This window comes from Cupriavidus sp. H19C3 (genome assembly GCF_049393815.1).
In the GTDB taxonomy this organism is placed as follows: Bacteria; Pseudomonadota; Gammaproteobacteria; order Burkholderiales; family Burkholderiaceae; genus Cupriavidus.
This window is the reverse complement of sequence record NZ_CP184986.1, coordinates 1699397-1756479: the sequence shown is the minus strand read 5'-3', so window position 1 is coordinate 1756479 and position 57083 is coordinate 1699397. Positions and strand designations below refer to the sequence as shown.

At 68.5% G+C, this 57083-nt stretch carries 48 protein-coding genes and 1 pseudogene (2 of these 49 running past the window's edge); 23 read left to right on the top strand and 26 right to left on the bottom strand.

The window, feature by feature from the left end; translation table 11 throughout:
* The 4 genes from pelF to DFLDMN_RS27395 form a co-directional block, all read left to right on the top strand.
* Nucleotides 1-1147, top strand: the 3' portion of a protein-coding gene (pelF, locus tag DFLDMN_RS27410; RefSeq protein WP_423198890.1) for a GT4 family glycosyltransferase PelF. The gene continues 452 nt to the left of window position 1, outside the view; only the last 1147 of its 1599 coding nucleotides appear in the window; the start codon falls outside the window, past its left edge; the stop codon is at nt 1145-1147.
* A 1-nt stretch (nt 1148) separates the two neighbouring features.
* Nucleotides 1149-2519, top strand: a complete 1371-nt coding sequence (gene pelG / locus DFLDMN_RS27405; RefSeq protein WP_423198889.1) for an exopolysaccharide Pel transporter PelG — start codon at nt 1149-1151, stop codon at nt 2517-2519.
* A 196-nt stretch (nt 2520-2715) separates the two neighbouring features.
* Nucleotides 2716-3414 (top strand): response regulator transcription factor, encoded by a 699-nt coding sequence (locus tag DFLDMN_RS27400; RefSeq protein WP_423198888.1) that lies wholly within the window; start codon nt 2716-2718, stop codon nt 3412-3414.
* A gap of 21 nt (nt 3415-3435) precedes the next feature.
* Nucleotides 3436-5145 carry an ATP-binding protein gene (locus DFLDMN_RS27395; protein ID WP_423198887.1) on the top strand — a complete coding sequence of 570 codons (1710 nt, stop codon included), beginning with the start codon at nt 3436-3438 and terminating at the stop codon, nt 5143-5145.
* Nucleotides 5146-5266: 121 nt separating this feature from the next.
* On the opposite strand, the gene DFLDMN_RS27390 is transcribed toward DFLDMN_RS27395, so the two are convergent.
* Nucleotides 5267-7090 carry a sensor histidine kinase gene (locus DFLDMN_RS27390; RefSeq protein WP_423198886.1) on the bottom strand — a complete coding sequence of 608 codons (1824 nt, stop codon included), beginning with the start codon at nt 7088-7090 and terminating at the stop codon, nt 5267-5269.
* On the bottom strand, nt 7087-7803 hold the full coding sequence (locus DFLDMN_RS27385; protein ID WP_423198885.1) for a response regulator transcription factor: 717 nt from the start codon (nt 7801-7803) through the stop codon (nt 7087-7089). Before DFLDMN_RS27385 ends, DFLDMN_RS27390 begins: the two co-directional genes overlap by 4 nt.
* Nucleotides 7804-8273: 470 nt before the next feature.
* Between DFLDMN_RS27385 and DFLDMN_RS27380 the strand changes: the two genes are divergently transcribed.
* Nucleotides 8274-8624 (top strand): transposase, encoded by a 351-nt coding sequence (locus DFLDMN_RS27380; RefSeq protein ID WP_423198884.1) that lies wholly within the window; start codon nt 8274-8276, stop codon nt 8622-8624.
* Here the strand turns inward: DFLDMN_RS27380 and DFLDMN_RS27375 are convergent.
* Nucleotides 8621-9277: a hypothetical protein gene (locus DFLDMN_RS27375; protein WP_423198883.1), complete on the bottom strand. Its 657-nt coding sequence runs from the start codon at nt 9275-9277 to the stop codon at nt 8621-8623. The two genes, DFLDMN_RS27380 and DFLDMN_RS27375, sit on opposite strands and share 4 nt — an antisense overlap.
* 468 nt (nt 9278-9745) lie before the next feature.
* Here DFLDMN_RS27375 and DFLDMN_RS27370 point away from each other — a divergent pair, with 468 nt between their 5' ends.
* The 7 genes from DFLDMN_RS27370 (at nt 9746) to DFLDMN_RS27340 (ending at nt 16631) form a co-directional block, all read left to right on the top strand.
* Nucleotides 9746-10264: a GspH/FimT family pseudopilin gene (locus DFLDMN_RS27370; protein WP_423198882.1), complete on the top strand. Its 519-nt coding sequence runs from the start codon at nt 9746-9748 to the stop codon at nt 10262-10264.
* Nucleotides 10255-10842, top strand: a complete 588-nt coding sequence (locus tag DFLDMN_RS27365; protein WP_423198881.1) for a type IV pilus modification PilV family protein — start codon at nt 10255-10257, stop codon at nt 10840-10842. The genes DFLDMN_RS27370 and DFLDMN_RS27365 overlap by 10 nt, the downstream gene beginning before the upstream one ends.
* Nucleotides 10839-11582 carry a PilW family protein gene (locus DFLDMN_RS27360; protein WP_423198880.1) on the top strand — a complete coding sequence of 248 codons (744 nt, stop codon included), beginning with the start codon at nt 10839-10841 and terminating at the stop codon, nt 11580-11582. Before DFLDMN_RS27365 ends, DFLDMN_RS27360 begins: the two co-directional genes overlap by 4 nt.
* Nucleotides 11575-12093, top strand: a complete 519-nt coding sequence (locus tag DFLDMN_RS27355; RefSeq protein WP_423198879.1) for a pilus assembly PilX family protein — start codon at nt 11575-11577, stop codon at nt 12091-12093. Before DFLDMN_RS27360 ends, DFLDMN_RS27355 begins: the two co-directional genes overlap by 8 nt.
* Complete coding sequence (locus DFLDMN_RS27350; protein ID WP_423198878.1) at nt 12093-15524, top strand: PilC/PilY family type IV pilus protein; 3432 nt, start codon at nt 12093-12095, stop codon at nt 15522-15524. Before DFLDMN_RS27355 ends, DFLDMN_RS27350 begins: the two co-directional genes overlap by 1 nt.
* Nucleotides 15521-15991 carry a type IV pilin protein gene (locus DFLDMN_RS27345; protein ID WP_423198877.1) on the top strand — a complete coding sequence of 157 codons (471 nt, stop codon included), beginning with the start codon at nt 15521-15523 and terminating at the stop codon, nt 15989-15991. Before DFLDMN_RS27350 ends, DFLDMN_RS27345 begins: the two co-directional genes overlap by 4 nt.
* 130 nt (nt 15992-16121) lie before the next feature.
* The gene (locus DFLDMN_RS27340; RefSeq protein WP_423198876.1) at nt 16122-16631 is read left to right on the top strand and encodes a pilin; all 510 of its coding nucleotides are present in this window, start codon (nt 16122-16124) and stop codon (nt 16629-16631) included.
* 105 nt (nt 16632-16736) lie between these two features.
* Here DFLDMN_RS27340 and DFLDMN_RS27335 read toward each other — a convergent pair whose 3' ends face one another.
* The 7 genes from DFLDMN_RS27335 to DFLDMN_RS27305 all read right to left on the bottom strand — a co-directional run bounded on the left by DFLDMN_RS27335 (nt 16737) and on the right by DFLDMN_RS27305 (nt 25613).
* Nucleotides 16737-18491, bottom strand: a complete 1755-nt coding sequence (locus DFLDMN_RS27335) for a type IV pilus secretin PilQ (RefSeq protein ID WP_423198875.1) — start codon at nt 18489-18491, stop codon at nt 16737-16739.
* Nucleotides 18488-19057: a pilus assembly protein PilP gene (locus DFLDMN_RS27330; protein ID WP_423198874.1), complete on the bottom strand. Its 570-nt coding sequence runs from the start codon at nt 19055-19057 to the stop codon at nt 18488-18490. Before DFLDMN_RS27330 ends, DFLDMN_RS27335 begins: the two co-directional genes overlap by 4 nt.
* A complete protein-coding gene (locus DFLDMN_RS27325) occupies nt 19054-19758 on the bottom strand; it encodes a type 4a pilus biogenesis protein PilO (RefSeq protein ID WP_423198873.1) in 705 nt (234 codons plus the stop codon). The genes DFLDMN_RS27330 and DFLDMN_RS27325 overlap by 4 nt, the downstream gene beginning before the upstream one ends.
* Nucleotides 19755-20483 (bottom strand): PilN domain-containing protein, encoded by a 729-nt coding sequence (locus DFLDMN_RS27320; RefSeq protein ID WP_423198872.1) that lies wholly within the window; start codon nt 20481-20483, stop codon nt 19755-19757. The genes DFLDMN_RS27325 and DFLDMN_RS27320 overlap by 4 nt, the downstream gene beginning before the upstream one ends.
* Nucleotides 20480-21523: a type IV pilus assembly protein PilM gene (gene pilM / locus DFLDMN_RS27315; protein WP_423198871.1), complete on the bottom strand. Its 1044-nt coding sequence runs from the start codon at nt 21521-21523 to the stop codon at nt 20480-20482. Before pilM ends, DFLDMN_RS27320 begins: the two co-directional genes overlap by 4 nt.
* Before the next feature lie 345 nt (nt 21524-21868).
* On the bottom strand, nt 21869-22786 hold the full coding sequence (locus DFLDMN_RS27310) for an MlaA family lipoprotein (RefSeq protein ID WP_423198870.1): 918 nt from the start codon (nt 22784-22786) through the stop codon (nt 21869-21871).
* A 106-nt stretch (nt 22787-22892) separates the two neighbouring features.
* Nucleotides 22893-25613, bottom strand: a complete 2721-nt coding sequence (locus DFLDMN_RS27305) for an MMPL family transporter (protein ID WP_423198869.1) — start codon at nt 25611-25613, stop codon at nt 22893-22895.
* Nucleotides 25614-25817: 204 nt separating this feature from the next.
* Between DFLDMN_RS27305 and DFLDMN_RS27300 the strand changes: the two genes are divergently transcribed.
* Complete coding sequence (locus DFLDMN_RS27300; RefSeq protein ID WP_423198868.1) at nt 25818-26453, top strand: MlaC/ttg2D family ABC transporter substrate-binding protein; 636 nt, start codon at nt 25818-25820, stop codon at nt 26451-26453.
* 121 nt (nt 26454-26574) lie between these two features.
* Here the strand turns inward: DFLDMN_RS27300 and hpnH are convergent, their stop codons facing one another.
* Together hpnH and ispH are read right to left on the bottom strand one after the other, a co-directional pair.
* A complete protein-coding gene (gene hpnH / locus DFLDMN_RS27295) occupies nt 26575-27747 on the bottom strand; it encodes an adenosyl-hopene transferase HpnH (RefSeq protein WP_423198867.1) in 1173 nt (390 codons plus the stop codon).
* A gap of 32 nt (nt 27748-27779) precedes the next feature.
* A complete protein-coding gene (gene ispH / locus DFLDMN_RS27290; RefSeq protein ID WP_423198866.1) occupies nt 27780-28781 on the bottom strand; it encodes a 4-hydroxy-3-methylbut-2-enyl diphosphate reductase in 1002 nt (333 codons plus the stop codon).
* A gap of 215 nt (nt 28782-28996) precedes the next feature.
* On the opposite strand from ispH, the gene hpnA reads away from it, so the two are divergent.
* Nucleotides 28997-30013, top strand: a complete 1017-nt coding sequence (gene hpnA / locus DFLDMN_RS27285) for a hopanoid-associated sugar epimerase (protein ID WP_423198865.1) — start codon at nt 28997-28999, stop codon at nt 30011-30013.
* Nucleotides 30014-30050: 37 nt separating this feature from the next.
* Here the strand turns inward: hpnA and DFLDMN_RS27280 are convergent, their stop codons facing one another.
* The 4 genes and pseudogenes from DFLDMN_RS27280 to DFLDMN_RS27265 all read right to left on the bottom strand — a co-directional run bounded on the left by DFLDMN_RS27280 (nt 30051) and on the right by DFLDMN_RS27265 (nt 33296).
* Nucleotides 30051-31199: a glycosyltransferase gene (locus DFLDMN_RS27280; RefSeq protein ID WP_423198864.1), complete on the bottom strand. Its 1149-nt coding sequence runs from the start codon at nt 31197-31199 to the stop codon at nt 30051-30053.
* A gap of 33 nt (nt 31200-31232) precedes the next feature.
* Nucleotides 31233-32210 (bottom strand): ferritin-like domain-containing protein, encoded by a 978-nt coding sequence (locus DFLDMN_RS27275; RefSeq protein WP_423198863.1) that lies wholly within the window; start codon nt 32208-32210, stop codon nt 31233-31235.
* A 391-nt stretch (nt 32211-32601) separates the two neighbouring features.
* Nucleotides 32602-32838, bottom strand: a pseudogene (locus tag DFLDMN_RS27270) (hypothetical protein); the annotation flags it as partial.
* Between the two features lie 197 nt (nt 32839-33035).
* The gene (locus DFLDMN_RS27265) at nt 33036-33296 is read right to left on the bottom strand and encodes a hypothetical protein (RefSeq protein ID WP_423198862.1); all 261 of its coding nucleotides are present in this window, start codon (nt 33294-33296) and stop codon (nt 33036-33038) included.
* Between the two features lie 331 nt (nt 33297-33627).
* Here DFLDMN_RS27265 and DFLDMN_RS27260 point away from each other — a divergent pair, with 331 nt between their 5' ends.
* Complete coding sequence (locus DFLDMN_RS27260; protein ID WP_423198861.1) at nt 33628-34815, top strand: AGE family epimerase/isomerase; 1188 nt, start codon at nt 33628-33630, stop codon at nt 34813-34815.
* Between the two features lie 45 nt (nt 34816-34860).
* Here the strand turns inward: DFLDMN_RS27260 and DFLDMN_RS27255 are convergent, their stop codons facing one another.
* Nucleotides 34861-35724: a LysR family transcriptional regulator gene (locus DFLDMN_RS27255; protein ID WP_423198860.1), complete on the bottom strand. Its 864-nt coding sequence runs from the start codon at nt 35722-35724 to the stop codon at nt 34861-34863.
* Between the two features lie 158 nt (nt 35725-35882).
* Between DFLDMN_RS27255 and mdtD the strand changes: the two genes are divergently transcribed.
* The gene (gene mdtD / locus DFLDMN_RS27250; protein ID WP_423198859.1) at nt 35883-37340 is read left to right on the top strand and encodes a multidrug transporter subunit MdtD; all 1458 of its coding nucleotides are present in this window, start codon (nt 35883-35885) and stop codon (nt 37338-37340) included.
* A gap of 97 nt (nt 37341-37437) precedes the next feature.
* Here mdtD and DFLDMN_RS27245 read toward each other — a convergent pair whose 3' ends face one another.
* From DFLDMN_RS27245 to DFLDMN_RS27235, 3 genes are all read right to left on the bottom strand, one after another.
* Entirely contained in the window at nt 37438-37809 is a 372-nt protein-coding gene (locus DFLDMN_RS27245; RefSeq protein WP_423198858.1) for a hypothetical protein, read from the bottom strand.
* Nucleotides 37806-38480 (bottom strand): alpha/beta hydrolase, encoded by a 675-nt coding sequence (locus DFLDMN_RS27240; RefSeq protein ID WP_423198857.1) that lies wholly within the window; start codon nt 38478-38480, stop codon nt 37806-37808. Before DFLDMN_RS27240 ends, DFLDMN_RS27245 begins: the two co-directional genes overlap by 4 nt.
* Nucleotides 38481-38594: 114 nt before the next feature.
* Nucleotides 38595-38897: a hypothetical protein gene (locus tag DFLDMN_RS27235; RefSeq protein ID WP_423198856.1), complete on the bottom strand. Its 303-nt coding sequence runs from the start codon at nt 38895-38897 to the stop codon at nt 38595-38597.
* Between the two features lie 508 nt (nt 38898-39405).
* On the opposite strand from DFLDMN_RS27235, the gene DFLDMN_RS27230 reads away from it, so the two are divergent.
* The 6 genes from DFLDMN_RS27230 (at nt 39406) to DFLDMN_RS27205 (ending at nt 51885) form a co-directional block, all read left to right on the top strand.
* Nucleotides 39406-43494 (top strand): cobaltochelatase subunit CobN, encoded by a 4089-nt coding sequence (locus tag DFLDMN_RS27230; protein WP_423198855.1) that lies wholly within the window; start codon nt 39406-39408, stop codon nt 43492-43494.
* Between the two features lie 95 nt (nt 43495-43589).
* Nucleotides 43590-45383, top strand: a complete 1794-nt coding sequence (locus DFLDMN_RS27225) for a M30 family zinc metallopeptidase (protein WP_423198854.1) — start codon at nt 43590-43592, stop codon at nt 45381-45383.
* A gap of 132 nt (nt 45384-45515) precedes the next feature.
* Nucleotides 45516-45839: a hypothetical protein gene (locus DFLDMN_RS27220; protein ID WP_423198853.1), complete on the top strand. Its 324-nt coding sequence runs from the start codon at nt 45516-45518 to the stop codon at nt 45837-45839.
* A 309-nt stretch (nt 45840-46148) separates the two neighbouring features.
* The gene (cobN, locus tag DFLDMN_RS27215; protein WP_423198852.1) at nt 46149-50000 is read left to right on the top strand and encodes a cobaltochelatase subunit CobN; all 3852 of its coding nucleotides are present in this window, start codon (nt 46149-46151) and stop codon (nt 49998-50000) included.
* Nucleotides 50001-50011: 11 nt separating this feature from the next.
* Complete coding sequence (locus DFLDMN_RS27210; RefSeq protein WP_423200591.1) at nt 50012-51220, top strand: ATP-binding protein; 1209 nt, start codon at nt 50012-50014, stop codon at nt 51218-51220.
* 77 nt (nt 51221-51297) lie between these two features.
* Nucleotides 51298-51885, top strand: coding sequence for a vWA domain-containing protein (locus tag DFLDMN_RS27205; RefSeq protein ID WP_423200590.1), 588 nt, complete (start codon nt 51298-51300; stop codon nt 51883-51885).
* Between the two features lie 61 nt (nt 51886-51946).
* Here DFLDMN_RS27205 and ltaE read toward each other — a convergent pair whose 3' ends face one another.
* Nucleotides 51947-52999, bottom strand: a complete 1053-nt coding sequence (ltaE, locus tag DFLDMN_RS27200; RefSeq protein ID WP_423198851.1) for a low-specificity L-threonine aldolase — start codon at nt 52997-52999, stop codon at nt 51947-51949.
* Between the two features lie 213 nt (nt 53000-53212).
* On the opposite strand from ltaE, the gene DFLDMN_RS27195 reads away from it, so the two are divergent.
* The gene (locus DFLDMN_RS27195; protein ID WP_423198850.1) at nt 53213-54439 is read left to right on the top strand and encodes a methyl-accepting chemotaxis protein; all 1227 of its coding nucleotides are present in this window, start codon (nt 53213-53215) and stop codon (nt 54437-54439) included.
* 30 nt (nt 54440-54469) lie between these two features.
* Here the strand turns inward: DFLDMN_RS27195 and DFLDMN_RS27190 are convergent, their stop codons facing one another.
* From DFLDMN_RS27190 to DFLDMN_RS27170, 5 genes are all read right to left on the bottom strand, one after another.
* A complete protein-coding gene (locus DFLDMN_RS27190; RefSeq protein ID WP_423198849.1) occupies nt 54470-54952 on the bottom strand; it encodes a hypothetical protein in 483 nt (160 codons plus the stop codon).
* Nucleotides 54949-55404 (bottom strand): CesT family type III secretion system chaperone, encoded by a 456-nt coding sequence (locus DFLDMN_RS27185; protein WP_423198848.1) that lies wholly within the window; start codon nt 55402-55404, stop codon nt 54949-54951. The genes DFLDMN_RS27190 and DFLDMN_RS27185 overlap by 4 nt, the downstream gene beginning before the upstream one ends.
* A 166-nt stretch (nt 55405-55570) precedes the next feature.
* Nucleotides 55571-55789: a hypothetical protein gene (locus DFLDMN_RS27180; protein ID WP_423198847.1), complete on the bottom strand. Its 219-nt coding sequence runs from the start codon at nt 55787-55789 to the stop codon at nt 55571-55573.
* Nucleotides 55790-55951: 162 nt separating this feature from the next.
* Nucleotides 55952-56191 (bottom strand): hypothetical protein, encoded by a 240-nt coding sequence (locus DFLDMN_RS27175; protein WP_423198846.1) that lies wholly within the window; start codon nt 56189-56191, stop codon nt 55952-55954.
* A gap of 36 nt (nt 56192-56227) precedes the next feature.
* On the bottom strand, nt 56228-57083 hold the 3' portion of the coding sequence (locus DFLDMN_RS27170) for a hypothetical protein (protein WP_423198845.1). 431 nt of this gene lie beyond the right edge of the window; the window shows 856 of its 1287 coding nt (coding positions 432-1287); its start codon lies off the right edge, out of view — the gene reads right to left on this strand; its stop codon occupies nt 56228-56230.

The window sequence follows — 57083 nt, the reverse complement described above, 5'->3', positions numbered from 1 at the left end:
CTTCTGCACGGACCCGTCGTTCACCGACTATTTCTGGACCATCCGCATCATGCACAAGCCGCTGTGGCAGCTGGTGCGGATTGCCGACAACCTGATTCCGGCCAAGGTGTACCACACCGTGTCGACGGGCTATGCCGGCTTTCTCGGGGCGATGCTGCGCTATCGCAATGCGCGTCCGCTGCTGGTGTCGGAGCACGGCATCTACACCAAGGAACGCAAGATCGACCTGTTCCAGAGCCAGTGGATCCGCGACAACCGCAACGTGTTCGAGCGCGATATTTCCCAGATCAGCTATTTCCGCGAGCTCTGGGTGCGCTTCTTCGAGACGCTCGGCCGCGTGTGCTACGACGCCGGCGACGAGATCGTCGCGCTCTATGAGGGCAACCGCCGCCGCCAGATCATGGACGGCGCGCGCGCCGAGCGCACGCGCAATATTCCCAACGGCATCGACCTGCCGAAGCTGGCTGCGCTGCGCGCGCAGCGCGCGCCCGGGGTGCCGCCGGTGCTCTGCCTGATCGGCCGCGTGGTGCCGATCAAGGACATCAAGACCTTCATCCGTGCCATGCTGACCGTGGTGCGCGAGTATCCGGACGCCGAAGGCTGGATTGCCGGGCCCGAGGACGAGGATCCCGAATACGCGCGCGAATGCCGCAGCCTGGCCGAGAGTCTCGGTCTTGGCGACAAGGTCAGGTTCCTTGGCTTCCAGCGCATCGAACAGCTGCTGCCGAAGGTTGGCGTGCTGGTGCTGAGCTCGATCAGCGAGGCACTGCCGCTGGTGGTGCTCGAAGGCTATGCGGCCGGCGTGCCCTGCGTGACCACCGACGTGGGTTCGTGCCGCGAACTCGTGTTCGGCCTGCCGGGCGAGGATGCCGCGCTCGGTGCGTCCGGCGACGTGGTGCGCATCGCCGATCCAGCGGCGCTGGCGGCAGCGGCGCTGGCGCTGATGACCGACCCGGCGCGCTGGCACGCGGCGCAGGCGGCCGGCTTTGCGCGCGTCGAGCGTTTCTATACGCAGGACATGATGGTGGGCAGCTATCGCTCGCTGTACACCACGCTGATGGCCAAGCCCGATCACCACGAGCGCGATGGTGGCGGCAATCGAGGCAGCGGCAATCCCGCCCGCTGCCCGGTGCACGGAGGACACTGACATGGCCGGCATTGGCTTTGAATTGCGCAAGATGCTGCGACGGGACAGCCTGTCCGGCATGCTGAGCGCGTATGCCTACGCGGGCGTGATCAGCTCGGGCCCGTGGGTCCTGTCGATCGTCGGCATCCTGCTGATCGGCCTGCTGTCGATCGGCTTTGTGATTCCGGGGCTGCTGATCACGCAGTTCCAGGTCTCGGTCACATACCTGATCGCGCTCAGCCTGATCCTGACCGGACCCATGCAGCTGTCGTTCACGCGCTTCACCTCCGACCGCCTGTTCGAGCGGCGCGACCACCTCGTGCTGTCGAACTTCCATGCGGTGGCGCTGCTGGTCACGGTACTGGCCGGTGCCATCGGCGTAGCCTGCGCGGTGTTCCTGTTTCCGGAGCAGTCGGTGCTGTACCGCCTGCTGATGATCGCGGGCTTCGTGATCATGAGCAATATCTGGATCGCCACGATCTTCCTGTCGGGCATGAAGCAGTACAAGTCCATCGTGTGGACCTTCCTGGTCGGTTACACCATCACGGTGGCGGCCGCGCTGGGCTTGCGCACGCATGGCCTGGAAGGACTGCTGGGCGGTTTTGTGGGCGGCCAGCTGTGCCTGCTGGTCGGCATGGTCACGCTGATCTACCGCAACTACACCAGCCAGCGCTTCATGTCGTTCGAGGTGTTCGAACGGCGTAGCCTGTATCCCAGCCTGGTGGTCATCGGCCTGCTCTACAACCTGGGCATCTGGCTCGACAAGTTCATGTTCTGGTACGCGCCGTCCACGGGCCAGCAGGTCATCGGGCCGCTGCACGCGTCGATCATCTACGACATTCCCGTGTTCCTGGCCTACCTCGCCATCATTCCGGGCATGGCCGTGTTCCTGGTGCGCATCGAGACCGATTTCGTCGAGTACTACGACGCGTTCTACAACGCGGTGCGCGGCGGCAGCTCGCTGGAGCATATCGAGGACATGCGCAACACCATGGTGCAGACCATCCGCCTGGGCCTGTACGAGATCGTCAAGGTGCAGGCGATCGCGTCGCTGGTGCTGTTTGTCATCGGCGGCTGGGTGCTCGGCGTGCTGGGCATCTCGGAGCTTTACCTGCCGCTGCTGTATGTGGACGTGATCGGCGCGAGTCTCCAGGTGGTGCTGCTCGGGGTGCTTAACATCTATTTCTATCTGGACCGGCGCCGCGAGGTGCTGCTGCTGACCGGTACCTTCGTGGTGCTCAACTTCGCGCTGACACGGCTGACGCTCGGCCTCGGGCCGGCCTGGTACGGCTACGGCTTTGCCGTGTCGCTGCTGCTGGTGGTGGCGCTGGCGCTGTACCTGCTCGACCGCAAGCTCGACCGCCTCGAATACGAGACGTACATGCTGCAATGAATGTGGCGTGCCCGCCATCCTCGTAGCGCCTGCGGCGGCAGGCGTCAAATCGGGGCTGCGGGTATGCAACAGACATTGGCGGATTCCCCTCATCCTGCACCCGACGCTCGACGCATGGTGCCGCGTTTAGGTAACATGGCGCGATACCGTCCGTCAGAGCCAGCTGCACGCGGGCGCGTCAAGAGCAGAGGGGTGTATGAGAATTGCCTCCGTCGAGGATGACGAGAGCCAGGCCGAGCTGATTCGTGAACTGCTCGGCGAAGCGGGATTTTCCTGCGCGAGCTTCGGTACGGGATCGGCCTTCCTGCGGGCACTGCGCGACCAGGCCTTCGATCTGCTGATCGTCGACTGGCACCTGCCCGACACCAGTGGTTACGAGGTGGTGAGCTGGGTCCGCCAGCAGTCGGGCCGCCTGCCGCCCATTCTCTTTCTTACCAGCCGCGCCGAGGAAAGCGATATCGTCGCCGGCCTGGCGGTCGGGGCGGACGACTACATGATCAAGCCCGTGCGCGGCGGCGAACTGGTCGCGCGCGTACGCGCGCTGCTGCGCCGCGCCTATCCCGAAGCCCCGCAGGAACAACTGGTGCGCCAGGGCGCCTACCAGTTCGATGCGCGCGCGCGTACGGTCACCCTGGACGGTGCGCCGGTCGAGCTCTCGCCGCGGGAATTCGACCTCGCGCTGTTCCTGTTCCGCAATATCGGTCGCCTGCTGTCGCGCGACGTGGTCGAGCAGGCCGTCTGGGGCCGGGCCATGGAGGCGGGCTCGCGCACGCTCGATACGCATATCTCGCGCCTGCGCATCAAGCTGGCGCTGCGGCCCGATAACGGCGTGCGGCTGACCTCGGTCTACTCGCACGGATACCGCTTCGAGGAAGCGGGGCCGGCCGATGCGTGAGCGCGCGCGGCGGTGCGCGGCATGACGCCCGCCACCGCATCCCGGCGCCCGGCCGGGTCGTCGGGGACCGCGCGGTTCCGTCGCCGTACCCTGCTGGAATGGGGTCTGTTGCTGGCCGTGGTGACGGTGGCGATGGTGATGGCGGTGCAGTGGCGCTGGAGTGCACGTGCCGACCTCGCGCTGATGGATTTCGCGATCGCCGCGCGCGCGCATGGACACCCGCACGAGCGCGGCTTCATCATGGTCGGTCCGCTCTGGTTCTGGCTCGGTACGCTGGTGCCGGTGTGGCTGGCCGCGCTGGCCGCGTTGCGCCTGACCCCGCGCGGCGCGCTGGTGGCCACCACGCTGCTGATGGCCGCGCTGATCAGCGCCAGCCTGCTCGGCGCCACGCTGGCCCATGTGTGGTTCCCGCCGGCCGCCGGCCTGTTTGGCTGCCTGCTGTTCTATCCGCTCTGGAGCTGGCGGCGCCAGGAGGCGGCCCTGCGTTTTCTGACGGCGGAAGTCGAGCGGCTGTCGCGCGAGCCAGGCTTGTTGCCGCCCCCGCAACGCCCGGACCGTTCGCTCGACGGGCGCATGCAGGCCGTGTTCGACATGACGGCGAGCCTGCGCGACCTGCGCCGCTTTCTAGCCGACGGGCTCGAAAGCCTGCCCGAAGCCACCGTGATCTGCAATCTCGACGGCAGCATCATCCTGGCCAACCGGCGCGCGGTGGCGCTGGCCCCGGCCGTGCTGGCGGACATCCCCGCGCGCGATCCGCGCCCGTCCGGCGCCGCCATGGCCCCGTGGCCGGACGACGCGCTGGCGCCGCCGGGCCTGCCCGATATCATCGAGATCCTGTTTCCGGTGCCGGGGCCGGGACTCGCCTACTGGGACGCACTATGCGCGACGCTCGAGGACGATGCGCCGGTGGTGTCCTCGGCCGATTCGCACGGGGTCGAGCTGGCCACCGAAACCGACCGGCGCTACCTGCTCCATGGCGCGCCGCTGCATGGCGAGGCGGGACGGCCCGCGGGCGTGATTGTCAGCCTGATCGACATCACCGCGGTGCGCCGCGCCGAACGCCAGCGCGAGCAGACCATGCGCTTTCTGTCGCACGACATGCGTTCGCCGCAGGCCTCGATCCTCGCGCTGATCGAACTGCAGGCCCGGCCGGGGCGTGCCTTGCCCGAGGCCGTGCTGCTGGCACGGATCGGCGATCTGGCCCAGCGCACGCTCGCGCTGGCCGACGATTTCATCCGGCTCGCGCAGGCGGAATCGCAGAACCTGGCGTTCTCGCCGGCCGACCTGCATGGCCTCGTGCTCGATGCCACCGACGCGTTGTGGGCGTTGGCCAAGGCCCGCGGCATCGAGCTGCGGCTCGAACTGGAGCCGGACACGCCGATGCTGCGCGTGGCGCCCGCGCTGGTGGTGCGCGCGATCGCCAACCTGGTCAGCAACGCCATCAAGTTTGGTCCGCCCGAGCGTCCGGTTGGCGTGCGCTTGCGGCGCCTGGGCGCGTATGTCGCCATCGAGGTCAACGACGAAGGACCAGGCATCGCGCGCGCCGACCATGCGCGCCTGTTCCAGCCGTTCAGCCGCCTGCACGACGCGTCGCCCGACGTTCCCGCCGGCAGCGGCCTCGGGCTCGTGTTCGTCAAGACCGTGGCGGAGCGCCACGGCGGCCGCGTGACGGTGCAGAGCGATGTGGGTCGCGGCGCCGTCTTCACCATCCTGCTGCCGGTCCGGCACTGAATCGCGAGCGCCGCGACGTCGCGGCCGACACAATTGTTGGCAATCGCCGCAAGCGAAATTGCCTACGATCACAGGCGCTACGGACACCGCATCCGTGGCTTTGGTGCCCGCGCCAGTCCCGTTATGCAATCCTGGCGCGGGCACGCCCTTTTGCGCCGCGCGCCGGCAGCGTGATGATGAATTCGCTGCCTTCGCCAAGCACCGAGCGGCAGCGGATCTGCCCGCGCGCCTTGCCGATCGCCGCCTTGGCGAATGCCAGTCCAAGCCCGTTGCCCGGTACCGGTTCGGCATCGGCGGTCGGAAACCGGCGGAAGCGCTCGAACAGGTAGGGCATGTCCTGCGGGCGGATGCCCGGCCCCCGATCCCGGATCGACAGTTCGAGATGGCGCCCGTTGCGCTGCAGCGTGCAATGGATGGCATCGTGCGCGGGACCGTACTTGATGGCGTTGTCCAGCACGTTGGCGATGGCGCGGTACAGGCTGTCCGGTTCCGCATGCACGAGGTACGGTGCGCCATCGGGTTCGCTCGGCACCAGCCGGATATGGCGCGCCTGCGCCGCGACCGTCAGGTCGTCGCAGGCGTCGAGCATCAACCCGTACAGATCGACTTCGGCCGGGCGATACGACAGGACCTGCAGCTCGCTGAGACGGACGAAGTCGTCGACCATGTCGAGCGTGCGCCGCGCATTGGATTCGATGCGCGCAAACAGGTCCGGCGCGGCGCGGTAGGTTTCCGTGGTGCGGGCCATGTCCAGCAAGGCAAGGATCGATGCCTGCGGCGAACGCATATCGTGCGACAGGCTGGTCATCAGCGCCTCGCGTCCGGCGTCGCGGCCAAAGCCATGGCCGCCACCGAGCGAAAGCATCGCGCGGGTGAGCTTCTCGAGCGGTGACACGTACTGGCCGCGGAACACGAACAGCGCACACACCAGCGCCGCCAGGACCAGCGCATTGACCACGCCCACCGCAACCACCTTGCGCTCGTGTGCCTCGATGGCGGCGACGAGGTCTGCCGCGGCGGGCTGCAGCACGCTGTCGCGAAAGCGCACGATCGCGTGCATGCCACGCCGGTACCCATCGATAAAGCCCGGCGGTTGCGCGATCCCGTGGGCAGACTGCTCGCCCGAGACGATCAGTTGCGTGGCGCGCATGTAGGCGTCGTTGAAGTAATCGGAGGTCATGCTGTCGATCTCGGCGACCAGTGCATCGCGGTTGGGTACGCTGGCGACGCGGATGGCGATGAGATCGCGCAGTTGCAGGATGCGGCCCTCGGTAATCGCGAGGCGTTCGCGATCGTCCTGCGTAAGCCGCCGCGCGGTGGCCAGCGGCTCGAGCAGCAGTGCGCCCAGCCGCCCCGCGTACTCGCGCATGTCGGCGATATTGCGGGCCAGCAGCACGGCCTCGGTGGTCGCGGCATTGAGTTCGGCGATCTGCAGCGTGCACTGGTTGAGGATGGCGGTAAACGGCTCGGTGGCGGACATCATGCGATTGACCGCGCGCAGGATGGTGCCGCGCGCGGTGCGGCTTTCGTCGTCGCTCCGCAAGGCATCCATGACATGCCGCGTTTCCGCGAGCCGTGTGCTCACGACGTTCAATGCGTTGACCATGCTGGGACAGCGCACGCAGTTGGCCCGTCGCAACGCGTGCACGAGATTGCCCAGCTCGGTGTCGGTGCGCGCGCGCGCACGCCGCATCTCCACCAGGCGCCGCTCGAATTCTGCGGGCGCGAGGCTGGCAAACAGGGCATTGGTCGGCTCGCGCTCGGCCGACACGGCCTCATAGGCACGCAGGGCGGCAGCAAAGAAGGCCAACGCATCGCGCGAGGCCAGCAGGCGCAGATGATGGCGGCCTTCGGCGTACATGGTCCAGGCAATGGGCAGGCTGGCAAGGCAGACCAGTGCCGCGCCGACGGCCCAGTAGCCGGCCCATGACGGCGAGCGCTTCATGCGTCCTCGGTCGCGGCGCAGCCTTGCCGCGCATCGAGTCGATAGCCGTGGTTGTAGAGCGAGACCACGCGCAGGCCGTTCTCCGCGCGCAAGCCGAAGCGCATGCGCAGGTTGCTGATGTGCGCGTCCAGCGTGCGCGACTGCACGCCGTGGTGCCGGCCCCATACCGCGACGTGCAGGCGTTCGCGGGAGACGATCTGGCCCGCGTTCTGGAACAGTTCCCACGCCAGCGCGAATTCGGTCGAGGTCAGGTGAATCTCGTCGTCGCCACGGCGGGCCTGGCACGCCCCGCGGTCGAGGGTGAACTTGCCGATCGTGATACGGGTGCGCGCATCCGTGACGTGACGGCGCGTGGCCGATTCGACGCGCGCCAGCAGTTCGTCGCGGTCGACCGGCTTGCGGACGAAGTCGTCGGCGCCGCAACGCAACGCCGTCGCCACGTCGCGCCCCTCATTTTTCTGTGTCAGGAATATCACGGGGGTGGAACGATGATGGCGTAGCCTGGCCCAGGCCAGCACGTCGAGCCCGGACAGATCGGGCAGGATCCAGTCGAGGATCAACGCATCGAACTTGTCCGATTGCAGCGCGCGAATGAAATCGCGTCCGGTGCCGAAGCTCGCGACCTCGTGATTCGCGCTGTTGAGCCATCGGGTGATGAGGTTTGATTGGACGACATCGTCCTCCAAGAGCGCGATGTTGAGGCGGCCTCGCATGTCCCCTCCATTGAGGTTTCGTTACTGTTTCCAGACTGTCGAATGGCCTCGCGCATCGATAGCGCGAAGCGCTCCTGTACTGCGTGAAAAATCGGAACACCACCGGGAAGGTGAACAGGCGGTCAGGCTAACCGGCGGCCGGCGGCCGGCGGTCATGGGTCCAGTGACGGCCAGCCCGCGGGCATGCGCACAACAGGGGTGGGAGATGGTGCGCAACGGTGTGCCATGCGGTGCGTCGATGCGGTGCGTCGATGCGGCCGGCGACGAGCACATTTGTACCAGAACCCATGCGCCATCTCCACGGATCGAATGTATTAAATCATCACAGTGCGCCGCACACGTCTGCGGAAAATCAAGGTGCGTCAAGAATGTTCGCCGGGTGCGCCACGGTATGCATAGTGTGACGAGGGCGGCCGTGACGAGCCGAGCGGCCGGCCTGTCCCGCATGTATCTCCGGAGGAGTCCAGGCCATGCCTGAATTGATCATTGACGATGTGTTGTGGGCGCGTATCGCGCCTATCGTGGCCCCGTTCAGCAAGTCGCGCAGCATGCGCGGCGGACGGGAGCCGGTGTCGGACCGTGCCGCGATGGTGGGCATCCTGTTCGTGCTGCGTACTGGCATTCGATGGAACGCCTTGCCGCGCGACCTCGGGGCGGGTTCCGGCGTGAGCTGCTGGCGCCGCCTGCGCTATTGGCAAAGCATCGGCGTATGGGCCGCCTTGCAGGATGTATTGCGCGAGTGCGAGCCAGGCGGCACGCCGATCGACTTCACGCGCACGGCACGCGGGCGCCGTCCGCTCCAGCGCCTGCCGTCACGCTAGCGCCCGACCATCCACGCCGGGACCGGCTGTGCCTGGAAGTCCTCGATGACGGCGGCCGCCCGGTCGGTCCTGACCGTCAGCATGCGAAAGCCGTCCTTCGGCGGCTCGCTGGCATCGACCGTCACGACGGCGCTGAACTCCTGTGCGGCGTCCTCGCACGCGCGCCGGCCGGTGAGAATGGCCAGGCGCAGGATATGGATCGGGATGAACTGTTCCACGCTGGTCATGCGCTGCAATGCGGCCGGCGCCAGCAGCAAGGAGGCGTTGGACAGTTCGGCGAAGCGGCGCCGGAGCGTGGCGCGGGCATCCTTGCCGATCAGCGCGCCGCAACCCCATTGGCCGGCACGCGTCATGGCGCGCACGCCCGGCTGCCACAGCTCGCCGACGGTGAGTCGTGCCTCGCCCGCACAGACGGCGGCATCGTCGTCCTGGAGCGACCACAGCCGGGCGGTATGGCCGAGCAGGTCGAACGCGTAAGCCACGCGACCGAAGATGCGCTGATAGCCGATGACGCAATCGATGTCGTCGTCGTAGACGGGAACCGCGTCGCGCGGCAGGCGCTGGACGCGGAGCTGGAAGCGGCCCGGCGAGCCGGGATAGGTGCCGGACCAGGCCACGGCCTGGCTTGCGGTCGGACGGATGTGCGTGGACATGGCGGCGGGTATCGGCCAAGAGTGAGGAAGGGGTGAAGGATGCGCGGCCAGTGTGCCCGACCGCGTGCGCCGCGCGCCGGCGCCGAACACTTCTTTAGCCTTTGCGGATGGCGCGCCGCCGCCGCGGTCGGCTGCCATCGCCGGCTGCCGTAGTCCGCTACTGTAGTCCGCTACTGTAGGCCGCGGCCCTGGTCCGAGGCCGCCATCCCACGCCGCCATCCCACGCCGCAATCCCACGCCGCAATCCGACGCCGCAATCCGACGCCCCGATCCGACGCCCCGATCCGACGCCGCGGGCGCGCCCGTGCGACCGGTCGCGATGCCGGCCATGTCATGCGCGGTCAATGCCAAGGTTTGTCAATTCTTGCCGGCGCCGAGGCGGCGCCCACTAAGCTGCGGGCGTGATCGGCAGTCCCGACAGGCCATGGATCACGCTCATGGACAACGCGTATGCAAAGCGATAGCGGCATGACCCTGGTAGAGCTACTGACGGTAGTCGCCATTACCGCGACCATGGCGGCCTTCGCCATGCCGAGGCTGACGCCGCTGGTGCTCGCCAACCGCCTCGATGCCCTGGTGGCGGAGGCTGGCGACGACATCGAGTTCGCGCTCAGCGAAGCCATGCGCCGCGGGCAGCCGGTCACGCTCTGTCCCGTGCGCGGCGCGCGCGGCGACTGCGCGCGCGCGGGCAACTGGCAAGCCGGCTGGATCGTCTTTGTCGATCTCAACGGCAATGGCGTGCGCGACGACGGCGACACCGTGGTGCGCCGGCGCAGCGGCTTCGGCACCGGCGTGGCCGTGACGGCGCAGCCGCGCATGGCCGCGCTGACGATCGATGGGGAAGGCGTGTTCGTGGGTCTGCCGCGGCATGCACGCATGGTATTCACACTGACCGCCGCCGGCAGCGCGTCCAGGCGCTGCATCGGCTTGCGCAACCTCACCGCCGAGTATGCGATGCAACGGCCGGGGCAAGGATCATGCCGTTGAAGCGGCAGCGGGGCCAGCGCGGCACGGCGGGCGCAGCGGGATCATCGCTGATCGAGGTCCTGGTGGCGTTCGTGATCACCGCGGTCGTGTTGCTGGGTCTGATGCGCCTGGTGCCTGGCGCTTTCCTGCAGACCGGCGAGGCGCGCACCCGCGCCTTCGTCGCGACGCAGATGCAGGCGCTGGTGGTGGCGGTGCAGGCCAATCGTGCGTACTGGGTGGCCGCCGGCGCAGGGGACCAGGTTGCGGCTTCCGGCGCAGGGGACCACGGCGCGCCCTCCGGCACAGGGGACCATGGTACGGAGGCCGCCATCATCCGGCGCGCGATCGCGCTCGATGCCGCCGGCCTGCCGCCCGCCGACCTGTGCGAGCACGCCCCATGCCGGCCGCTGCAGATGGCTCTGGCCGACGTGGCGCGCGTACGCGATGCGCTGCGGCAGCGCGCGAGCGAAGTGCGGGGCGAGGTCGCATGCGCCGGGCCGGCGGGGCGGGTGTCGTGTGTGGTCCGGCTGTCGTGGCAGGAACGCATGGCCGCGGCGCAGGCGACGCGACGCGAACTGTCGCGGCAGTTCCTGCCATGAGCCGCGGCCGCCTGCGCGGGTTCCGCACCGGCCGCGCCGCCGGCCATTCGCTCGCCGCGCTGCTGGTGGCGCTGGTCATCGGCATGATGGTGGCGGCCGCACTGTTCTCCATTTTCGTCAGCCTGAAGACGTCGTTTCGCACCCAGATGGCGCTGGCGCGCGCCATGGCGGCCGAGCAGCGCGCGGTGGCACGTCTCGACCATGCGGTGCAGATGGCCGGCTACTTTCCGGCCAGCGAATACCAGGGGCCGGGGCGTCCGCAGTTCGCCGCCGGTGGCGCATGGCGGCAGGGGCAGGATCTGCGCGGGATCGATGCGCCGGCCGCCACGGGCGATACGTTCAGTGTGCGCTTCCGGGCTGCGCGCGAGGACGGCCTGCGCGATTGCGGTGGCGGACTCGTGGCGGGGCAGGCGGCCTCGACGTTCATGCAGACTTTTGCGGTCCGGCAGGGCGTGCTTGTGTGCGATCTGGCCGATGCCGCGGGCACCACGCTTGCCACCTACACCATCGCCGACGGCGTGACACGGTTTGCGCTGCGATATGGCGTCGATGGCGACGGCGACGGCAGCGTCGATCGCTATCTGCCAGCCGCCGATGTGACGGCATCGGCAGCATGGGGACGCGTGCTGACGGTGCGCTTCGCCGTGGAAATGGTCAATGACGGTGCGGTCCATGACGACGGCAGCGCGCGCCTGGCGCAGGCATGGACGCACACCGCGAGGATGATGCATCGTGACTGACCCCCGCAGGTCCCGCCAGGATGGTTTTGTGCTGATGCTCGCGTTGTGCCTGGTGGCGGCACTGGGCGCGCTCGGCGCCGCGCTCCTGCGGCACGTACCCGTGCGCGAGCGGATCGCGGCCAATGCGATCGAGAAGCTGGAGGCCACGGGCGCGGCGCAGGACGCGCTGCGCCTCGGCGAGTCCTGGCTCGCGGAGGGCGGCGCGCCGAATGCCGTCCCATGCGCGTCCGCCGCCCGTGCGCAGCAGGGCGCGATGCGGGTGTGCGACCGCGCGCTGGCGGCGCCGCTGGCGCCGCCGTGGCCCGAGCGTACCGAGCCGTTGCCGGGGTTCCAGGGCGCGCGCGCACCGCGGGCCGCCCTCCATATTCACGATCTCGGCCTGTCCGCGGGTGGCGACGCGCGCCTCTACCAGGTGACGGCCGTCGGCTACAGCGAGCGCGGCGAAGCGGTCGCCATCCTGCGCAGTACCTACCGCCTCGGCACCGCCGCGCGCAATCTCGGAGCTCCCTGATGTCACTCAAGCCTTCCCCAACCTGGCTTGCCGGCTGCATGTTCCTCGTTGCCGCACCGGCCGATGCCCAGGGCACGCCGCCCGTGCGGGCCGACGGCAACGCCGGCAGTGTCCAGTTCATCGACGACGACCTTACCGGTGCCTCGTCGCACTATCGCTGGATCGCGATCAACGGTGCGTGCCTGACCGCCGGCAATGTCGCACTGCCCATTCCGGGCTGCGCCGGTCTGCCGTATTACCGGAGCAAGAAGAATGGCCGCGGCGCGCAGGTGCAGGTGGGCGGGATGCGCGGCAGGCTGCCCGATCCGCCCGGCGCCGGCGCGCTGCGCCTGACCAATGGCGACGAACGCGCCGACGGCGACAATGGCGACATGCAGAGCGGTGCCGTGATGTCGGAGTTCGTGTTCCCGACGGTCGAAGGTGTCGATATCGTCTTTACGAGTGTCACCTACGGTGGCGACGGCATGAACGGTACCGGCGCGGACGGCATGAGCTTCTTCCTCGCGGATGGTGCCGAGCCGCCCACGGTTGGCGCCACGGGCGGCGCACTGGGCTACAGCTGCTCCAACAACAAGGCCGAGCCCGATGGCGTTGCGGGCGCCTACCTCGGTATCGGCATCGACGAATTCGGCAACTTCTCCAACCGCAACGATGTCACCAGTTCCGGTCCGTACTTCGTACCCAATCCCAACCACATCGTCGTGCGCGGCGCCGGGGACGTCAGCTGGAACTCGCTGAGCAGGCGTTATCCCCGTCTGTACCCGGCATGGCTGCGCGGCAGTGAGCGCCAGGCGGCGGTCAGGCGTGCGTGCGAGACCGGCTTCGCGCACGATCACAGCCGGTACGTGCGCGGCAACGCCACCGCCATCCCGCTGCAAAACTACCGGTTCCTGACCGCGCAACGGGTGCCGGAGCAGATTGCCACGGCCCAGGGCCGCTCGCATCCGACACGGGGCGAAGCCCGTCCCATCACCTACGCCATCAAGCTGACGCAGGACGGCCGCCTCAGCATGCGCTACAGCTATAACGGCGGCGATGCCGTGCCGGTCCTCGACGACTACGACATCGTCGCGCAGAACGGTCCATTGCCGCCGACGCTGCGCTTCGGCTTTGCGGCCAGCACGGGCCTGGGCAGCAACGTGCATGAGATCACGTGCTTCCGGGCCACGCCGGATACGCAGTCGCAGAGCAGCGCCACGGCAGGTCCGCCGCCGGCCAGCCGGGTCGATACCGGTCCGCAGGTCTATTTCAGCTTCTTCGACGAACGGTTCTGGACTGGCCGCGTCACCGCGCATGGCGTGGTGCGGCGCGCCAACGGCAGCGTCGACCTCGAGGCGCGGCCGAGATGGGACGCGGCATGCGGCCTGACGGGCGGGGACTGTCCCGGGACCGGCGCCGGCGGCCCGGCCTTGGCGCCCTCCGCACGCGCGATGGTCACGTGGAACGGCGTCCGCGGCGTGCCTTTCCAGTGGCAGTCCCTGGCGCCCGCGCAGCAGGCGGCGCTGTCTGGCGCAAGCCGGCGCGCGGCCACGCGCGCGGCAACCGGTGCCGTAACAGGGACGGTCACGGGCGCGGCATCCAGCGGTGCCAGGATCGTGGCGTACCTGCGTGGCGAGCGTGGCGACGAAGTCGGGGCCGGCGCGGGCGGCACGCTGCGCAAGCGCAAAGGCATGCTCGGCGATATCGTGCGCTCCAGTCCGGCATGGGTAGGTGCGCCCACGGCGCCGTATGACGCGCCGTGGCGCGACGCGCTGCATGGCAAGCTGCCCGGGCCCGAGCCCGACGGCAGCTACGCGGCGTTCGCCCGGCAGCATGCCGGCCGCCAGCATGTGGTCTATATCGGTGCCAACGATGGACTGCTGCACGCCTTTCGCGCCGGCGGCGCCGATGCCGGCAGCGCCGGCGCGCATACCTACAACGATGGCCGCGAGATCCTGGCCTACATGCCATCCGCCGTCGGCGCCGCCATTCGCGGCGTCACGCCCGCATACGATCTGGTCTCGCCGCAGTACGTGCACAACCTGTATGTCGATGCCACCGCCGGCAGCGGCGACCTGTTCCATGGTGGCGCGTGGCATACCTGGGTGGTGGGCGGACTCGGCGGCGGCGCGCGTCCCGACGGACCGCGCGCGGACGATACGCATGCCGCGGCGGGCATGATCTACGTGCTCGACGCGACCGATCCGGCGCGCTTCGAGGCGCGCAATGCGGCCAGCGTCGTGCTGGGCGAATGGTCGTCCGCGCGCCTCGACAGCGAGGCGCTGTGCAATGTGGCGCCATGCGGCGCCAGGCTCGGCATGGTCTACGGCACGCCGCTGATCCGCCGCCTGCATAACGGCAAATGGGCCGTGCTGTTCGGCAATGGCTACAACAGCGCGCATGGCACGGCAGGGCTGTTCGTCATGCTCGTCGATCCGGCGCAAGGCGCGGCCGGTGCCACGTTCCATGTACTCGATACCGGCGTGGGGCCCGCGCACGACCCGGCCGGCCGGCAGCGCCGCAACGGCATCGCGCAGGTGACCGCGGCCGATCTCGACGGCGACCACATCACCGACTATGTCTATGCCGGCGATCTGTTCGGCAATGTCTGGCGGTTCGATCTCACCGACGCCGATCCGGCCCGCTGGCACGTGTCTCCCGCGCCCGTATATGCCACGCAGGGCGCGCCCATCTCGACCCGCATCCTGGTTTCGGCCATGCCGGCGGAAGGGGGCGGCGCGCGCGTGATGCTGCATTTCGGCACCGGCCGGCAGATGGACCGCACGGTCGCCGCGCCTGGCGCGTACGCCCCGGGCCAGCATGCGCTGTACGGCGTGTGGGACGCCGCCTTCGAAGGGTGGAACGCCCGCGCTGGCGCAGCCCATCGTTATGCCGCCCTGCCTGCGCCGCGCACCCTGGTAGCCGATGACCTGTTGCCGCAGACCACCCGTACGCTGGTCACGGGTACCGGTACCGGCACCGGCCCGGCACTGCGTCAGGTCAGCACGCGCGACGTCTGCTGGCAGCGCTCGGCGCGCTGCGCCGCGGTCCAGTATGGATGGCGCCTGCCGTTGCCGGCACCGCGCGAACAGATCGTGCACGATCCCGGCCTGATCGGCGACATGCTGGTGGTCAACACCACGATTCCGCCCACGGAGGCCAGCAGGCTGTCATGCGCCGCGCCCGACAGTACCGGCTACACCATGGCCATCCGTCTGGACACCGGCGGCGCGGCCAGGCGGTCGTTCTTCGATCTGGCCGGCACCGCTGTGGCCGGCCCCGACGTGATCAGCGGGGTCGGCCTCGATGCCACCGGTGCGCCCACGGTGGTGACCTGGCAGGATCGCACCTTTATCGCGCAACAGACCGTCAAGGGGGTCGGCAAGCTGACCGAGATCCGGCTCGCCCAGGGCGGCAAGGGCAGCCGCATCAACTGGATGAAGCTGCAATGAGGCCGGTGCCTACGCTCCGGCAGGCGCGCCGCCGCAGGACGGTCCGGCACGCATCGCCCGGTTTCACGCTGATCGAACTGATGATGACGCTCGTCATCCTCGCCATCATTGGCGCCATCGCGATGCCGCTCTACCAGTCATACGTGTCCGGTGCCCGCCGCGCCGATGCGAGGTTCGCCTTGCTCGATCTCGCCGCGCGCCAGGCGCGCTTCATGGCGCTCCATGGGCGCTACAGCGAGCGCGCGCAGGAGCTCGGCTATGCGGCTTCCGCGCGCGCCAGGGGCTTTCCGCTCGACCGCGAGTGGTATCGCATCAGGGTCTCGGTCCAGCCGGGCGGCAGCGGCTTCGAGGCCGCTGCCGCGCCGCTGGGTGCGCAGCGCGGCGATGCCTGCGGAACCTATCGCCTCGACCATCTCGGCACGCAACGGAACACCGGCAACACGCTGCCGAGTGCCGCGTGCTGGTAGGCGAAAGTGCGCGCAAAAGCGGCGCTTCCTCAAGATTTCCCCAGTACCGCCGGCGACAAATTGACGCGTGATTACATGGATGCGGCCCGCATCGGGCGGGCCCAAACATCTCACATCTGAGGGATACACCATGCATCAATCACGCCGCAAGGCACCAGGGCAACAGGGCTTCACCATGATCGAACTGATGGTCGTGGTGGCGATCATCGGCATTCTCGCCGCGATTGCGGTGCCGCAGTATCAGGACTATTCGTCGCGCACGCAGATCACGCGCGCGGTGGGCGAGTTGTCCGCCTACAAGACGGGTGTCGAAGACCAGTTGCTGCAAGGTAACAACACGATCCGGAACGAGGATATCGGGTATGTCAAATCGACGCTGACGCAGGGGCCGACGCCCGGCGCCGGCGTGTCGTCAGCCGGGGCGGCCGGCGCCGGCGCGCCGATCTGGACGTTCAAGCAGGCCAGCAACGAGGGCGCGCTCGAAGTGACGCTGGGCGACAAGGCCAGCACGGCGATTCGTGGCGTGGTCATCCGGTTGCCGCGCAATGCGGCCGGCGCATGGTCCTGCGAAATCCGGAAGGGCTCGGCCACCGCGATGAAGGCCTCGTTCGTGCCGCCCGGCTGCACGTACGTGTCGTAACGATCCGCTGTCGTAACGATCGTCGTAACGATCGGCGCAGCTGCCCGCCCGCCCCACGTGCCCCACCGGCATCATGGCGGGTGGGGCCAGGGAGGGTGGCGCGGGCTAGCGCGCGGGCGCGCTGGCGGACGCCAGGCTGTCGGCATGCACCTTCGGCGTCAGGAACACCAGCAGCTCCTTGCGATCCTTGTTGCGCGTGGTATCCCTGAACAGCGCGCCCAGGACCGGCACGTCGCCGAGCAGTGGCACCTTGTTCTGCTGCGTCGCCTCTTCCTCGGTGTAGATGCCGCCGATCATGACCGTGCCGCCGTTCTCCACGAGCACCTGCGTCCTGACGTGCTTGGTATCGATGGCGAAGCCGCTGGCGGTGGCAATGCCACGGCTGTCCTTGTTGACGTCGACGTCGAGGATGACCTTGCCCTCGGGCGTGATGCGAGGCGTGACTTCGAGCTTGAGATTGGCCTTCTTGAACTGCACCGCGGTGGCGCCGCTCGACGTGGCCGACTGGTAGGGCAGCTCCGTCCCCTGTTCGATCAAGGCCTGGATGTTGTCCGCTGTCACCACGCGCGGGCTCGAGATGATCTTGCCCTTGCCGTCGGCCTCCAGCGCGGACAGTTCCAGCGCCAGGAAGCGGCTGGCATTCGCATTGAACAGGCTGAAGGCCAGCGACGCCGGCGCGACGCCATTGAGCGCTGCGGCCGGCAGGCTCAACGCGGGTACGTTCTCGATGACGCCGCCGCCATCGCGGCCCGGCACCACGTTTGCATACTGGCTGCCATAGTTGGCGCCCTGCGTGCGCGAGGCAAAGCCGAGGCGGACGCCGAGGCTGCGACTGAAGGAATCGGTCGCTTCCACGATGCGCGCCTCGATCAGGACCTGCCGGACCGCGACGTCGATCCTGCCGATAAAGCTGCGTATTTCCTCGATCTTGCCGGCCACATCCGAGATGAACAACTGGTTGGTGCGTACGTCGGCGGTGAGCGAGCCTCGCCTGGACAGCATGCGCGGGCTGGCACCGGCGCCACCCGTGGCGGCGCCCGCCCCGCCGCTGCCGAGCAACATCGCCCGGACTTCTTCAGCCCGCTGGTAGTTGAGCGCGATGACTGCACTGCGTAGCGGTTCCATATCGCCGACCTGGAGCCGCGCTTCCATCTCGAGCTTTTCCTTCTCGGCGAGCTCGGCACGGGGCGCCACCCAGATCACGTTGCCCTGACGGCGCGAAGCCAGGCCCTTGGCCTCCAGCACGATATCGAGCGCCTGGTCCCAGGGGACATCCTTCAACCGCAGCGTGAGGTTGCCCTGTACGGCGTCGCTGGTGATGATGTTGAGGTTGGTGAAGTCGCCAAACACCTGCAGCAGCGCACGCACGCCAATGTTCTGGAAATTGAGCGACAGGCGCTCGCCGCCGTGGCCGCTGGCGCGCAGCGCCGGCTCATGCGCGGCCATACTGGCGTGGCCGCGCGCGGGATCGAGAACGATCACGAACTGGTTGCCGCGTACCTCGGTGCGATACGACACCGCGCGTGCCAGATCGAGTACGACGCGGGTCCGTTCACCGGTCTGTATCACGTCCGCGCCCTTGAGCAGGGTGCCGCCATAGTCGTAGCGCGCGCGCCCGGCGGCAAAGGTCGTGGCATCGAAGTCGATGGCGATGCGGGCCGGCTGTTCGGTCATGAAATCGAGCGGCTTGCCGGCGGGTGCCGACTGCAGGTCGATGGTCATGATGGTCTGCTCGCCAGCGGTACTCACATCGAGCTGCTTCACGAAATTGCCCTGGGCCCATGCCGCCAACGGTGCCACCAGCATCGGGGCAAGGGCGGTGGCGGGGCCCAGCATGCTGCGCCAGCGTCGTGTCTTCATGCGGAGGTCTCCAGCTTCAGGCTCGTCATTTCCTCTTTCCAGTCAGAATCGCCATCCAGAATCCATTCGCGCAGCACGATCTCCTGATCGGTGATGCGCACGACCCGGCCATGGCGTTGGCCGATGTATTGCCCCACGCGAACGTGGTGGACCTGAGCTTCGTCACCCACCACACCCACCACACCCACCACACCCACCACCGCCACGTCGGTGCCGTGCTGCTGCCGCAGCATGCCGATCATCTGCAGGCGGTCGAGCGGAAACGCTTCCAGCGGTTCCCGCCGGCGCCCGGCGTCGGGCGCGGCGCCCGCGCCGGGCGGGCCGTCAATGCGGCTGGTGGCAAAGGGATTGACGCCGGCCGCGAGCGTTTCGGCGGCGGGCACGGGCGGTGGCTGCGACGCGGGGGCGCCGTGCGGCGTCGAGGACATCGGAGCGCCGTCTCGCGTGGCGTCGATCCAGGCGCGCAACTCGCTTTCGTCGCGACTGCCGCAGCCAGCCAGCGCGGCCACCATGGCTGCCATGGCGGCGCTCGTGGCCCGGCGCCGCGAAATGACGGGCCGGCTCATGACGCGTCGCCTGCAGGCACAGGCGACGCGGCGGTCAGGCCCTCGCGGCCGGCGCGCCCGGTCTTCTCCGCCGCATCGAGCGCGCGGTAGGCCACTGCTTCGGCTTCCATCACCATGACGTCGCCCTTGCCGAGGCTGAGTTGCAGGTTGCGCAGCGAGACGATGCGCGCCATCGCGGCCAGGTCCGCGGCGAAGGCCGCGAGGCTCTCATAGCGGCCCGTGACCTTGAGCTGGATGGGAATCTCCGCGAAGCCCGTTGCGATGCGTGCGCTGGCTGGCCTGAAGAGATCGAAGTGCAGGCCGCGCGTGAGACCGGCGCGATTGATGTCCGCCAGGAGCGCCTCCATCTCGGTCTTGCCGGGCAGCTGGCGCTCGGCTGCGACGACGCGACGGGTCACGTCGTCTTTCTGGGCGCGCAACAGATCGAGGTTGGCGGCCTGTGCGGCCTTGGTACTGAACGATGCGCGCAGCATCTCGTTCTCGGCCCGCAGCGCGCGCAGCGTCTGCAATTCGCCGTCGAGCCACAGCAGCCAGCCGCACGCATACACGGCGAGGCCGGTCGCCATCGACAGCACGACGCGCGGGACCGGGGGCCAGCTGGCGGGGTCTTTCAGGTCGAGCTCGCGGAACTGTGCGAGCCAGTGTTCGGCACGGATCGCGTCTAAACGGATAGCGTCGGGACGGATAGCGATAGGGATCATGACGACTCCGGCGTGGTGCGGGCGTTGAGGCGCGCGGGCGGGGTGGGCGGGGTGGGCGGCACGGATGAGGTGGATGGGGTGGATGGGCCCAGGGCGGCCGCGGGGACGGCGCCGCCGCCGGGCGCGGCGGCAAGCGGCGCACCCCCATCGGTGAACGTGACCGAGAAGCCGAACAGCGCCTGCCGCGCCGTCACGCCTTCCGTCGCGGCGAGCGTGCGCGACTCCACGAGTTGAGCGTCCCGGATCCATGGCGCCCGGTTCATGGCCAGCAGCAAGGCCGAAATGTCGCTGTTGGAGCTTGCCACGCCGGTCACCGTGACGACGGCTTCGGCCTGGTGCAACGTCGCGAGGTAGAGGTTGGACGGCACCAACTGGCCCAGCTGTTCGAGCAGCCGGGGCGCCCTGACCCGCTCGAGCTGGAGCACGGCAATGGCCTGCTGGCGCTCGTTGAGCGCCCGGACCTCGCCTTCGAGCGAATGAATTTCGCCGAGGCGGGCATCCATGGCATTCACTTCCGCGGACAGCAGCGCGTTGAGGCGGCCCAGCTCGTCGTCGGCGCGCGCGATGATGGCGCCGGTGCCGGCCACGGCGACGGCGGCGATGCCCGCGGCCAGGCCCAGGCTGGACAGGGCGCGCCTGCGCCGGGCATGCCGGTGCTCGTCGCGATACGGCAGCAGGTTGACGTCGAAGGCTACCTGCGGCGGCAAGGGCTGCGCGCGCGTCATGATGACAGCGCGAGGCCGCGCATGCCGAGTCCCGCCCCGACGATCAGCGCGCACAGGTCGCGCTGGTAGTAGCGCTGGTTGATGTGCGTGCCGATGGCCATGCAGGCAAAGGGATCGAGTCGCTCGGTCGGCACCCGCGTCTGCGCCTGCACGGCCTCCGGCAGTCCGTGCAGCATGGCATGGCCGCCGCTGAGCAGCACCTGCTCGACATTGCCGAGCGTGGAGCGCATGGCAAAGCTGCTGATCGCGCCCTGGATTTCCATCGCCAGCAGCTCCAGCGATGGCTGGACCACCTGGACGCGCCATTCGCGCGGCAAGGCATTCTTGCGCTTCTGGATCTCCACCTTGCGCAGGTCCTGGCGAAACGTGCGCGCGCAGTTCTGGGTCAACTGGTCGCCCGTGCTGTTGAGGTGTTCGCGATGAACCGGGACCCCGTCCTGATAGAAAATGGCCATCGAGTAACTGGCCCCGAGGTGGACCAGCATCTCGATGGCAAGCGGGGCGCGCGGCGGCTGCGCGCTGCGCGCCCGTCGCACCATTACGCGATGGATGGCGGTTTCCTCGACCTCCATGGCATGCGCCTTGAGTCCCGCCATTTCCAGCGCGAGCACACGTTCCTGCACGCTGTCCCGGCGGGTGGCGACGATATGGATCGTGAGGCTTTGCGCAGCCTGGTTGTGCGCGACCACCGCGTGGTCGTAGCTCACGTGCTCGGACGGCGCATAGAGCCGCAAGGCCTCGTTCTCGATCTCGACGCCCAGTTCCTCCTGCGCCAGGTTGTCCGGCAGCGAGAGCGTGGCGGTTTCCACCAGCGCCGGTGGCAGTGCCAGCGTGGCGGTGCGCGCGCGGATGCGTGCCTTGCGCAACGCGGCGCCGATGGTGGCGGCCACGGCGTCGATGTGGACCAGGTTGCCGTCGACGACGACGCCCTGGTCGAGCAGTTCGCTGGCACAGCGACCCAGCATGGGGGGCTTGTCCCCGCGCGCGGCGTGGACCTCCACCACCTTGACACTCGATACGCCTATGTCGACGCCGACCATGGACTGGTGGCGCCAGGAATGCAACGGGAATGGCAGCACGGATTGACCTCGCACGAATTCGACTTCGAACCGCGTTCGAGCCTATGCGAGACCCCGCGAGGGCCGGCTGCGCTTGCGACAACTTTAGAAAAGCGCGCAGGCGTACGCGGCCGCGCACCGGCCGCCGCCGTGCGCAGTTTCAAGTTTTACAAAGACGGAATGCGGCGCCGGTGCGGCACCAGAGAATGGACGCCAGGGCGATCCGATGGGTTCACCGGACCGCCCTGGTCTTGACGTCCCGGCAGCGCTCTCCCGTCGCGCTGTCCGGGACTTTTTGGTTCGGGACGGGTAGGGAAGCGCGTCGGGCTACGGCTTGGGCGCGGCCTCGCCGGCGGGTGCCTGCGGCTCGGTGACCGACTTGACCGGAGCCGGCGTGCCGGCACCTTGCGGGGCAGGGCTGGCCGCGGGAGCCGCGGCGGGCCCGGTCGCGGGCGCGCTGTCCGGGGTGGTGTCGGCCTCGTCCTCGTCGTACGAAGGCAGCTTGCCGCTGCCGCTGTTGATCAGGTACTGACGGCGCTGCCGGTAGGCATCGCGCACGAACGCGTACTTGTCCAGCGCGGCCTGGGACAGCAGGTCGGTGGCACCCAGCAGGTTGGCGCGCGTGCTGACCACGTTGACGCCGAACATGCTGTTGCGCCAGGCCGGATCGAAATAATGGGCCGGGTCCAGGTAGATGCTGGCACCGACGCCCACGCCGTCGCGGAACGAACTCGGGCCGAACACCGGCAGCACCAGGTACGGACCCGCCGGCACGCCCCACACGCCAAGCGTCAGGCCGAAGTCCTGCGAATGCTTGGTCAGGCCGGCCGGCGTGGCGATATCGATCAGGCCGCCAATCCCGAGCACCGTGTTGATGGCGACGCGCATCAGCGTCTCGGTCGCCTCGACGCCCTTGCCCTGCAATACGTTATTGACGAAATTACCGACGTCGGCAAAGTTCGAGAAGAAATTACTCACCGCGATGCGCGCGGGCTCGGGCGTGACCTTCTGGTAGCCCTTGGCGAGCGGCACCGCCACGTATTCGTCGAGCGTGTCGTTGGCCTTGAACACGACGCGGTTCATCGGCTCGAGCGGATCGTCGGGATTGGCTTGCGGGCCGGTGGCGCAACCGGAGGCGAGCAGGGCGGCGGCAGTCAGCGCGCCGGCCAGACGGTAGCGCGGCGACAGGGGGGACGACTGGGGCGACCGGGGCGACTGGCGGTGAAGCGTGGAGAGGGCGGGCATGGAAAACGGTGCGATCGGCGAAGTTCTTGTTATGAGGGAAGGGCCGGCAAGATTCAAGCGCGCCCCCCTCATGCGAAGGGAGGACGCTTGGGCGGAAGCATGCGATCTACCGCCGGGTATTGCCCTTGTCGGTCCTTTGCGGACTATCGGCGGATTTTGCCAGTTGTGTAGCGACCATGACAGGGGGCATCGATGGTCCGTGCGGATCGGTCGACAGGCGTCGACGCGGACGACCCATCAGGATCGGCTGGAAGAATACCGCGCCGGCCAGCGTGCAGACCAGTGCCAATGCGAGCAGCTTGCCCATGCTGGCGGTACCGGGGTGGTGCGAGAGCCAGAGGCTGCCGAACGCGGTGGCCGTGGTGGCGGCGCTGTAGAGCACGGCATGGGTGAGGCTCGACTGCAGCAGCTTGGTCTTGCCATGGCGCCATGCAATCACGTAGTAGATCTTGAAGGCCACGCCGATGCCGAGCAGCAGCGGCAGCGCAATGACATTGGCAAAATTCAGTGCGATACCGAAAGCCGCGCACAGCTCGAGCGTGACGATCGCCGAGACCAGCAGCGGAATCAGCGTGCGCGCCACGTCGCTGATGCGGCGCAGCGTGATCCAGAGCAGCACCGCGATCGAGATCACGGCCCACACGCCCGCATGCGCGAACGCGGTCATGATCGTATCGGCCGAACCGCGGATCGCGATCGGACCACCGGTCGCCCCTGGGGCCAGTTGCAGCACGGCGGCGATAAAGCGGTCGAGCGTGGCATCGCGGACGTCCTCGTCGGTGCGGGCGGCCGGCGGCAGCTTGGGGCTGACCTGTACCAGTGCCTGTCCGTCCGGCGCCAGCCAGTCGCGCACGAGTTCCGGCGGCAGCGATGCGCGCGACACCGGCGCGGGCGTCAGCGCGCGCTGCAGCTGGGCCAGCGCCAGGCGCAGCGGCAACGCGATGGCGGCTTCCGCGCGGTCGCGCGTGGCGGCGTCGGCGGCGGCCAGCTGGCCCAGGGCGCGGCTCAGGTGCGCGGCGGATGCGGCGCCCGGGCCGGGATGATCCTCGGCGGCCAGCGCGAGCTGGCGCGACGCATTGCGCAACGAAGCCACGCGGCGTGCGTCGTCGGCCGGCGCCGAGGTCGGCTGCGTGAGCACCGGCATCAGCGTCCTGGCCATATCGGCGATCGCGGCGAGCTTGGGTGCCTGGTCGGTCGGCAGGAACGTATCGAGCGTGACCACGCGCGCGACCTCGGGCAGTGCGGCCAGGCGGCCGGCCAGCGTCTGCGCGGCGCTGACCGAGGGCATCAGGATATTGACGTTGTCGGTGCCGGCCTGCGGCGCGTCCTTGAGGGCCAGCAGCGTGGACATCGACTCCGAGTGCGGATCCTTCAGATGTAGCGGGTCGAAGTCGAAGCGCAGGTGCATCAGCAGCGGAATGCCCGCCACGATGATTGCGCCGGTCGCCAGCAGCACCGACTTGCGGTGCCGCTCGAAGAACGCATCGGCCGGTGCCAGCCAGGCGAAGCCGGGCATTTCCGCTTCGCCCTCGGGGCGCAGCACACGGATCAGGGCAGGCAGGACCGTGAAGGTGGTGGCGAATGCCACGATCATGCCCACGCCGGCGATCTTGCCGAGCTCGGCCACGCCGCGGTAGTCGGTGGGCAGGAAGCAGAAGAACGCCGCTGCCGTGGCGGCGGCGGCCAGCGCGAGCGGCGTGGCCACGTCGCGTGCCGCCATCTCCAGCGACAGCATCAGGTCGCCATGCTCGTGGCGCTCGGCGCGATAGCGCACGCCGTACTGGATGCCGAAGTCGACGCCAAGGCCGACGAACAGCACCGCAAACGCCACCGAGATCATATTGAGCGCGCCCACCATCGCCAGGCCCAGCGCCGCGGTCATGATCAGGCCCGCGAACAGGCTGGTCAGTACGGCCACGATCAGGCGCGCCGAGCGCAGTGCCATCCAGAGAATGCCGATTACCACGATCACGGTCAGGATGCCGTTGAGCGCCGCGCCTTCGCTGACCGACGAGAATTCGTCGTCGGCCAGCGGCTGCGACCCGGTCAGGCGCACTGCGGCGCCATAGCGTTCACCCAGCTTGAGTTGCGCGGCGGTGGCGCGGATCGCGTCGCTGGCGCCGGAGCCGGCCTTGAGGTCGCCGAAATCCAGCACCGGCGACACCGTGATGAAGCTGAACGCGCGGCCTTGCGCATCGGGCTTGAGGTCGCTGTCGACAAGGCCCGCCCACGACAGCGCCACCGGCTTCTTCGCGAGCACGCCGTCCACCGTCCTGGCGCTCTCGCCGAGCAGCTTGTCCATGTCGGCCAGCTTGACCTGCCCCAGTTGCAGCGGCAGCGCGAGGGTGGTGGTCAGCAGGTCGGCCAGGCCGCGCAGGGTGGGATCGTGCGCGAGGTTGTTGAGGAGCGGCCGCGCCTGCGTCAATTTGCCGCCCATGTCCCGCACCGTGGCGGTATCGGCGAACAGCAGGCCGTTGTGTTCGAAGAAGGCGCCGCCGCCGGGCTGGCCGATGGCGTTGAAGCGCTTGGGCTGCTGGCGCAGGGCGTCGGCCAGCTCGTTGGCGGCGGCGTCTGCCAGTTCCTTGGCCGGAGCCTGTACCACCGCGAGGATCAGGTTGTCGCGTTGCGGAAAGGCGGCGCTGATCGCCTTGTCGTTGGTCGCCCACGGTGCGTTCGATTCAAGCAGGCGACTGATATCGGTGTTGATGGCGAAATTGCGCGCCACGTAGACACCGCTCACGGCGGTGAGCAGCAACGCGACCGCGATCACGCCCCAGGCGTGACGGGTAGCGAACTTGACGGTACGAATGAGCAGCGATCTCAGCATTGGGGGATAGGTTTGCGGCGCTTGTGGCCGACCACTGGCGCACCATGCGGCAGCCCGGAGTATAGCGGCTGGCACCGGAGGTGGAGACGAAGCCACCGGGAGGTGATGTCGAGACCACCGCGTCAAGCGTCTGCCCGATCCGCTATATACTGGACCGTCATCCGGCCCGCCGGTCCGTTATTGCCCGATCTCTGTTAGTTGCCCATGAAGCTCTCCGGTTTCCATCCCGTCGCTCTTATTCCCGTTGCCGCCGTGGTGGTGGTTTCCGCCGCCCATGCGCAGGCCGTCGATACCAAGGCGGCGCCCGACCGCCTGGTGCGCTCCGCCGTCGAGGGCGTGATCGCGCAGATCCAGGCCGATCCCGAAACCCGTAGCGGCGATCTCACCAAGATCACCGCGGTGGTACGCCGCCAGTTCCTGCCGTACACCGACTTCGGCCGCACCACGCGGCTGGCCGTCGGCGCCGCGTGGAAGCAAGCCACGCCCGCGCAGCAGAAGGCGCTGCAGGACCAGTTCACCCAGCTGCTGGTGCGCAGCTACGCGGTGTCGCTGTCGCAGTTGCGCGACCAGAATCCCAAGTTCCGCTACCAGTCCCCACAGGCCGGCAGCAATGCCAACGACTCGGTGGTAGCCACGCGCGTGCTCAACAATGGCGACGAGATGCTGATCGACTACCGCCTCACCAGGACTGGCGACGGCTGGAAGATCTATGACATCAACATGATGGGCGCATGGCTGATCGAGGTCTACCGCAAGCAGTTTGCCGATATCGTGTCGCGTGACGGCATCGACGGCCTGATCAAATACCTCACCAACCATAACGCACGCGGCGCGGCCTGATCCCGCCTGTCTGGCGACATTCCATCCGGCAGGCTCGACGATCTCCATAACAAAATAACAAAACGGCTGCGCAACGCGCAGCCGTTTCGGATGGATCAAGCCGGATGGATCAAGCCGAGGCTCAGTGCACCGTGGCCGTTTCCTCGGTGGCCTTGTCGGTCTTGCCGCGGCCGTTCTTTTGCAGGCCGCCGATCTCGGCCAGCTTGATCTCGACGTGGCGCGAGAACACGTAGTCGGCCGGGCGTTGCTTGTCGAGGGGAATGTCCGGGGCCATCGGGCCGCTGGTCTTCACGCCGCGCAGGCTCACGCCGAGGGCCTTGAGCGGATGGGCGAAGGTGTCGGCCACGGCCGTCGCTTCGTAGCCGCTGTGGACCATGCAGTCGGCGCACTTCTCGTAGTTGCCGGTACCGTAGGCGTCCCAGTCGGTGTCTTCCATCAGTTCCTTGAAGGTCTTCACATACCCTTCGCCTACCAGGTAGCACGGACGCTGCCAGCCGAACACGGTACGCGCCGGGTTGCCCCACGGCGTGCAGTGGTAGGTCTGGTTGCCGGCCAGGAAGTCCAGGAACATGGTCGACTGGCTGAAGGCCCAGTTCTTGCCGGCGTTGCCGCGTGACAGGATGTCGCGGAACAGCTGGCGGGTCTTGCCACGGTTCAGGAAGTGCTGCTGGTCGGGGGCGCGCTCATAGGCGTAGCCCGGCGAGACGGTAATGCCGTCGACGCCCATCTCCTTGACGGTGTCGAAGAAGCGCGCCACGCGCTCCGGCTGGGCATCGTTGAACAGCGTGCAGTTGATGTTGACGCGGAAGCCACGCTTCTTGGCCTCGGCGATGGCGGATACGCAACGGTCGTACACGCCTTCCTGGTTCACCGAGTGGTCGTGCATCTCGCGGTCGCCGTCCAGGTGGACCGACCAGACGAAGTACGGGCTCGGCTGGTAGTCGTCCATCTTCTTTTCCATCAGCAGCGCGTTGGTGCAGAGATAGACGAAGCGCTTGCGGGCGATGATGCCACGCACTATCTCCGGCATGTCCTTGTGCAGCAGCGGCTCGCCACCGGCGATGGACACCACCGGCGCACCGCATTCGTCCACCGCATCGAGGCATTCCTTGACGGACAGGCGCTGGTTCAGGATGGGATCGGGATAGTCGATCTTGCCGCAACCGGAACAGGCGAGGTTGCAACGGAACAGCGGTTCAAGCATCAGGGCGAGCGGGTAACGCTTCTGGCCGGACAGATGCTTGCGTGCGATGTAGGCGCCCACGCGGGCGACCTGCAGAAACGGAATGGCCAAGGTGCTTCCTTCTTGTCTATATCAGGCTTGCGTCAGCTTGCCGACGCCTGGTCGGCGAGCTGCGCTTCACTGTTGTCTTTGATCGTCCTGGCCGTCCTCGCGGCCAGTTGCGGATCGGCCAGTTCGGCCGGCAGGCGGAATTCGGCATGTTCCTCGATCCCTTCCATGGTCGATACCTCGACCGGGCCGAGGCGGCGCAGGGCCGCAATGACGTCTTCCACCATTTCCTCGGGCGCGGACGCCCCGGCGGTAATCCCGACCACCCGGGCGTCGCGCACCCAGGCGGGATCGAGTTCGCTGCCGTCCGCGATCAGATAGCTCGGCACGCCGCTTTCGGCGCCGATCTCACGCAGACGGTTGGAATTGGAACTGTTGGTGGCGCCAATCACCAGGATCACGTCCACCAGCGTGGACATTTCGCGTACCGCGCTCTGGCGGTTCTGCGTGGCATAGCAGATATCGCGCGTAGCCGGGCCCACCAGGTCGGTGAAGCGGCGGTGCAGCGCGGCGATGATATTACGGGTGTCGTCGACCGACAATGTGGTCTGCGTGACGTAGGCCACCGGCGCGTCGGCCGGGATGTCCAGTTGCCCGACCTCGGCCTCGCTCTGCACGAGAATGACCTTGCCCGGGATCTGGCCCATGGTGCCTTCCACCTCGGGGTGGCCGGCATGGCCGATCAGGATCACGGTGCGGCCGGCGGCGGCATATTGCCGGCCCTGGGTATGCACCTTGATCACGAGCGGGCAGGTGGCATCGATCGCGTGCAGCTCGCGCTCGCGCGCCTCGGCGACGATCGCGCGCGACACGCCGTGGGCGCTGAAAATGGTCACGGCACCGCCAGGCACCTCATCCAGCTCCTCGACGAATTTTGCGCCTTTCTTCTTGAGCCCTTCCACCACATGCTTGTTGTGGACGATCTCGTGGCGCACGTAAACGGGGGCGCCGTGCTTGACGAGCGCGCGGTCGACGATTTCGATCGCGCGCACGACGCCAGCACAGAAGCCCCGAGGCTGGGCAAGAATCACCTGCATAGAGACGGCCCCCCGACCCTCATACGAATTTTCATCATTTATTTGGTATTCCGGCATCACTTTTCCGGCTCACGGTGGTTACTATATACCGCTGCCGATTTTCTTGTCTGCGACGTTGGCATAGGCCAACACGCCTTCTGTCGCCCTACAGTCGCCATTTGCAGTACATTTCCCGCCCGGGACTGGCGCAAACAACGGCCAGCCAAGGCATTTTGATGACAGGGGAACTGAAAATTAGCGATTCCATACTGGTAACCGGGGCATCCGGTTTTCTCGGCTCCTCGGTGATGCGGCAGGCACTCGAGCGGGGTTTCCGCGTACGCGTGCTGGTGCGCGCCTCGAGCCCCCGCACCAACGTGGCCGGACTGCCGGTCGAGCTGGTCGAGGGCGACATGCACGACGCCGCCTCGATGGCGCGCGCCATGGACGGCGTGCGCTACCTGTTCCACGTGGCGGCCGACTACCGCCTGTGGGCGCCCGATCCCGAGGAAATCGTCCGCAACAACCGCAACGGCACGCTGACCGTCATGGAGGCGGCCAGGGCGGCAGGCGTCGAGCGCATTGTCTACACCAGCAGCGTCGCGACCCTGCGCGTGGCAGGGGCCACCGCCCCGGTGGACGAGAACGCGCCGATGAGCGCGGCCGAGTCCATCGGCGCCTACAAGCGCAGCAAGGTGGTGGCCGAGCGCGAGGTCGAGCGCATGATCGGCGCGGGCCTGCCCGCGGTGATCGTCAATCCGTCCACCCCGATCGGGCCGCGCGACGTCAAGCCGACGCCGACCGGCCGCGTGATCGTCGAAGCCGCCACCGGCAAGATTCCGGCGTTTGTCGATACGGGTCTCAACCTCGTCCACGTGGACGACGTCGCCACCGGCCATTTCCTGGCCCTGGAGCGCGGCCGCATCGGCGAGCGCTACATCCTTGGCGGCGAGGATGTGCCGCTGCGGCAGATGCTGCGCGATATCTGCGACATGGTCGGCCGCCGCGCCCCGACCGTGGAGCTGCCGCGCTGGCCGCTGTACCCCGTGGCCAGGGTTGCCGAAACCGTTGCCCGCTTTACCGGCAAGGAACCGTTCGTGACCGTGGACGCGCTCAAGATGTCGCGTTACCGCATGTTCTTTACGTCCGACAAGGCCCGCCGCGAGCTCGGCTACGCGCCGCGGCCGTATCAGGAAGGCCTGCGCGACGCGCTCGCCTGGTTCCGCGAGGCGGGCTACCTGGGCAAGCGCTGACCGGCTGGCAGGGGATGGCTGGGGGCGCGCCATCCGTTCAGGACCTCACGGGCGCCTGCGAGCGCCCCTTCCATTGCCCGCCGCGCTTGAGCCAGTAGCGGCGCGCGGAATCGAGCGTGGCGCCGAGGTAGAACAGCGCCGTCAGCGGCAGCAGTGGCGCCAGCCAGGCCGGCTGGCGGTATTCGCGCAGCATCGGCCGGTAGCTGGCCGCCATCAGGATCCACGCCAGCCATGCCGGCCACAGCGCCGGGCCGCCTGCCAGTGCCAGCACGGGCGGCGCCAGGTACGTCACGATCATGCCGAGCGTGGCGCCCGCCAGCATGAGCGGAGAGTAGTGCAGCTGCGTGTACGCGCTGCGCGCAATCATGTTCCAGAGGCTGGACCAGTCGTCGTACGGGCGCAGCGACAGGCTGTCGTCGGCGAGGTCGAGGCGGATCGAGCCGCCTTGCTTGATCTGCGCGGCCAGGCTGCAATCGTCGATGAGCTCGCCGCGAATGGCCGCGAAGCCGCCGATCCGCGCCAGTGCCGCGCGCCGTGCGAGCATGCAGCCGCCGGCCGCGGCGGCCACGCGGCTACGCGGGTCCGCGACCTTGCGGAACGGATAGAGTTTGGCGAAGTAGAAGACAAAAGCCGGCACGATCATGCGTTCCCACGCCGATTCGCAGCGCAGGCGCACCATCAGCGAGACCAGGTCGCGCTGTTCGTCGATGGCGCGCGCGACGAGTTCGCTCAGCACATTGGGGCCGTGCCAGATGTCGGCGTCGGTCAGGAACACGAAACTCGCGTCCGGCATGGCGGCGTCGGCCGCGGCCAGGCCCTCGGACTGCGCCCAGACCTTGCCGCTCCAGCCGGCGGGCAGGTCGCGCGCGCCGATCACGGTAAGCGCTTCGGCGCGGCCCAGCGTCACGGCGGCCGCGCGCGCGATATCGGCGGTGCCGTCGGTACTGTGATCGTCCACCACGACGAGGTGCAGCCGCCCGCCATAACGCTGGCCCAGCACGCCGCCCACGGCGCGTGCGATCACATCGGCCTCGTTACGCGCGGGAATCACCGCGACCACGGCGGGCCACGAGGCGGGGCGAGGGGAGGGGGCGGGTTTGGCGACCCGCCAGAATCCCGCGCGGGCGAATACCAGCACGCACCAGATCACCAGTGTCAGCAGGGACAGTCCAAACGCAAATGCCATGGGTCTTCTTGTGTGGTCTTGAGGGGATGGCCGCTACTTGACGAAGCGGCGCGCCAGTCGGGCCAGTTTCGGCACGAAGTTCGGGCGCAGCAGGCGCGCATCATACCCCGCCATGCGACGTTCGTTCTCCACCAGACAGAGGTCGATCAGTGCACCCGGCGTCATCGACTCGGTCAGTGCGCCCGAGGTATTCATCGGGAAATTGGCGTCCTGCACGCTGTCGCCGGTGTCGATGCCCTTGGCGATGCCGATGCGCTCGCGGATCAGGTGGATCCACACGCGCCATACCTTGAGCGTGTAGAACGGCCGGCGCCACCACGGCAGGCTGCGCCGGTACCAGGCGGCCCAGTTGACGAAGAACAGGATATGGCGCCCTTCCTCCTGGATCACGGGCTCGAAGGTCTCCACCAGTTCCTCGGGGAAGAAGCCCGATTGCCTGGCCGCCGCAAACAGGCCGAACGCGGCAAAGCTGTCGATGCATTCGCTATAGCCGGTGGCCAGCCAGCCCCATTCGGGATCGGCCGGTACCGGGTATTCGGGTTCCGGCTCGAGCGCAATGCCATAGGCCTCGACCAGCTTGGACAGCACCACCTTGTGGCGCGCCTCCTCGTCGCCGTCCATCTCCAGCGCGCTGCGCAGCAGCGGATCGCGCACGCCGCTCGCAAACGCATGCACGCGTACCGAGGCGCGGCCTTCGGTCTGGACGGCGATATCCCAGATGGGCAGCGTGGTGACGCGCCTGAGGGCGTCCGGCGCGAGTTTCGGCCAGTCGATCACGGCCGGCTTGTAGGGGTTGTGGGTCTGCAGCAGCATGTTGCAGAACATGCGCAGGTGTTCGGCAGAGCCAATACGGATGGGACCAGGGGTGGGGTCGGTCCAGTTGCGCATGGCATAGTCGGCCTGATCGACCGCCGCGCGCGCAATCGTGGCGGCCACGGCGGTGGCGCGGCGCTCGGCATCCGATTCCGGCAGGCTGGCCACCGCGCTGTCTTGTTCGTATTTTTCCGTCATCGGCTGCTTCACCCCTCTTTCCCTGAAACCACGTAGCGCGCGAGGGTGCCATTGTAACGATGGCGTGCGCATGGCGCAGCCATGCAATTTTTGCCTCAAAGTGGGGGAAACCGGCGAAATCGCACGGTGCCGCGGCACGCGGCCGCGGCCGCGGGGCTCAGCGCGCCCGGCTTTGCGTGCGCGTTTCGGGACGACCGTCGGCGCGAAGGCCGCGCGGCGGGGCGAGATGAGGGGCGGGGTGAGGGTCGGGGTGAGGGTCGGGGTGAGGGTCGGGGTGAGGGTCGGGGTGAGGGGCGGGGCGGAGCTCGGAACCCGGGGCGGCGGCCAGGTCGGGGCGCAGCCCATGCCGCGCGTCGGCGCGCGCTTCCGGCCGGACGCTGGCGGGGTAATGGCGGTGCCATTCCTGCTCGATCTCGGGAAACACATCACACTCGCCGCGCACGATGTTTTCAATGGTGGCGCAGATGCCCTCGGTGCCGCGCGGCCCTACGCAAACCAGGCTGCGCGGATGCTCGGCATGGGCGGGAATCGCATAGACGTGCATGCCCTCGCGATACAACGGGTGCATGACCAGCCGCTCGTTCATCAGTTCGACAAAGCGGCGTGGACTGACGGTGGGCTTGTCCATCGCTCTTCTCCCTGGGTTTGTGCGCCTGGCCTCGCCGGCACCTGGGTGCATCGGCGGGGATGGCGTCTCGGTGGCATGACGGGTTAGCGCGGCGCAAAGGTGCCTCCGCGGGGCAAGGCATGCCCCGCAGCGGGTGGCCACCCTAGCAGACTAGGCCAATCCGGGCGCGCTGACAAAACCCTGCGCCCGTTTGAATCTCAATGTGGAAGCGGCTTGGCGGGCATTCCGCCGGTCTTGCGCGGCGCATCGAGCATGCCGTTGCCGCAGGCCCAGCACGCCGCCTCGGCTTCCGCCTGAGACGCATAGTCGAGCGCCGATTCGATCGTGCTGTCGCAGTCGGCGCCGCCGCAGTGTTCTTCCACCACGATGCGCCAGCTATAGCGCCCGGGCGGGTCTTCCAGAACGTGCATGACGAGCGTGCGACGGCTGTCGCTGAGCGTGAGAGGTTGCGTGGACATGGTGCGCTCCCGTGCGGCCGGACCGATGGCCGCTGGACTTTTAACCATAGCATCGGCGCCGCACATTGCGAGACGATGGATTGCGCGGCCGACCGAATGGCGGTCCAATGACCCGGTGGCACGGTGATGCCGCGCGCCGCCGCGCCGCCATGACCGGACGCCATGACCGGGCGCCATGACCGGGCGCCATCGCCAGACGCGGTCGCGCCGGGCAGCTTTGGGCAGCTTTGGGCAGCGTCGGGCGGCTTCCGCCGGCGGATGTCAGCTTTCGTCGCCCGCGCATTTCCAGTATCTTTGCCCGCTTGGCGCCCGCCACCCGGACCCGATCACCATGCCCGTCAGCCCTGTTTCGCCTCCCGCCACCGCCTCGACCGCCACCGCCTCGACCGCTGCCTCGCACGGATCGAGGTCAGCATCGACGCTCGCACCGATGCTGGCCCCGCTGTTCGCGCATTACGACACCGTCGTGCTGCCGGCGTGGACCGGGCCGGGCTGGCATGCCGGGCGGCAGCTGGCGCACGAGGCGCTCGACGGCGCCAGCGGACAGCCGCGTCCCGACCAACGCTTCCGCGCCATGGCGTGCGCACGCCAGCTGTTCGTGTTTGCGCGCGCCGGCAATCTCGACCATGCGCGCACGCTGTTCGGGTCGCTGCAGCGCTACTTCGGCGATGGCGCCGGCGCCTGGATCTACAGCGTCGACGCCGCCGGCGCCGCGCTCGACGTCACCCGCGATCTCTATACCCATGCCTTCGTGATCTTCGCGGCCGCGCATTATTTTCGCGCGGCGGGGGACCCGCAGGCGCTCACGGTGCTGCGTCACACCGTGGACGTGGTCGAGCAGCGTTTTGCCAACGGCAATGGGCTCTACCATGCCGCGCTGGCGGAGGACTTCGGCGACAGCGGCGCGGGCGTGCTGCAGAACCCGATCATGCATCTGACCGAGGCCTACCTGGCCGCGCTCGCGGCGACTGGCGACAGCGGGTTTGCCACCCGGCTACGGGCGCTCGCGAGCGCCGTGCATGACACCTTCGTCGACCCGGCCACGGGCTGCATCGCGGAGTTGCCGCAGGGCGCCGCTGGCAACCGCATCGAACCCGGGCACCAGTTCGAGTGGTATGCGCTGGTGAAGACGTCGCCGGCGCTGTTCGATGGCACGCCCTTGCCGGCCGCGCTGGAGCGCGCCTATGCGTTTGCGCGCCGCTTCGGCGTCAGCGACGAAGACACGATGGGGGTGCCCGCCGCGTTACGCGCAGATGGCGATCTGCTGGACGGTGCCCAGCGCATCTGGGCCCAGACCGAGTTTGCGCGTGCCTTGGGCATTCGCGGCACGATCGGCGGAGATGAGAGCGCGTTGCGCGATCTGGCGCGCTGGATCGGCGCGTTTCGCGTCCGTTTCCTGCACCCGCTGGGCTGGCACGAGGTGCTGGCCCCGGACGGCAGCGTGAGCCGCGCCGAAATGCCGTCGACCACGCCATATCACCTTCTCACGGCGTACGACGCGCTGCGGGCCCTGCCGTGAGTGCGTCGTGACGTGGCCGCCGCATAGGGCTTGCGGCTGACGAATTCAGGGCAGATCGGCGCGCGATGGGCGCAGATCGCTCTTGTGCAGCAGCTGTAACAGCGTTTCCGCTGGCTTCGACAGGCCGCGCGCCGACAGCGAGATGAATTCGACTTCGGGCAGCGCCGGCAATTCGTCGTTATTGACTGGCGTTACCAGCCCGCGCCCCGACAGGTTCTGCGCGCGCACGGTAATGCCGAGCCCCCCGCGCGCGGCGGCGATGCAGCCCGAGTGACTGCTGCTGGTGCAGACCACGCGCCAGCGCCAGCCGCCCTTGGCCAGGGTATCGAGCACCACGGAGCGGGTGACGCTCGGTTCCGTCACCAGGATCAGCGGTAGCGGCTGGCGGATGTCGATGACCGTCCCCGGGCGCGCCTGCCATTCGAGCTGACCGCGGAACAGCGGCACGCCGCGCCGGTCGCCTTCGCGCCGCTTGCCTACCATCAGGTCGAGCGCGCCATCGTCGACCAGCTCGTACAGCCGGCCGGTCATGCCGATGGTGATTTCCAGTTCGACGTCGGGGTGGGTATCGCGAAAGGCCGCAAGCACGTTGGGCAGCGGCCCCTGCGCCAGGTCGTCCGAGGTGCCCAGCCGTACACGGCCCTGCAGGCGCGGGGCGCTGAACTGGCGTTCCGCGCGTGCCAGCGACTCGAGGATCAGCCGGGCATGCACCAGCAGGGCCTCGCCATCGGGCGTCAACGACAGCGAATGGGTGTCGCGTACGAACAGGCGTCGGCCGACGCTCTGTTCGAGCCGCCGGATATGGTCGCTGACCGACGACTGGGACAGGCCCAGCTGGCGGCCGGCATCGGTAAAGCTGCGCGCAGTGGCGACCGTGGAGAAGGTCTGGATCCAGACGGGATTGAGCATGCGGCATTGTCATCGGCATTTTCGATCGCAGTCAACAACTCCAAAGGGGTTCCCGATGGCTGCGGGTATCGATAACATTTCAGCATCTGCTGACAAAGGCCCCTGAACGCGCGATCGGCGCACGACGACAAAAGGCCGTCGGCAACGCCAACATATCGATGACCGCCCCTGCCCCATCCTCTCCGTCTGCCGCGTCTTCCGCCTCTGCGGGTTCCCAGGCGCATGCGCAGAAAGCCATGCTCTGGATCGTCTTCGCGGGTTTCTTCATGCAGACCCTCGACACGACCATCGTCAACACCGCGTTACCTTCCATTGCGCGCAGCCTTAACGAGAAACCGCTCGCGCTGCAACCCGTCATCGTCGCCTATACGCTGACCATGGCCATGCTGACGCCGGCCTCGGGCTGGCTGGCGGACCGCTTCGGCACGCGCCGCGTGTACTTCGCCGCGATCCTGATCTTCGTGCTGGGCTCGGTGTTCTGCGCCACCGCGCATACGCTGACGCAACTGACCATCGCCCGCGTGCTGCAAGGCATCGGCGGTTCCATGCTGCTGCCGATCGGACGCCTCGCGGTATTGCGCAACGTGCCGAGCGAGCAGTACATCGCCGCGCTGGCATTCGTTTCGGTGGCCGGCCAGGTCGGTCCGATCTTCGGTCCGGTGCTCGGTGGCTGGCTGGTGCAGAGCGCCTCGTGGCACTGGATTTTCCTCATCAACGTGCCGGTCGGGCTGATTGGCCTGGCGGCCGTGCGCCGCTATCTGCCAGCAGGGGAGTCGGGGGTGGCGCCGCCGTTCGACTGGGTCGGTTGCGGCCTGCTGTCGCTGTGCATGGTGGCGTTCTCGCTTGCACTCGATGCCTCGCACGGCAGCGGCGGCGCCACACTCGGCCTGTTGCTGGCGGCGATCAGCGTGATGGCCGCGCTGCTCTACATTCCGCATGCGCGCCGGCACCGCACGCCGCTGTTTAGCCTGGCGCTGTTCCGCGAGCCCAATTTCAGTGTCGGCCTGATCGGCAACCTGGTGGCGCGCATCGGCTCGGGCGCGGTGCCGTTCCTGCTGCCGCTGCTGATGCAGCTTCAGCTCGGCTACTCGCCATTCCATTCGGGCCTGATGCTGCTGCCGGTGGCGATTGCCGGGGCCATCGCCAAGCGCTGGATCGTGCCATTGGTGAATCGCTACGGCTACGATAATTTCCTGATGGTCAACACGCTGATCGTCGGGGCGTCCATCGCCTCGTTCGCGGCCATGGCGCCGGGCTGGCCGCTGGCGATCTCGATCCTGCAACTGGCCACGTTCGGTGCCTCCAACTCGATGCAGTTCGCGGCGATGAACAGCGTCACGCTGAAGAACCTGTCGCGCGAAGACGCGGGCAGCGGCAACAGCCTGTTCTCGATGGTGCAGATGCTGGCGATCGGTCTTGGCGTGACGATCGGCGGCGGACTGGTCAGCCTGTTCTCGGCCAAGCTGGGCGTGGCAGCGCCAGCTTACCGCCTGGCCTTTGTCAGCGTGGGGTGCATCACGATGCTGTCGGCACTGGTATTCCGCCGCCTCGATGTGGCCGAGCTGACGCAGCCGCGCCGCGCCAGCCAGGGGGCGGTGCAGGGCGCCCCGCGCTGAGCGGCGGGCGGCCGGGCGGACCAGCGGTGGAGCGATCGATCCGTCGATCCGTCGGTCGGTCGGTCGAACTTGGGCCCGGGGCTGACCGCTCAGCCGGTCACTCCGTCACCCCATTCTCGCGGAGCAGCCGTTCGCATTCGTCCAGCATGTCGTGGGCGAAGGCGGACTGGTAGTTCGGGTCGAGCGCTTCCATCATCTCGTGCGCGGCATACAGGCCAGCTTCACGCGACAGCGTTTCCGCCAGTTGCCGGGCGAACTGGTCGCTGAGCTCCGACAATAGCCGCCGCTCCTGCAATGCCAGTTGCAGTCTGGAGCGGGACAGCCACATGCCCGCCAGCGTGGCGCCCTGGGCATCGGTCATCCATTTGCGGTGTTCGTAATAGGCGGCCAGCCGTTCGGCCGTGAGCGCAAACAGCAGCGCCTTGCGCGTATTGAAGTCGATGCGCGGGGGAGGGGTTTGCGGAATCATGCGAAGCGGGCGCGCAGCCAGGCGCCGATGGCGGCGATTTCCTCCAGGCACACCGAATGCGGCATCGGATACGTATGCCACTCCACCGGATGACCACGTCCTTGCACGAAGTCGCGCGCACGCTCGCCGAGCCCCAACGGCACCACCTCGTCCTCGCTGCCGTGCGCGGCCAGGATCGGCAGGCCGGCGTTGGCGGTCGAGGCGTCGCGCGCGACCAGCTCGGTCGAGGGGATATAGGTGGAAAGTGCGACGATGCCGGCGAGGCGCTCGGGATGCGTGAGCCCGGCCGTATAGGCAATTGCGCCGCCTTGCGAAAAACCGGCCAGCACGATGTTTGCACTGGGCACGCCGCGCGCATTCTCGCGCGCGATCAACGCGCGGATGGCTTGGCGCGAGGCGCGGATACCGGCTTCGTCGGCGCGGCGGCCGACTTCATCGAACGAGAGGATGTCGTACCACGCGGGCATGACGTAGCCGCCGTTGGCGGTCACGGGCAGGGCGGGCGCATGGGGAAAGATAAAGCGGATGGGCGGTGCCCCGGCCAGGCCGAGTTCAGGGACGACCGGCGCGAAATCGCTGCCGTCGGCCCCCAGGCCATGCATCCAGATCACGGCATGGGTCGGATCGGGTGCGGTTTCGAATTCGATCGCGGGCAGTAGCGCAACAGTCATGAGGCCGGTTCCAGTTCGTCAGGACGCGAGCCGGCCCGCATGTCTCAAGGTGGGGCCGCGCAAACGCGCACGGCCGCGAGTATCGCATAGCCGGCTGCGCCAGCCGCACACGGATCAGGCCGCAGACGGGACGATGGGTACCGTGATCAGCCCGGGCGAGGCGCGGGTGGGCTGCGGCACATGCGGCAGCTCCTCGGGCGCGGCGGCCGCGGCATGGCGTCGGTCGGCGACGCCTTCGACTCCGGTCGTGGTCACCTCTTCGAGAAAGGCGATCATGTTGCGGTAATAGTCGACCTGCATTTGCGCTTCCAGCAGACGCCGCTCCGCCTGAAAAAGCGTGAGCCTCATATCTTGCAATTCCTTTTCAGCGATCTTCTCTGGCGTCGGTGGACTGAACAAGTTTGCAAGCGAACGCATGGCAGTTACCTCCAGGTGACGACGACTGTTGATGCAAATGCTTTTGCCATAACGTCAATATAGTCGATCGAGGGAAAGGTACACGATGGGTCACCATGCGCCATGTGGGGTCGCCCACAAGAATGATTGCGGGGAAGATGGAGCGCGGTGTAGATTTCCGGCCCGGCTTGTGGACCCGGCTCCACAGGCATCGGTGAAACCCCGGAAGCGGTGATGAGGTTTTGCCATCATTGTCGTTTTTACCAGCCGCGCCATGACTTAATTGCCATCTGCGCTTCCCCGGCGAGGGTGGCGGCGCCGATGTCATGTCATCGTGCTTCTGCGCAAAAACAACAGCGCGGTACGGGCCGGCACCGTTCTGCAACGCGCGTTTGAGCCGCATGTGCGCCGCAGTCGATCCGGACCACACCGGCCCAGGCGTCCGACATCGCAGCGTTCGACCGGGGCCCACGCGTAGAATGCTGCGCTTGCCGGCCCGATGTCGGGCCCCGATCCGTCCGTACCGCCCGTGCCGACCGCCCCCGTATTCCCTCTTGCTACCCTGCACCACGCCCCCACGTTCCGCAGCGTGGACGCGGTGCGGCATGTGCTGTGCGTGCTTGCCCATGTGTGCCTGCTGCTATGCGCCGGCCTCGCCTGCGCGGCGCCGGTGCGCATTCTCGTCGTCACGCCGAATACCCATCTGTTGCCCGCGGCCGAGGCCGCTTTCCGCGCCGCCCACGGTAACGACGCCGCGCAATTCGATCTCGTCGCGGCGGCCCCGGACGCCGCCCGCATGGCGCGCGCGGATGTCATCCAGGCATGGTTCGTCCCCGCCGCGATGCTGCGCGAAATGGCGCCCGGCGTGCGCGCCGCGCAAGCGCGGGGCGCCTTGCTGCTGGCCAGCCCCGCGCAGACCGCGGAAGCGGCGTGGGGTGTCACGCTCGACGGCGCGCGCAATGCCACCGCGCAGCAATACTGGGAAGCCGGCGGCGCCGACAATCTCGCGGCGTCGCTTGCGTATGCGGTGGCGCAGGTCCAGCGTGCGCGTGGCGAGACACCGCTGACCGTGCCGGCACTGCGGCCCGCGCCGGCGGCCGGCATCTACCATCCGCGCGCGCCGGGGCCGTTCGCGACCCTGCGCGAGTACCTTGCCTGGTACGACGGTGCGCGTGGCGACCACGACGGGCCGGCGCGCCGGCGCGGACCACTGGTCGGACTGACCTTCTATGCCACCCACTATCGCCAGCGCGATCTCGCTCATGTTGACGCCCTGGTCGACGCGCTGGAGCAACGCGGCATCGGCGTGGTACCGGTATTCGGCTGGCCGCTGTCCGCGCTGGACGCGCAGCTCGCCATCGACGGCACCACGCCGCTCGAATTGCTGCTGACGCTGAATCTGACGATTCCGCGCGCAGCGGACAAGGACTGGCTCGCGGCCCACGGCCTCCATGCCATCAACCTGATCGCCACGCGCGACAGCCAGGCCGCGTGGCGTGCCGATGTGCGCGGCCTGGCCGGCGCGCGCGTGCCGCTGCTGCTGACCGCACCCGAGCGTAGCGGCGCCACCGAGCCGATCCTGTTTGCCACGCAGGAAGACGTGGCGGGCGCCAAGGCCAGCGCCGCAGTACCGGAGCGCGTCGACGCCATCGTCGCGCGCGTGCAGCGCTGGCTCGCATTGCGCCACAAACCGAATGAGGACAAGCATGTGGCCATCCTCTACTACAACAACCCGCCCGGCCGCGGCAATATCGGCGCGAGCTACCTGGCCACGCTGCCGTCGCTGGCCAGCCTGCTGGAACGGTTGCGCGCGGCGGGCTATCGCACCGGCAGCAGCTTGCCGGACACGGCCACGCTGACGCGGCTGCTCGAAGCCAATGGCCGCAACGTCGAAGCCTGGGCCCCCGGCGAGCTCGACGAGATGGTGCGCGCGGGACACGTGACCTTGCTGCCAATGGCGCAATACCGCCGCTGGTTCGATGCACTGCCCGCGGATTTCCGCGCCGCGGTGACGCGCGCGTGGGGACCGCCCGCACGCAATCCGCTGATGCTGGCGCGCGATGCGCACGGCGAGCCGGCTTTCGTGATTCCCGGCCTGCGCTTTGGCAACGTCTTTGTCGGGCCGCAACCGCTGCGCTCGACCTTCGCCCGCGCGCAGGACACCACGCACGATACCGTCACGCCGCCGCCGCATTCTTACCTGGCCGCCTACCTCTGGTACCGGCATGCCTTTGGCGCCGATGCGGTGGTGCATGTGGGGCGCCACGGCACGCTGGAATGGTTGCCGGGCAAACAGGTGGCGCTGGCCGGCGACGACAGCGCCGAGGTACTGCTCGGCGATCTGCCCAACGCCTACGTCTATATCCAGGACGGCGGCGGCGAGGCGATTCAGGCCAGGCGCCGCAGCGCCGCCGTGCTCGTGAGCCACCTGTCGCCGCTGCTCGCCAATGCGGACATGCCGCCCGCGCTGGCGCAACTCGACCAGGCCATCGAGCAGGAGCAAGCCACGCGCGACAGCGCGCCGGAACTCGCACAGCAATACCGGCGCCAGGCACTGGCGCAGATCCGCGCGCTCGCGCTCGACCGCCAGCTCGGCATCGATGCGGATGCGCCGTGGGCGTCGATCGAACCCACCATCCATGCCTTTCTGCATCGGGTGGAAGCCGAGCCCATGCCGCTCGGCATCCATGCGCTCGGTACCATGGCGCCAGCCAGCGAGCAGGAAGATGCGCTGGCCACCATGCTGGCCGGGCGCTTCCGGACCGGCGATGCCAGCACGATCGGACCCGCGCGCCTGCGGCAATGGGCCGCGGACCTGATGGCCGCGCGCGCACCCGCGACCGACGGTCTGCCGGCCCGCCTCGCGGCACCCGCGCAAGCGGCGCTGGCAAGCGGCCGGCAATGGCTCGCGGATCTGCGCGCTTCGCCGGCGCGCGAGCTCGATGGTGTCGTTACCGTACTTGGCGGCAGCTATCTGCCGAGCGCACCGCTCGGCGATCCGGTGCGCACGCCGGAAAGTTTGCCGACCGGGCGCAACCTGCATGCGTTCGACGGGGCGTTGATACCGACCCCTGCCGCGTGGGAGCTCGGCAAGCGGATGGCCGAACAGACGCTCGCGCGCTATCGGCGCGAACATGGCCGCGCGCCGGAATCGGTATCGATGGTGCTCTGGTATGGCGAGACCGAGCGCCATCAGGGCGCGATGGAAGCCGAGGCGTTGTACCTGATGGGCGTGGAGCCGGTATGGAACGCGCGTGGCGGGGTGGAGGACGTCAGGCTGATTGCGGACAGCGCGCTGACGCATCCACGTGTCAACGTCCTGCTGACCACCTCGGGCATCTATCGCGACGGCTTCGGGGACAAGATCGCGCTGCTCGACAAGGCCGCGCGGCTGGCCGCGGCGGCGGGCGACAACGCCATCAGCCGGCATGACCGCAATGTGGCGGCAGCGCTCGTGGCCGGCGGGACCGATGCGGTGCTGGCCGCGCGCCTGGCGCGTGCCCGTGTCTTTGCGGCAAAGCCGGGCAATTATGCGATCGGCGTGCAGCAGATGGTGGAACAGAGCCGCGACCGGCAGGGTGCGCCCGACGCGCTCGCGCGGCTGTACCTGCACGGCATGAACTTCGCCTATTCGGCGGAAGGGTGGGGCGAGAGCGCACCCGACGCGCTGGCGGCCCATCTCACGCGCAACCAGGCCGTGCTGTTCTCGCGCACGAGCACGCTCTATGGCGCGCTCGACAATGACGACACCTACCAGTACGCGGGCGGCCTGGCCGCGGCCACGCGCGCGCTCTCGGGGCGGGCGCCGCCGGTGTGGCTGCATAACCTGCGCGCCCCGGGCGAGACAAGTACCGTGGACGCGCGCACCTGGCTGGCCACCGAGCTCAATGCGCGCCAGTGGAACCCGAAGTGGATCGCGGCGATGCAGCGCTCGGGCTATGCCGGCGCGCGCGAGATGTATCGCGAGATCGAACACCTCTACGGCTTTCAGGCCACGGTGCCGGAACAGATGCCGGGTGCCTTCTGGCAACGCACCTACGACGTCTACGTGGCGGACAGCCTGCACCTCGGCATGGAGGCGTTCTTTCGCCAGGCCAACCCGCATGCCATGCAGGGCGTGCTGGCGCGCCTGCTCGAAGTGGACCGGCAGGGCAGCTATCGCTTCAGCGACAGCGAACGCGCGCAGCTGCTGCGGCGCTATGCCGAGTCCGTGCGGCGCGATGGGATGGCATGCACCGCCAATACCTGTGGCAATGCCGCGTTGATGGCGCATATCGCGCGGACGTCGCGAGCGCTGGCGATCGATGCCGCCACGCTGCGCGCGCTGGGACATCGCTATGCCGATGCGGTGGTGGGGCCCGCGCGTGCGCCGGCTACGCTTGCGCGGGTAAGGTCCACGCCGCCGGAACACCTGCCGCCAGACGCGAGGCGGCGTGAAGACGAGATACGCGGGATCCGGCTTGAGGCGCGGCCGGAGCCGCATGCCGCAACGGCGCCGGTCAGCACCGCGCTGACACCGCACGCTGCGGCAATGGCAGTCCTTACTCTCCTTGTATTCCTCGCGGGCGCAATGGCCGCATGGCGGCGCGGCACGCGCCAGGCCCCCCGGCGCCAGTAGGGTAAAGGCGCGCGCGCGGACTGCCGTTATTCCCTCGTACAGCCTCACAGGGCGAGGCATGCGGACAGGGTCCGACAGGGAATGGGAGAAGGGGGATGCGCTCGCGCAAGGAAGCAGGCGGCACGCAGCTCGGCCGCGCAGGAGCAAGCCGCCATGCGGTCGCAGGCCAGGGCGGCAGCGGTAACGGGATCGGCGGAGCGGGCCGCATGCGGCTGGCACTGGCGTGCCTGGTGGCCGCGGTCGTGGCGGCGCCGCTGGCCGGCTGCGGCGGCGGTGGCGACAGTGGCGCCGCGAGCGGGACGGCGGGCACTTCCGCCAACTCACCCTCCACGCCCGCCACACCGCTGCCGGCGGTGCCGGCGCTGATTCCCGCATGCAGCGGCTGCGCCGTGGTGGATGCGCATACCTATGCCGGCAGCGGTACGGGCATCTGGGAAGTCAGCAATAGCGGCAGTGCCGCCGTGGAGGTGCCGGTCAGCATCGCCGGTCTCAACGGCCAGGATGTGTCGCTGGTCTTCACCAACGAGAGCGGCACCGCGCAGGTCATGCCTGCCATTGCGCTGACGGCGTCGCGTTCGGGTTCGCGCTTCCCGGCGGCCATGGACAGCCTGCAGCTGCAGACGCCGGCGCCAGACATCGAGACGACCAGACGCCGCGTCGCCGATTTCAACCGCGATGGCTGGGCGTTGCTGGCCGGCAGCAAGCAGCCGCTTGCATTTTCGGTGCAGAGTGCCGCGCCCGCTTTCTCCGTGCAGACCAGTTCGCGCACGTGGTACCACGTGGATGACAGCGCGCGCACCGCTACGTTGCGCAAGCAGGTCACCACCTCGGACCACGTCACCGTCAACTTCTGGGTGGAGAACGGCGAGGAAGGAGCGGGCAAGATCGACAGCACCATGCTCGATGGGCTGGCCGCGGCCTATGCCAGCCCGGGCGGCATCTACGATATGCTCAAGGCGGTCGGCGGCCCGATGTGGGGGCCGCAGTCTTTTGCCACGCTGATCGACGGCAACAACCAGCCGATCGATATCGTGATCCTCAATTTCGACCATAACGGCAGGCCCTACGACCTGGTCGGCTATTTTTACGCGCGCAACAACTTCCGCAAGGGCAGCGAACCGCTCAGCAACGAATCGATCTCGCTCTACCTCGATGCGGAAACGCTCTATCTGGGCGGCGCGGCGGGCGTGCAGCAGATGCGCATGACCATGGCGCACGAAGGCCTGCATATGCAGAACTTCTATCGTCGCGGCGTGCAGAAAGGCAGCCTCTACATGTTCGATACGTGGCTCGAGGAAGCCACCGCGATGATGATGGAGGACTTTGCCAGCTATGCCGTCGATCCCACCTACAACGCCATTCGCGACGTACGCTTTCGCGACTACGTGAGCTATGGTGCCGGCTCGTACAACTGCAACCTGACCGTCTGGCGGCCGTTCGACAGCGGCGTGTGCGACAGCTATTCGGTCTCGGGTGCGTTCGGCGGCTTTCTGGACCGCCATCTTGGCCTGGGGTTTTACGCCAACCTGCTCGGCAACTTCAGCAGTACCGATTCGGTCGCCGTGCTCGACAATGCGATCCGCGCGGTGCGTCCGGCCTCGGGCTTCCACGACCAGTTTGCGCTGTGGAGCGCCACCTCGGCGGCGCTGATGCCGGCCAATGGCACGCCGGCGGACTACGGCTATCCGGTCTGGAGCGACGGCAACTTCGTGCTGCAGGAAATCGATCCCGCGTTGTACGAGGCACGGCGCACCCTGACATCCGTGCTGCCAGCCACGCTGCAGGCGTATGCCAGCCTGCCGGTCGTGCGCCAGGCGGTACGGGGCAACTATGCGGAAACGGTGAAGGTACCGGCCGGTACGCGGCTGTCCGTGGTGATTCACGACTAGCGCGGCCATTGCCCGACCCAGGATTCGCCGAGCGGAAGCGCACCCGTTAAAATTGCGCGCACATCCGGCCCGAGCATCGCGGACGGGCCGGCAACAATAAATAAATGGGCTACGCCAATGCGTGAAGAATCCATGAACCACAGCCGTGTCGCCACTACCTTGCTTGCGGGAATTGCCGGGGGCGCGGCGCCGATTGTCGGGACCCGACTGGAGCTGACCGGGCTGCTCCGTATCACCGGCAACGAGCCGTTCCCGGTACCGGTGCTCCATCTGGACGATGGCAGCGCCTGGGAGCTCGGCGGCTTGCCGTCATTGGTGGCGCGGCCGCTCGCGGGCCAGCGCATCCACGTTGGCGGGATCGTCATGCGCGCGCCCAAGACCGACGGCTGGATGCCTTCGCTGCGCGTGGACGATTCCGGTCCCGAGCTGGCGCGCCCGGACCGACCCGGGCGCTAGGCGCGCCAAGCGCGGCGGGGGGGCGCGAGCCTCGCCCGGCGGAGGTGTGCCGGCGCGGCAGGCATGCGCCCGCCGGCGCCCGGTTCCCGCGTTACCGTCTCCTTATGCCATCGTCCTGCGCACCGCGCCGGGCGTGGACAGGTGTCGCCGTTCTCTTTATGCTAAGCGCCGTTGCGCGATCGCGCGCGTGCGTCATGCGCCGTCGTTACAGCGCTGCCTTTACCTGCTGTCCGGACCTGCTGTCCTGACCTGCTGTCCTGACCTGCTGTCCTTACCCGCGGTCGTAATCCGCTACCGTTCGCGAGATCCATGCATCTGTTATCCACCCGGCCGGGCGGTTTTGTCGAAGACGGTGCCGTGGTCCTGCGCATCGCGCAGACGCCGGGTGACATCGTCATCCTCAGCGCGGCCGATACCACGCTGGCCCTGCTCGCCAGCGTGGTGCCGCGGCTCGGTCCCGACTATCCGGCGGTGCGGCTGGCCAACCAGATGTACCTGCGTCAGCCCGCGTCGCTGGACCTCTACGTGGACGAAGTGCTGCAGCACGCGCGCGTGGTGGTGGTGGACCATCTGGGCGGCGCCAGCGATTGGGCCTACGGCCTCCAACGCCTGCCGGAACTCGCACGGGCGCGCGGGCAGCTGCTGGTCATGTGTTCCGGCGACCTGGCCGAGGACGAGAATCTTGCGCGCCACGGCAATGCGCCGGCGGCGCTGACGCATCTGCTCTGGCGCTATCTGCGCGAAGGCGGCGCCGGTAATGCGGAGCAGTTCTTCCGCTGCCTTGGCCATCATGCCTTGGGCCGGGGCGAGCCAGCCCTGCCACCGCAGGTCTTGCCGCAGGCTGCGCTCTACCATCCCACGCGGGGTGTGGCCACGGCCGCGGACTGGCAGCGCGATTGGGAAGCCAGGGGCCTGGCCGGAGCCCCGGTGGTGGCCGTGCTGTTTTATCGCGCGCACCTGCAGGCGGGCAATACCGAAGTCTTCGATGCGCTCTGCGCCGCGCTGTCGGAGGCCGGCCTGTGCCCGCTGCCGCTGGCGCTGACCTCGCTCAAGGAGCCGATGTGCCGCGAGGTGCTGCAGCGTCTTTGCGATGCGCACGACGTGGCGCTCGTGCTCAATACCACCGCGTTTTCGGTGGGCGCCCCCGACGATGCCACGCAGGCCGCCATCGCCAACGACGCGCCGGTGTTGCAGGTCATCCTGTCCGGCGGCAACCGCGAGGACTGGCTGGCCGACAGTCAGGGCCTGGGGACGCGCGACGTGGCCATGCAGATTGCGTTGCCCGAGGTCGATGGCCGCATCGTCACGCGCGCCGTCAGTTTCAAGGGGCTGGCCTATCGCTGCCCGCATACCGAAGTGGATGTGGTCCGTTACCGGCCCGATGCGGAACGCGTGCGCTTTGTGGTGGAACTCGCGCGCCGCTGGTGCCGCCTGCGTACGCTGCCCAATGCGGAGAAGCGCATCGGCCTGGTGCTGGCCAACTATCCCGCCAGCGAAGGGCGTATCGGCAACGGCGTCGGGCTCGACACGCCGGCCTCGGTGGTAGGCATCCTGTCCATGCTGGCCGCGCAGGGCTACAGCGTGGATGGGCTGCCGGCGGACGGCGCGGCGCTGATGCAGGGGCTGACGCGCGGCATTACCAACGATGTCGATCAGCATGCACTGCGGCCGGCCTTCCAGAGCGTGGCGATGGCCGACTACCTGGCGTGGTTCCGGCAGTTGCCGGCGCCCAACCAGCAGGCCGTGATGGCGCGCTGGGGCGCGCCGGAAGGCGATCCGATGGTGCGCGCCGGCCGCTTCATGATCGCGGGCGTGCGGACCGGTCACGTGTTCGTCGGCATCCAGCCCGCGCGCGCTTATGCCGACAGGCTCACGGACGGGCCCCCGGGGGCGGGCCCAGACGGCGCGACCGGCCTCGATGCCTATGCCAGCTATCACGATGCCGAACTGGTGCCACCGCACGGCTATCTGGCGTTCTATTTCTGGCTGCGTCACGTGTTTGCCATCGACGCGGTGGTGCACGCCGGCAAGCACGGCAATCTCGAGTGGCTGCCGGGCAAGAGCGTGGCGCTGGCCGAGACATGCTGGCCAGACGCGATCCTCGGGCCGCTGCCGCATCTCTATCCGTTTATCGTCAACGATCCCGGTGAAGGGGCTCAGGCCAAGCGTCGCGCGCAGGCCGTGATCATCGATCACCTGATGCCGCCGCTGACGCGTGCCGAGAATTACGGGCCGCTGCAGGATCTCGAACGTCAGGTCGACGAATACTACGAGGCGCTGACCATCGATCCGCGCCGTGCCAGGCTTCTGCGCAAGACCATTCTCGACACGATCGTCGGGCAGCAGCTGCATCGCGAACTCGGGCTCGAGGCGCCTGCCGGCAGCGCCGAGGAAGACGCGTTGCTGAACCGTACCGATGCGTGGCTATGCGAACTCAAGGAGTCGCAGATTCGGGACGGGCTGCATGTCTTCGGGCAGTCGCCGCAAGGCACGCAGCGGCGCGACACGCTTGCCGCGCTCGCGCGTTTTCCCGTCGGCGACGGCATGGCGGGGCGTCAGGGGCTGCCGGGCGCGCTGGCGGCGGACCTGCAGCTCGGGTTCGACCCGCTCGACGCCGACTGGGCGGCGCCGTGGACCGGACCCCGGCCGGCGTTGCTGGCGCAGGCCGATTGCGGTCCCTGGCGGCATCATGGAGATACGCGCGAGCGCCTGGAGCATGTGGCGCTGGACCTGATCGACGGGCTGCTCGCGGACGGCGCGCCGTCCGTGGACCCGCAGACGGTGGGCCCGCAGACCGCGATGGTGCTGGACCGGTTGCGGCAGCAGATCGTGCCCGCGCTCGATGCGTGCGGCGGCGAGGAGTTGCGCCAGCTTGCGCGCGGTCTGGCCGGCCGCTTTGTGCCGCCGGGTCCAAGCGGTGCGCCGTCGCGCGGCCGCCCCGATGTGCTGCCGACCGGTCGCAATTTCTACGCGGTGGATACGCGCGCCGTGCCGACCCGCACCGCATGGACGCTCGGCCTGCGTGCCGCGCAGCAACTGATCGAGCGTCATCTGCAGGAGCACGGCGAATATCCGAACGCGGTCGGTCTATCGGTATGGGGCACCGCCACCATGCGCACGGGCGGCGACGATATCGCGCAGGCGATGGCGCTGCTTGGCGTGCGGCCCCGCTGGGCGCCCGGCAGCCATCGCGTGGTGGATTTCGAGATCCTGCCGGTGACCACGCTCGAGCGGCCGCGCATCGACGTCACGCTGCGCGTATCGGGATTCTTCCGTGATGCGTTTGCCAATCTGGTGGCGCTGTTCGACGCGGCCGTGCGTGCCGTGGCCGAGCTCGACGAGGCGGCCGACGTCAATCCGGTGCGCGCCCGCATGCTTGCCGAGCGCGCGCGCATGGAGGCGCAGGGCGTGGATGCGGCCTCCGCGCGCGCGCGTGCCGGCTGGCGCGTCTTTGGCGCACGTCCGGGAGACTACGGTACGGGCTTGCAGGCGTTGATCGATGGTCGCCGCTGGCAGGACGACGCCGATCTGGCGCATGCCTATCTGCACGCGGGCGGGTATGCCTATGGGCAGCGGGCCGATGGCGTGGATGCGCGCGACACCTTTGCGATGCGCCTCGCGCATATCGATGCGGTGGTGCAAAACCAGGACAATCGCGAGCACGATCTCCTCGACGCCAACGACTACTACCAGTTCCAGGGCGGCATGGTCGCCGCCGTGCGCCATCTCGGCGGTGCGCAGCCAGCCATCTATCACGGCGACCATGCCAATCCCGCGGCGCCACGCGTGCGCACGCTCGGCGAAGAGATCGCGCGCGTGATCCGCACGCGCGTGGTCAATCCCAAGTGGATCGATGGCGTCAAGCGGCATGGTTACAAGGGCGCGTTCGAGATGGCGGCGACGGTCGACTACCTGTTCGGCTACGATGCCACCGCGCGCGTGGTGGCCGATCACCAGTACGCAATGGTTGCCGACGCGTACGTCAACGACGACGCCACGCGCGCTTTTCTGGCGCAACACAATCCCCGCGCGCTGCAGGGTATCTGCGAACGACTGCTGGAGGCGATGGAACGCGGCCTCTGGCAGGAACCCGGCGCGCAGCGCGCGCAGATCGAAGCCCATCTGCTCGCCAACGAACAGCGGCTCGAAGGACAATCATGACGACGTTACCGATGCAACCTCCTGTGCGGTCCGCGTTTCGGCATCCGTTTCCGTTCTGCGCGCTGGTGGGCCAGGAACGATTGCAGCAGGCATTGCTGCTGGCGGCCGTCGACCCTGGCATCGGCGGCGTGCTGGTGACCGGCCCACGCGGCACCGCAAAGTCCACCGCGGCGCGCGCGCTGGCGGAGCTGTTGCCGCACGGCCACTTCGTCACGCTGCCGCTCGGCGCCAGCGAGGAACAGCTGACCGGCACGCTCGATCTGGGTCATGCGTTGCAGGCGGGACAGGTGCGCTTTGCGCCGGGACTGCTGGCGCGCGCGCATGAAGGAGTGCTGTATGTCGACGAGGTCAATCTGCTGCCCGACCCGCTCGTCGACCAGCTGCTCGATGTGGCGGCAAGCGGCGTCAACGTGGTGGAGCGTGACGGTGTGTCGCACCAGCACGAAGCGCGCTTTGTGCTGGTGGGCACCATGAATCCGGAAGAGGGCGAGATCCGCCCGCAATTGCTCGATCGCTTCGGGCTGGCGCTGGCCATCGGCAACTACGCCGATCCGGCGGCGCGCCAGGCCATCGTGCGGGCGCGCCTTGCGTTCGATGCCGACCCGGTGGCGTTCCGGGCCGGGTTTGCGGAGGCGCAGCGCGTGCTGGCCGCGCGGGTGGCGCGTGCTCGCGCTGCCGTGGCGGCGCTGGGCTTCGACGATGCCGTACACGCGCGTGTGAGTGAGCTGTGCCTTGCCGCTGCCGTGGATGGCGTGCGGGCCGACCTCGTCATGCTGCGCGCGGCGCGCGCCCTGGCGGCATGGGAGGCGGCACCGGCCGTTACCGTGGCGCATGTCGATGCCGTGGCGGAACTCGTGTTGCAACATCGGCGGCAGGCGGGGGGGACACCGACGCCACCGCATGGGTCGACCGACAAGCCGGCGGATGCGGCCGGCGGCGCCGAGCCAGCCCACACCTCCGGCGCGGCGGACGCGGCCGACATATCGGGCCCGCCGGACATGGCGGGAGGGTGGGGCATCTCGGCTGCCCCGCCTGCGTCGCCTGCTTCGGGCGTGTCCGGCACCGGCGCCCCGGACCACGGAAGCCGCTGGGGCGCGCTGCCGCCTCCTACGGACAGCGGCATCGTCGACGGTACCGTCACCGGCATCGCCGCGGTCAAGCCGCTCAAGCCATTGAAGTCGCTGAAGCCCTTCGGGAGCGCCTCGCCAAAAAAAGCCTAGGCCACCGCGCGGTCAGCCTTGCCCGGCAGGGCGGACCCCGGTGGCGGGCACCTCGCAGCCCGGACGCGCGCGGCCTCCTGCCCGGCACGCGTGTGCACTGGCCCAGGACCCTCGCGGCCAAGCGGCGGGACCCGCTGCACGAGAGGCATCTGCGCTTGCGGCGCGCTAGCGCGGGCGGCGGCGTGCTCCATTGTTTTGCGCTGGACTGTTCCGCTTCGATGCTGCACGGGCAGCAACTCGCGCTGGCCAAAGGTGTACTGGCGCAGTTGCTGGCGCGCGTCTATCAGGCGCGCGGCGACGCGGCGCTGCTGTGCTTTGCCGCGGCACGTGCCGAGGTCCGACTGCAGCCGTCGCGGGCGCGGCCGTGGAACGAAGCGTGGCTCCGGCCGATCCGCGGTGGCGGCGGCACGCCGCTCGCACTCGGCATGGCAAGCGCGGATCGGCTGCTGGCGCGGCATGCAGGCAAGGCACCGCTGCAGCAGCGCTGGCTCTGGGTGCTGACCGATGGCCGCACCAGCGAGTCGCCACCCAGGCCGCAGTGGGCGCACCATGTGGTGGTGGTCGATCTGGAGCGGCAGGCGGTTGCGCTCGCGCGATGCCGCGCGCTGGCGCAGGCGTGGGGCGCCGAGTACTGGAATGCGGCCGCGTGGGGCCACGTCCGCTGAGCGGGCCGGCACGCGCGCGGCCGGCCGTGGCGCGCGAAATCAGCCGTGGGTCACCCGTGGGTCAGCCGTGCTGCAGAAAAAAGCCCGTCACCACCTCGACCGCGAATTCCACGGCGGTTCGATCCACATCGAGATGCGTCACCCAGCGCTGCTGCGTGGCGCCATAGGCCGAGGTCACGCCAATGCCGTGGCTCGCCACATGCTGCGCCAGTTGCCGCGCCCGTTCCGCCGGGATCGTGACGAACACGATATTGGTGTCCGGCATGGTCACCTTCAACTGTGGGATTGCCGCAAAGCCTTCGGCGAGCCGCCGCGCATTGGCGTGGTCGTCGGCCAGCCGCGTCACGTGATGTTCGAGGGCGTGCAGGCCCGCCGCGGCCAGAATGCCCGCCTGGCGCATGCCGCCGCCAAGCATCTTGCGCAGGCGCCGACCCTTGGCGATCAACGCGGCCGGGCCCACCAGCACCGAGCCGACCGGCGCGCCCAGCCCCTTGGACAGGCATACCGAGACCGTATCGAACGGCCGCGCCAGCGCTTCCGCCGTCACGCCCGATGCGACCGCGGCATTGAACAGTCGCGCACCGTCGAGGTGGCAGGCCAGGCCATGCCGGCGCGCCAGCGCGGTGGCCTCGCTCACATACCCCTGCGGCAGCACCTTGCCGCCCGTGGTGTTCTCGAGCGCCAGCAGGCGGGTGCGCGCAAAGTGGGGATCGTCGGGCTTGACGGCGGCCTCGATATCGGCCAGCAGCAACGTGCCATCGGGCTGGCTGGTCAGCGGCTGGGGCTGGATGCTGCCGAGCACGGCCGCGCCGCCGGCTTCCCACCGATAGCAATGTGCGCCCTGGCCGACGATATATTCGTCGCCGCGCTCGCAATGCGCCATCAGCGCAATCAGGTTCGATTGCGTACCCGTCGGTACGAACAGCGCCGCTTCCTTGCCGAGCATGCCGGCCGCACGGCACTCGAGCCGCTGGACGGTGGGATCGTCGCCGAAGACGTCGTCGCCGACCTCGGCGTCGGCCATGGCCGCGCGCATGGCGGGCGTCGGGCGCGTAACGGTATCGCTGCGGAAGTCGTAGCGGATCGCGGTGCTCGTGTCGCTCGTGTCGCTCATGTCAATGGTCCCGGTCAAAAACGGCAATGATGGCACGGCCGCGTGACGATCGGGGGTTCGGCGTGGGACCACGCACGCTCGCCATCGCGGTGCCGTCGGGATGCGGCATCGCAGCAAAATTTTCCCTAAAGTCTGGCGCGCGAGTGCCGTTAGGACAGCGATCAAACGATGAAGACCCCGATGATCGAGGGTGATAGAGGAGCGGGAGCGACCATGGCACTGGACAATTTGAGCATTCGGGCACGCATTGGCATGGCCTTTGGCGTGGTGTTGGTCCTGATGGCCATCATGATGGCCGTCGCCCTCGGCCGGGTGAGCGATCTGGAGGCGCGGCTGGCCGGGGCGGGCAAGCCGGCGGCGACCCAGGCAGTGGCCGAGGATGACAGCACGCGCCCGGTTGTCTACGGCCTGGGCGCCCTGGCCCTGATCGTCAGCGTGGTGGCCGGCATCGGCATCGTGCGCGGTGTGCAGGTGCCGCTGGCGGAAGCGGTCTATATTGCCGAAACCGTGGCGGCGGGCGACCTCAGCAAGGAATTCGAGACCGATCGCGGCGGCGAGTTTGGCCGCTTGCTGGGTGGCATGGGCGAGATGGAGGACATGCTGACCGACCTGGTGACCCGTATCAAGGCGGCCACCGATGCGATTTCCGTGGCATCGCACCAGATCGCGGCCGGCAATACCGATCTGTCGCAACGCACCGAGGAGCAGGCCGCCACGCTGGAAGAAACCGCATCCAGCATGAGCGAGCTGACCTCGATGGTCAAACTCAACACGGACCGCGCGCGCTCCGCCAATCATCTTGCTGGCGAAGCATCGGGCATCGCCGAACGCGGCGGCGCCATCGTGGGCAGCGTGGTGGAAACCATGGACGCCATCAACGCGAGCTCGCGCAAGGTGACGGACATCATCGCGGTGATCGAGGGTATTGCGTTCCAGACCAACATCCTGGCGCTGAACGCTGCCGTGGAAGCCGCGCGCGCCGGCGAGCAGGGCCGCGGCTTTGCGGTGGTGGCGGGCGAGGTGCGCACGCTGGCGCAGCGCAGTGCCGCCGCGGCCAAGGAAATCAACGTGCTGATCAACGATTCGGCGCGCCAGGTCGAAAGCGGCTCGGCGCTGGTCGGGCAGGCCGGGCAGACCATGGAAGAGATCGTGCAGGCCGTACGTCGCGTGACGCAGATCCTCGGCGAGATCGCCACGGCCTCCGACCACCAGAGCGCCGGCATTGCGCAGGTCAATGAAGCCGTGATGCAGATGGACACGGTGACGCAGCAGAACGCCGCGCTGGTCGAGCAGGCCGCTGCGGCCTCCGCCGCGCTGGCGGAGCAGGCCCAGCAACTGCAGAGCGTGGTGGGCGAGTTCAAGCTCGACGACGACGAGCCCGCGCATCCGGTGACACGCCAGCCGGTGGCGTCGCCCGCGCGCCAGCTCGCGCGCGCCTGAGCACAACGCGGCGGCCCTGCGCGCGCAGCGTTACCGCAGCGTGGCGCCGTCCGACCCCTCGGGCGGATTCTCGATCAGTTGCTGCAGCCGGCGCGTCGCGGTGATTTCCGCGGCCAGACGATCGACCGTCAGGTGGCGCGCCGACAGCCATCGGTTCAACGTGATCTCGCCTTGCGCCGTGCAGCCGATGGAGGCGCCAAAGCGCAGCAGCAGTTCGGCGGCGAGCGTCAGGGAGCCCTTGATGCGGGCCAGCTGCGCGGACTCCAGCCGGTACCCCGCCTCGGCGGTGATCATCATGCCCGGCTCGGCGCAGGGCACCGTATCGTGCGGCCGCGTGCGGGGCGCCACCTCGACCAGCGCGCCCTCCACCATCAGCATGCCCTCGCCGCTGGCATAACGCGCTTCCTCCGCGCTGCCGCTGAGCAGGCGAAACGCCTGGTGGCGCAACTCGCGTAACTCGCAGTCCAGTAAATCGTCAGCGGCGCCGGCGCCGCCATGTCCATGCAGTTTCACACCCGAATCCACATATAGTCGCCGCTGGCGAGGTTCTCGAACATCTCGTCGGAAGAGCCGACGATATTGTTCTGCCAGTACCGGCCATGTTCGACGTAATGGGTGACCAGCTCACCGAGGTAGGCGCCATCCACGTCGTCGTTGAGGGGCACGCGCAGCAGCAGCACGATGCCGCCGGTATCGGGATCGAGACCCAGCTGGGCCTGGTCCTGCGCGTATAGCGTCAGGTTGGCTTCCAGCAGCAGGCGGAAAATGCGCAGGGTGCGGCCGCTGCTGATGATGCCGTACTCGAAGTTGAGGTAGATCGCATGAGGATCTTCCTCGAAGAAGTCGATGGCGAGATCGAATCCGCTCGCGTTCAGCAGGCCGGCTTCGACGATGCCATCGGCGTCGGGAATGTCGAGTTCCTCGCAAAGCTCGACGATCAGCTCGTTTCGGCGTTCCAGGCTCATGACGCACGTAGGGCGGAAGGTTGGGAATCCATGAAGCGGTCCCGGCGGCAAGCGCGACCGGGACCGCTGGGTACAGACAGGCAGAGACAGACGAACGGAAGCGGACAGTGGCGGGAACAGGGACGACCTGGCACGCGTGCCTTGCCGCCTCCGTGCCTGCGCGCCGTCACCCCTGTGTCAGGGACTTCGCGTTCTTGGGGCCCGCCTCCTTGAGCTGCGCCAGCGTGGTGGCGAGGTTGATCGCGTTCATCGCCTCGGCCGCCGCCTGGATCTGTGCGATGGCGCTGGCGGTGTTGGCGTCCATGCCCCCCTTCGACGCGACATAATCGGCGCCTGCGCCGACGACGCTGGCCCCCGTACCTGCATTGCTGACATTACTCGGCATGACAAACTCCTCGTTTCCAATGGCCCGTGTTGCGGGCCGGTCGTGTGATACCGGCCATCGCCCGGATGTCCGGCACTGCCAGTGCAGCCTCGCCCGGGAGCGTGGCCACGCTGTCTGGTTGCGCCCGGCGTGGCCGGGCATTGCCGCCTGCCTTGCGGTGGCTTACTCGTCGCGCAATCGCTCGCATACCGCGGCGGCCGCCATCAGACCATCGGCCACCACACGCGCCGCGTTGCGCGCATGGGCGGCCGGCTCGCCCAGCGAGGCGTCGACGATGGCCGAGGCGGCTGCCTTCAGTTGCGCGATGCCGTTGGCCACGCGCGGGTCCTTCGGGTTTGCCGCGATCAACTGCACCATCTGGTCGAGCGAGCGGATCGTGTCCGGGGTCAGGCTGTCGTACATATTCGTGTCCTCAACGACGGGTTTGCTGTTTGCGGCCTAGCGGGCCGACCTGGGTGCGGCCGAGGGCAGCGGCAGGGTGCCTGCCGGCAACGCTGCCGCCACGGGCGTGGGTCTGGCGGCGGTCTGGCCGGCCGGGATGGCGGTGGCCACGACCGCATCGGCATCCGACGCCAGTCCCTCCGGAGATTCGGCGCCAGCCGTCAGCGCGTCGTCCGGAAAATTCTTGGTGCCGTCCGGCAACTGGTAGTAGCGCAGCCCATCCACATGCAGCGCTGCATGAACATTGCGTGGCGTGTTGTCGGCCGACGGGCCGGCCAGGTCGACCTCGATGCGCCGCACGGCCGCGCCGTAGTCGCCGCGCATGCGTTCGATCAGCGCGCGCGCCCGGGCCGGGTCACGCACGGTGCCCCCCACCCGGAACACGCCCGCGCCGGCATAGCTGACTTCGGCGCCAGGGTCCGACAGCGAGGCGCGCAAGTCGTCGACGATGCTCGCCGCGACGGACAGGCGGATCACGAGATGGCCGCCATCGAGCGGTGCCAGCGCGCGCCGCAGGGCCGTGGCCTCGGCCGCGGTGGGCACCATGCCGCTGACCACGATGGTCTGCTCGTCGAGGGCGGATCCCCGGTGGTTCGACGCCCCTGGCTCGATGCCGGGGCCATGGTCGAAGGCCGCCTTTACCTCGGCCTGCCCCGTCGACCCCAGCGTGTGCTCGACCTGCGCGAGCCGACGTTGGGCCGGCGTCAGTGCGGGCGCGCGCGCAGGGGAACCTGCCGCGGACACCGTCTTTGGCGCGCGCGTCATCGCCATCGCCATGGCCGCGCCGATGGCGGTGGTCGCCGCCAGCGCGCACACGCCGATGCGTAGCCAGCGGCGGCCCGCGCGCGGACGC

Bases quoted from the DNA above. Each gene is read 5' to 3' on its own strand.
- pelG (WP_423198889.1), top strand. From the start codon at position 1,149: ATGGCCGGCATTGGCTTTGAATTGCGCAAGATGCTGCGACGGGACAGC.
- DFLDMN_RS27400 (WP_423198888.1), top strand. From the start codon at position 2,716: ATGAGAATTGCCTCCGTCGAGGATGACGAGAGCCAGGCCGAGCTGATT.
- DFLDMN_RS27395 (WP_423198887.1), top strand. From the start codon at position 3,436: ATGACGCCCGCCACCGCATCCCGGCGCCCGGCCGGGTCGTCGGGGACC.
- DFLDMN_RS27390 (WP_423198886.1), bottom strand. From the start codon at position 7,090: ATGAAGCGCTCGCCGTCATGGGCCGGCTACTGGGCCGTCGGCGCGGCA.
- DFLDMN_RS27385 (WP_423198885.1), bottom strand. From the start codon at position 7,803: ATGCGAGGCCGCCTCAACATCGCGCTCTTGGAGGACGATGTCGTCCAA.
- DFLDMN_RS27380 (WP_423198884.1), top strand. From the start codon at position 8,274: ATGCCTGAATTGATCATTGACGATGTGTTGTGGGCGCGTATCGCGCCT.
- DFLDMN_RS27375 (WP_423198883.1), bottom strand. From the start codon at position 9,277: ATGTCCACGCACATCCGTCCGACCGCAAGCCAGGCCGTGGCCTGGTCC.
- DFLDMN_RS27370 (WP_423198882.1), top strand. From the start codon at position 9,746: ATGACCCTGGTAGAGCTACTGACGGTAGTCGCCATTACCGCGACCATG.
- DFLDMN_RS27365 (WP_423198881.1), top strand. From the start codon at position 10,255: ATGCCGTTGAAGCGGCAGCGGGGCCAGCGCGGCACGGCGGGCGCAGCG.
- DFLDMN_RS27360 (WP_423198880.1), top strand. From the start codon at position 10,839: ATGAGCCGCGGCCGCCTGCGCGGGTTCCGCACCGGCCGCGCCGCCGGC.
- DFLDMN_RS27350 (WP_423198878.1), top strand. From the start codon at position 12,093: ATGTCACTCAAGCCTTCCCCAACCTGGCTTGCCGGCTGCATGTTCCTC.
- DFLDMN_RS27345 (WP_423198877.1), top strand. From the start codon at position 15,521: ATGAGGCCGGTGCCTACGCTCCGGCAGGCGCGCCGCCGCAGGACGGTC.
- DFLDMN_RS27340 (WP_423198876.1), top strand. From the start codon at position 16,122: ATGCATCAATCACGCCGCAAGGCACCAGGGCAACAGGGCTTCACCATG.
- DFLDMN_RS27335 (WP_423198875.1), bottom strand. From the start codon at position 18,491: ATGAAGACACGACGCTGGCGCAGCATGCTGGGCCCCGCCACCGCCCTT.
- DFLDMN_RS27330 (WP_423198874.1), bottom strand. From the start codon at position 19,057: ATGAGCCGGCCCGTCATTTCGCGGCGCCGGGCCACGAGCGCCGCCATG.
- DFLDMN_RS27325 (WP_423198873.1), bottom strand. From the start codon at position 19,758: ATGATCCCTATCGCTATCCGTCCCGACGCTATCCGTTTAGACGCGATC.
- DFLDMN_RS27320 (WP_423198872.1), bottom strand. From the start codon at position 20,483: ATGACGCGCGCGCAGCCCTTGCCGCCGCAGGTAGCCTTCGACGTCAAC.
- pilM (WP_423198871.1), bottom strand. From the start codon at position 21,523: ATGGTCGGCGTCGACATAGGCGTATCGAGTGTCAAGGTGGTGGAGGTC.
- DFLDMN_RS27310 (WP_423198870.1), bottom strand. From the start codon at position 22,786: ATGCCCGCCCTCTCCACGCTTCACCGCCAGTCGCCCCGGTCGCCCCAG.
- DFLDMN_RS27305 (WP_423198869.1), bottom strand. From the start codon at position 25,613: ATGCTGAGATCGCTGCTCATTCGTACCGTCAAGTTCGCTACCCGTCAC.
- DFLDMN_RS27300 (WP_423198868.1), top strand. From the start codon at position 25,818: ATGAAGCTCTCCGGTTTCCATCCCGTCGCTCTTATTCCCGTTGCCGCC.
- ispH (WP_423198866.1), bottom strand. From the start codon at position 28,781: ATGCAGGTGATTCTTGCCCAGCCTCGGGGCTTCTGTGCTGGCGTCGTG.
- hpnA (WP_423198865.1), top strand. From the start codon at position 28,997: ATGACAGGGGAACTGAAAATTAGCGATTCCATACTGGTAACCGGGGCA.
- DFLDMN_RS27280 (WP_423198864.1), bottom strand. From the start codon at position 31,199: ATGGCATTTGCGTTTGGACTGTCCCTGCTGACACTGGTGATCTGGTGC.
- DFLDMN_RS27275 (WP_423198863.1), bottom strand. From the start codon at position 32,210: ATGACGGAAAAATACGAACAAGACAGCGCGGTGGCCAGCCTGCCGGAA.
- DFLDMN_RS27265 (WP_423198862.1), bottom strand. From the start codon at position 33,296: ATGTCCACGCAACCTCTCACGCTCAGCGACAGCCGTCGCACGCTCGTC.
- DFLDMN_RS27260 (WP_423198861.1), top strand. From the start codon at position 33,628: ATGCCCGTCAGCCCTGTTTCGCCTCCCGCCACCGCCTCGACCGCCACC.
- DFLDMN_RS27255 (WP_423198860.1), bottom strand. From the start codon at position 35,724: ATGCTCAATCCCGTCTGGATCCAGACCTTCTCCACGGTCGCCACTGCG.
- mdtD (WP_423198859.1), top strand. From the start codon at position 35,883: ATGACCGCCCCTGCCCCATCCTCTCCGTCTGCCGCGTCTTCCGCCTCT.
- DFLDMN_RS27245 (WP_423198858.1), bottom strand. From the start codon at position 37,809: ATGATTCCGCAAACCCCTCCCCCGCGCATCGACTTCAATACGCGCAAG.
- DFLDMN_RS27240 (WP_423198857.1), bottom strand. From the start codon at position 38,480: ATGACTGTTGCGCTACTGCCCGCGATCGAATTCGAAACCGCACCCGAT.
- DFLDMN_RS27235 (WP_423198856.1), bottom strand. From the start codon at position 38,897: ATGCGTTCGCTTGCAAACTTGTTCAGTCCACCGACGCCAGAGAAGATC.
- DFLDMN_RS27225 (WP_423198854.1), top strand. From the start codon at position 43,590: ATGCGCTCGCGCAAGGAAGCAGGCGGCACGCAGCTCGGCCGCGCAGGA.
- DFLDMN_RS27220 (WP_423198853.1), top strand. From the start codon at position 45,516: ATGAACCACAGCCGTGTCGCCACTACCTTGCTTGCGGGAATTGCCGGG.
- cobN (WP_423198852.1), top strand. From the start codon at position 46,149: ATGCATCTGTTATCCACCCGGCCGGGCGGTTTTGTCGAAGACGGTGCC.
- DFLDMN_RS27210 (WP_423200591.1), top strand. From the start codon at position 50,012: ATGCAACCTCCTGTGCGGTCCGCGTTTCGGCATCCGTTTCCGTTCTGC.
- ltaE (WP_423198851.1), bottom strand. From the start codon at position 52,999: ATGAGCGACACGAGCGACACGAGCACCGCGATCCGCTACGACTTCCGC.
- DFLDMN_RS27195 (WP_423198850.1), top strand. From the start codon at position 53,213: ATGGCACTGGACAATTTGAGCATTCGGGCACGCATTGGCATGGCCTTT.
- DFLDMN_RS27185 (WP_423198848.1), bottom strand. From the start codon at position 55,404: ATGAGCCTGGAACGCCGAAACGAGCTGATCGTCGAGCTTTGCGAGGAA.
- DFLDMN_RS27180 (WP_423198847.1), bottom strand. From the start codon at position 55,789: ATGCCGAGTAATGTCAGCAATGCAGGTACGGGGGCCAGCGTCGTCGGC.
- DFLDMN_RS27175 (WP_423198846.1), bottom strand. From the start codon at position 56,191: ATGTACGACAGCCTGACCCCGGACACGATCCGCTCGCTCGACCAGATG.